Below are 56,484 nucleotides of genomic sequence, written 5' to 3' on the forward strand. Positions count from 1 at the left end.
CATATCTGGCGTTGACTTTTAGCACGCTGTTGAGTTCTCAAGGAACGGACGCTTCCTTCGGAAACCCTTCCAGGCTCCCTCCGGGCGCTTTCCCTTCGGCCTTACGTTTCTGAACTCTACCAGACGCTGTTTCCGTCCGATTCCCCGTCAGAAAGGGATCCTGCCGCTGTCTTTCCGACCCATTCGCTCGGCCGTTCCGACGAGTGAGACTTTAGCGGAATCTGGGGCTCCGACGCCAATCGGGGCTCCGGCTCTCTCGAACGCGGATTCCATCCTCCTCACTCGCGCAAAAAGACACGCAGAACGGCACGACGCGAAGTCGCTCGTTCCTCGTGGTTCCCGCGGAGTGGCTGCCCGGGGACCGACCTGGGTCGGCACTCACGTCGAACAGCCCGGGGTACGTTACGGATCGGTGTGTGGTCTGTCAACTTGGGGGTGGACCCGCGTACACTCGCCCCCATGACCTCGCGTGTACGTATCCTTCGCACCCTGTGGCGGGCCGCCTGACGGCGGCCGGTACACACACGCATCCAACGGCCGCCGCCTCCCGGCGGCCGTTCTGTTTCTCCTCCCACTCGCTCCGGAGTGGCACGGCCCGCCAGGCGGCGACGGTCCACCAACGGAGGCAGGAGACACAGTCCATGACCACCATCTTCAGCGGGATCAAGCCCACCGGGCACCTGACACTCGGGAACTACCTGGGCGCCATCGCCCGGTGGGTCGACATCGACCAGCACCAGTCCGACGCGTTCTTCTCCGTTGTCGACCTGCACGCCCTCACCGTGGAGCACGACCCCGCGCGGGTGCGCCGGCTCAGCAGGCAGACCGCGACGCTGATGCTCGCCGCCGGGCTCGACCCCGCGCTCTGCACGCTGTTCGTGCAGAGCCACGTGGACGAGCACACGCGGCTGTCGTACCTGCTGGAGTGCGTGGCCACCGACGGCGAGCTGCGGCGCATGATCCAGTACAAGGAGAAGAGCGCACGGGCGCGCGAGTCCGGCGACAGCGTGCGCTTCTCGCTGCTGTCGTACCCGGTGCTGATGGCGGCCGACATCCTCGCGTACCGGACGGACGAGGTCCCGGTGGGCGAGGACCAGACGCAGCACGTCGAGCTCGCCCGCGACCTGGCCGTGCGGTTCAACCAGCGCTACGGGCAGACGTTCACCGTGCCCCGCGCGACGCGGCCGCAGGTGGCCGCGCGCGTCATGGACCTCCAGGACCCCACGGGGAAGATGGGCAAATCGCATCGGGACACGGCGGGGATCGTCTACCTGCTCGACGACCTCGACACCGTGCGGAAGAAGATCATGCGGGCCGTCACCGACAGCGGGCGCGACGTCGTGTACGACCGCGACGCGCGGCCCGGCGTGGCGAACCTGCTGGACATCCTGGCCGCATGCCGCGGCGGGGACCCGGCGGCGCTCGCCGCGTCGTACGACTCGTACGGGGCGCTCAAACGGGACACCGTGGAGGCCGTCGTCGAGGTGCTGCGGCCGCTCCAGGAGCGGCACGCGGCGCTCGCCGCCGACCCCGCGCAGGTGGACAAGGTGCTGAGGGACGGCGCCGAGCGGGCGCGTTCCGTGGCCAGATCTGTCGTCGACGCGGCCTACGCGGCCATCGGCCTGCTGCCCGCCGCCTGACGCGCGACCCGCCGGTCATCCGCCCGCCTCGGTGCGAGCGGGTGGCCGGCGCCGCCGGCGTCAGCCGTTGCCGGTGGCCAGCTCGCGGCTGCGGTCCCTCGCCGCTTCGAGTGCGGCGATGAGGGCCGCCCGTACGCCGTGGTCCTCCAGCTCGCGGATCGCGTTGATCGTGGTCCCGGCGGGGGACATGACCGCCTCGCGGAGCTTCACGGGGTGCTCGCCGCTGTCGCGCAGCATGACCGCCGCCCCGATCGCGGACTGCACGATCAGGTCGTGGGCCTGGGCGCGCGGGATGCCGAGCAGGATGCCCGCGTCCGTCATGGCCTCGACGAGGAAGTAGAAGTACGCGGGCCCCGAGCCCGACAGGGCGGTGGCGGCGTCCTGCTGGGACTCGGGGACCCTGAGCGTCTTGCCGACGCCGCCGAAGATCTCCTCGGCGTGCGTGAGGTGGTCCGGCAGCGCGTGGCTGCCCCCGGAGATCACGGACATGCCCTGGTCCACGACGACGGGCGTGTTCGGCATGACGCGCACCACGGCGACGCCGTCGGCGAGCCTGTCCTCGATGTACGCCGTCGTGATGCCGGCCGCGGCGCTGATGACGAGCCGGTCGGCCGTGGCGTGCGGGGCGAGTTCGTCGAGGAGCTTGCCCATGTCCTGCGGCTTCACGGCGAGGATGAGGGTGTCGGCACGCTTCGCCGCGTCCTCGTTGGTGACGGGCTCGACCCCGTACCGGTCGCGCAGTTCGGCAGCGCGCTCCGGCCTGCGCGTGGTCACCAGCAGGTTCTCGGGGCGCCAGCCCGCGCGGATCATGCCGCTGAGCAGCGCCTCGCCGATCTTGCCTGTGCCGAGGACCGCGACAGTCCTGTTCGAGCGGGCCTGATTCGTGCCGGTCAATTCGGTCACCTCGCCGTGCGGGTTCGTGCGGGTTCGTGCGGGGGCTTCTGTACGGGGGGTCTTCTGTACGGGGCCCGTACCGGGCCATCCTGGCACCCATGACCGAATCCCCCGCACCTCTCGCCACCGAGCGGCTCCTCGCCCGCTTCACGGCCGCCCTGCCCTCGTACGTGACCGCCCTGTGGGCGCACGGCTCGCTCGCCATGGGCGACTACCGGGAAGGGCGCAGCGACCTCGATCTCGTCGCCGTCGTCGACACCGGCGGGGACGGGGGCGGGAGTGAGGACCGCGACGGTGAGCGGGAGCTGCTGGCCGGGGTGCACAGGGCGCTGATACGCGACGAGCCGCTCGCGCGCCTGCTGCACTGCACGTACCTGTCGCGCTCCCGTCTCGCCGACGCCGCGCTCGACCACTTCACGTGGGCCCACGGCGAGCCCTTCGAGCGGCCCGTCACCCCCGTCGCACGCCAGGAACTCCTCAGCCGCGGGAGGGTGCTGCGCGGTCCTTCGCCCGCCTCGCTGCTGCCGCCGCTCGGCGACGGGGAGTTGGCCGCCTTCGTCCGCCGTGATCTGCGGGAGTACTGGTACCCGGTGGCCGCGCGGCCGGAGTTGTGGACGGAGGACATCTGGGTGACGCTCGGGATGGTCACCCTGGCCCGTGCGGCCGTCACCCTCCGCGAGGGCCGTCTCGTCACCAAGCGCGAGGCGCTGGCCGAGCTCGCGCGCATGGGCGCGCCGGCCGGGGTCGTCGAGGACGTGCGCGCCCTGCGCTACGACCCGGACCCCGTGCCCGCGGCCGAGCCGTGGCGCTCGCGGCGCGGGGAGGAGGCGCGCGCCTTCATCCGTGCGGGGATCGAACGCGTGCTGGCCAACGGCGGGGAAGCGGCTGCGGGGGCTGCCGGGTCGGTCAGAGTGGTGTGAGTTCGGCGATGCGTACGTTGCGCAGCTTGTCCGGGTTCAGGACGCCGTCCATCGCCCTGATCCGTCCGTCGGCCACCCTGAACGCGTACACGGCGACGACCCCGGCCTCGGCCTCGCACAGCACCGCGCCCGGCGCGCCGTTGACGTCCCGGGCCACCATGCGCAGCCGCTGCGGGCCGAAGTGGTGCAGGACGCGGTTCATGGACGCGGCGACCTTCTCGCCGCCGATCACCGGCCACCGCGCCGCGACGGCCAAGCCGCCGCCGTCCGAGCGCAGCACCACGTCGGGGTCGAGGACTTCGAGCAGCGCGTCGGAGTCCTCCGCCATGACCGCGTCGAGGAACGCGTCGACGGCACGGCGGCTCTCCTGCCGGCCGGCGGCGGGGAGGGGCGCCTGCGCGCGGATCCTGCGGCGGGCGCGTGACGCCAGTTGCCTCGCGGCGCCGGCGTCCCGGCCCACGATCCCGGCGATGTCCGCGAACGGCACGGCGTACACGTCGTGCAGGACGTACGCGGTGCGTTCGGCGGGGGCGAGGCGTTCGAGGACGCTCAGCACCGCCGTCCCCGCCGTCTCCGCCGACGCGTCGAGTGGTGCCGCGTCGTACTCCGGTTCCCCGTCCGTGACGAGTGGTTCGGGCAGCCAGGTGCCGGTGTAGGCGTCCCTGCGTGCGCGCGCCGCCATCAGGCGGTCGTGGCAGAAGCTGCCGACGGCGGCCGTGAGGTACGCGCGCGGAGCACCGGCCTCATCGGCGGGCAGGCGCCGCCACCGCGACTCCGCCTCGCGGACGGCGTCTTCCGCGTCCGCGACGGAGCCCGTGATGCGGTGGGCGATGGCTCCGAGGCGCCGGCGTTCCCGCTCGAATACCGCCAGTTCGGCCATGGCAGGCTCCCGGAGTGTCTGGGTGTGTGTCCCGCGCCACCCATGTTTCCGCGCCGGGGCTGCGGCGTCCAAGGTCTTCGGCGTCTCGTGACGAGTCGCGTCCGTTATCGCCGCTGGTCAGCGCCGCGCGGTGACGAGGTCGACCACGTACGCCTCCTCGACCGTGCCGTCCGGGAAGGCGTCGAGCAGTGCCTGCCGTTCCGCGGTCAGGAAGGCGGCCGTCGCGCTCTCGCCCAGCATCCGGAACACGGAGTGGGTGGACAGGTTGGCGAGGTGCTCGTCGACCGCCACCGTGCGCGACCAGGGGACCCGGCGGTGGGCGGTCGGCACGCTGCCCGGCAGCAGCGGGCCCTGCTCGCGCGCGCCGTGGACGCCGTGGCCGCCGTCACCGCCGTGGGCGCGCAGCCGTGCGTCCTGGGCCGCGAGCCAGGGGACGGTCTGATCGGCGACGTTCCAGAAGAGGGCGAGCGTGCCGCCGGGACGCAGGACGCGCATCGCCTCGGCGAAGGCGCGCTCCCGGTCCGTCCAGTGCCAGGACTGCGCGTACGTGACGAGGTCGGCGGACGCGTCCGCGAGTGGCAGGGCGTCCCCGACGGCCCGTACGAGCGGGACTTCGGGCAGCACGGCGTGCAGCCGCGCCGCCATGCCGGGTCCCGGCTCCACGGCGGTGACGCGCGCGCCGCGTGCGAGCAGCGAGCGGGTGGCGATGCCGGTGCCCGCGCCGACATCGACGGCGTGCGCGCCGGCGAGGGGACGGCCGGCGGCCTCCTCGATGGCGTCGAAGAGGGCGGGCGGGTAGCCGGGGCGCGAGGTGTCGTACAGCTCGGCGACGACATCGAAGGACAGGGCGCGTGCGGTCATGGCACTCCTCCTACGGCGTGCGGACGGGCAGGCGTGCGGCGTGCGGATGGGCGGCGCTGCCGGGTGTGCGCGGTGCGACGCTACGCGTTCTCGGTGCTCGCCGCGGTCTTGCCGGTCTTCCCGGCCTGCCCGCCCGGCCTCTTCTTCTTCCCGCGGGCGCCCGGGTTGCCGCTGCGCGCGCTGCGCCGCTTCTCGTACGCGGCGACGGCGGCCTCGTACTCGCGCCGCCGCAGCCCCTCCCCCGGCGCCTCGGTGAGCGAGCGGACGAAGTAGGCGAGGAGTGAGCCGATGAATCCGATGGCCTTGAGGCTGCGCAGGGAGTCCTCGCGCGCCTGGTCGGCCGGGCGCTCGCCGAACCCGGCCCACGTCCTGCGGAAGGCGACGAAGCTGCACACCGCGAACATCGCGACGACCAGGACCCCGACGAACGACCCGACGTCGGCCAGCGCGATCCCGTCGTACGCGAACCGCAGCACGACGCAGGACGCGGCCGCGGCGACGAGCGACCCCGCGGCGGCACCCACGCGGCGCACCGCGTAGCCGCCGTCGTGGTGCACCCATGTGGCGCCGAAGAAGCGCAGCTCCTCCGGCTCGGGCCCGCCGCCGGCGGTGCCCCGTGCCGGCGCGTGCCGCGCGGCCGTGTCTGCCGCGGGCGCACCGTCCGCGCTGTCGTCCTGCCCCGCGGGGCGCTGCCGCTGATCGCTCACGAGTCGATTATCCCCGCTCGCCGCCGCGCGCCGAAGCGCGTGCCGGGAGCCGGGTGCCGCGTTCAGCCCAGGCGGGACACGTCGCGGACGGCGCCGCGGTCCGCGCTCGTGGCCATCGCCGCGTACGCGCGCAGTGCCACCGACACCTTGCGCTCCCTGGCCTTCGGCGCGTACACGCCGTTCAGCGCCTCGCGGCGCGCGGCCAGCTCCACGTCGTCCACGAGCAGTTCGATCGAGCGCGCCGGGATGTCGATGCGGATGCGGTCGCCGTCGCGCACCAGTGCGATCGCGCCGCCCGAGGCCGCCTCGGGCGAGACGTGGCCGATCGACAGGCCCGACGTGCCGCCGGAGAAGCGTCCGTCCGTGATCAGCGCGCACGACTTGCCGAGGCCGCGGCCCTTCAGGTACGAGGTCGGGTAGAGCATCTCCTGCATGCCGGGGCCGCCCTTGGGGCCCTCGTAGCGGATCACCACGACGTCGCCCTCGGTGATCTCCTTGCGGAGGATCTTCTCGACGGCCTCCTCCTGCGACTCGCAGACGACCGCGGGGCCCTCGAACTTCCAGATCGACTCGTCGACGCCGGCGGTCTTCACGACGCAGCCGTCCACGGCGATGTTGCCGCGCAGCACGCCGAGGCCGCCGTCCTCGCTGTAGGCGTGCGCCACGTCGCGGATGCAGCCGCCCGCCGCGTCGGTGTCCAGCGACTCCCACCGCTCGGACTGGGAGAACGCCTCGGCGGAGCGGACGCAGCCGGGCGCCGCGTGCCACAGGTCGACGGCCTCGTCGGACGGCGAGCCGCCGCGCACGTCCCAGGTGCCGAGCCAGGCCTTGACGCTCGGCGCGTGGACGGTGTGGACGTCCTCGTTGAGCAGGCCGCCGCGGTACAGCTCGCCGAGGATGGCGGGGATGCCGCCCGCGCGGTGCACGTCCTCCATGTAGTACGTGCCGCCGGGCGCCACGTTCGGGGCGACCTTCGCGAGGCACGGCACGCGCCGCGAGACCGCGTCGATGTCGGACAGGTCGTAGTCGACGCCCGCCTCCTGCGCCGCCGCCAGCAGGTGCAGGATCGTGTTCGTGGAGCCGCCCATGGCGATGTCGAGCGCCATCGCGTTCTCGAACGCGGCGTGCGTGGCGACGCTGCGCGGCAGGACGGACGCGTCGTCCTGCTCGTAGTAGCGCTTCGCCAGGTCGACGACGGCGGCGCCGGCCCGCTCGTACAGGGCGCGGCGCGCGGTGTGGGTGGCGAGGACGGAGCCGTTGCCCGGCAGGGCGAGGCCGATGGCCTCCGTGAGGCAGTTCATCGAGTTGGCGGTGAACATGCCGGAGCAGGAACCGCAGGTCGGGCAGGCGTTCTCCTCGATGCGGAGCATGTCGGCGTCCGACACCGACTCGTCCACCGCGTCCGACATGGCGTTGATCAGGTCGAGCTTGCGCACCGTGCCGTCGACGAGCGTCGCGCGGCCGGCCTCCATGGGGCCGCCGGAGACGAAGATCGTGGGGATGTCGAGGCGCATCGCGGCCATCAGCATGCCCGGGGTGATCTTGTCGCAGTTGGAGATGCAGACGAGCGCGTCCGCGCAGTGCGCCTCGACCATGTATTCGACGGAGTCCGCGATCAGGTCGCGGGACGGCAGCGAGTACAGCATGCCGCCGTGGCCCATCGCGATGCCGTCGTCCACGGCGATGGTGTTGAACTCGCGCGGCACGGCGCCCGCCGCCTTGACGGCCTCGGAGACGATCCGGCCGACCGGCGCGAGGTGGGTGTGCCCGGGCACGAACTCGGTGAAGGAGTTGGCGATGGCCACGATCGGCTTGCCGATGTCCTCGCTCGCTACGCCCGACGCCCGCATAAGGGCGCGCGCGCCCGCCATGTTGCGGCCGTGGGTGACAGTGCGGGACCTCAGCTGGGGCATCGTCGCTCGCTCCTTCGGCGGGGTTACGTAGGCCCGAGCGTACGCTCCGTCTCCAAGATCCGGACACCTCGTCCGGAATGCGGGACGCTCAGTGCTCCGTCAGATGGCGCTTCAGTGCTCCGTCAGATGGCGCTGCAGCGTCGGCGCCACCCGGCGCACGATCTCCTCCGCGTCCACGCTCGCCAGCGGCTCCACGCCCAGCACGTAGCGCAGCAGCGCGACGCCGATCATCTGCGACGCGGCCAGCTCCGCGCGCAGCGTGGGGTCGGGCACGTCGAGCCCTTCGGCGATCCGCTCGAGCAGCCGCCGCAGCACGAACGTGCGCAGGACGCCGGCCGCCGTCTCGTTCGTCAGCGCCGAGCGCATGACCGCGAGCAGGGGCGCCCTGGTGCGCTCGTCCTCCCACACGCCGAAGAACAGGCGGGCGAGGCGCTCGCCGATGGCGTCACGGTCGCCCGCGAGGACGTCGTGCACGCCGAGGGCGGGTTCGAAGGAGACCTCGATGGCGGCCGCGAAGAGCCGCTCCTTCGTGCCGAAGTAGTGGTGGACGAGCGCCGCGTCGACGCCGGCGGCCCTCGCCACGGCGCGCACCGACGTCCTGTCGTAGCCGTGCTCGGCGAACCCGCCGCGCGCCGCCGCGAGGATGCGCTCGCGCGCGCCCGGGCCGGCTTCGGCCGCGGTGCGCGACGGGCGGCCACGGCCACGGCGTCCCGGCGCGGGCTCCCCGGCGGTGCGGCCGGTCACACGGCGCCGCCGGCCCGGCCGGTGCGCGGCGGTGCGGCGAGACGTCGGGCGCGTGCGTCGGCGAGGTGGCGCCGGGTGAACGACAGGGCCTCCGCGAGGTCCGCCTCGCGCTCGGCCACGGACACCGCGCGGCGCGTGTTGACCTCGATGACCACATGGCCGTCGAACCCGCGGTCCGCCAGGCCGTGCAGCAGCTCGGCGCACGGCTGGTCCCCGCGCCCCGGCACCAGGTGCTCGTCCTTGGCCGAGCCCTTGCCGTCGGCGAGGTGGACGTGTCCGAGGCGGTCGCCCATGCGGTCGACCATGGCCATCGTGTCCGTGCGCGCGGTCGCCGTGTGCGAGAGGTCGACCGTGAAGTGGCGGTAGTCCTCCTTGGTGACGTCCCAGTCCGGCGCGTACGCCAGCATCTCGCGGTCCCGGTAGCGCCACGGGTACATGTTCTCGACGGCGAACCGCACGTCCGTCTCGTCCGCCATCCGCCACACGCCGGAGACGAAGTCGCGCGCGTACTGGCGCTGCCAGCGGAACGGCGGGTGCACGACCACCGTGGAGGCGCCGAGCTTCTCGGCGGCGGCCCTGGCGCGCTTGAGCTTCGTCCACGGGTCGGTCGACCAGACGCGCTGGGTGATCAGCAGGCAGGGCGCGTGGATCGCGAGTACCGGCACCTCGTGCCGGTCGGACAGGGCCCGCAGCGCGTCGAGGTCCTGGCTGACGGGATCCGTCCAGACCATCACCTCGACGCCGTCGTAGCCGAGGCGTCCCGCGATCTCGAAGGCCGTCGCGGTGTTCTCGGGGTAGACGGACGCCGTCGAGAGGGCGACCTTCACCCCCGGGGCGCGCGCCGCTGGACCTGCCGCTGGATTAGCCACCAAGACAGGGTACGGGCCCCCGCCGGCGGCGCGGCCCGCGTCCACAGGCGTGCTCGGGCCGGTGCTCAGGCCGGCGGCGGCAGGCGGTGCTCAGGCCGGCGGCAGGCCGGTGCTCAGGTCGGCGGCAGCAGGTCGAGGCGGCGCAGGATCACGCCCTCGCGCAGCGCCCACGGGCAGATCTCCAGCTCGTCCACGCCGTACAGGTCCATCGCCGCCTCGGCGACCAGCGCGCCTGCGAGCAGCTGGGGCGCCCGCTCCAGGGACACCCCCGGCAGCGCGGCGCGCTGCTCGACGGTCATCGCCGCCAGCCTCGGCACCCACTCCTCGAGTGAGGAACGACTCAGCCGGCGCTGCGCGTACGGGCCTCCCGCCGACCCGGCCGAGCGTGCGGCGCCGCCGATCCTGGCGAGCTGGCGGAACGTCTTCGAGGTGGCGACGGTGCGGTCGGGGCTGCCCAGCCGGCTGAACTCGCCGACCGTGCGGGCGATCTCCGCGCGCACATGGCGGCGCAGGTCACGTACGTCGGCGGCGTCCGGCGGATCGCCCGGCAGCCGCCCCGCGGTGAGGCGGCCCGCCCCGAGCGGCAGCGACACGGCGGCGTCGGGCGCCTCGTCCATCCCGTACCCGACCTCGAGCGAGCCCCCGCCGATGTCGAGGACGAGCAGCTTGCCCGCGGACCAGCCGAACCAGCGCCGCGCGGCGAGGAACGTGAGGCGCGCCTCGTCCGCGCCGCTGAGCACCTGAAGGTCGGCGCCGGTCTCCGCGCGGACCCTGGCCAGCACGTGGTCCGCGTTCGCGGCCTCGCGCACGGCGGACGTCGCGAAGGCGAGTACGTCCTCGCACCCCTTGTCCTCGGCGGCCCTGACGGCCTCGGCGACGGTCGCCACGAGCCGGTCGACGCCCTCGCGCCCTATCGCGCCGTCCGCGTCGACGAGTTCGGCGAGGCGCAGCTCCGCCTTGTGCGAGTGCGCGGGCAGCGGCCTGGCGCCGCGGTGCGCGTCCACCACCAGCAGGTGGACGGTGTTGGAACCGACGTCGAGGACTCCGAGTCTCATGCGCGGAACCGTACGTGAGCCCGCCTGCCGCCGTGCGGCGGACCGTACGGCACCAAGCCGTTAGCCTGGGGCGCGTGCCTAAGACGAACAAGACGAAGGCGGGCAAAGCCGAGCGCGCGCGTGGGCGTGGGCGCGAGGCGGACGAGCACGGCCTGGACTTCCCTCGCGCGTGGGTCGAGTTCCCCGACCCGGCCGACGACGAGCAGGTCTTCCGCTGCGACCTGACGTGGCTGACGTCACGGTGGACGTGCATCTTCGGCAGCGGCTGCCAGGGCATCCAGGCCGGCCGCGGCGACGACGGCTGCTGCACGCTGGGCGCGCACTTCTCCGACGAGGAGGACGAGGAGCGCGTGGCCGGGCACGTCGCGCGGCTGACGCCCGACGTGTGGCAGTTCCACGAGGAGGGCACGCACGGCGGCGGCTGGACGCAGGAGGATGAGGACGACGGGGAGCGCCAGACCCGCGTGTGGCAGGGCTCGTGCATCTTCCAGAACCGCCCGGGCTTCGCGGGCGGCGCCGGGTGCGCGCTGCACATCCTGGCGCTGCGGGAGGGCCGGGAGCCGCTGGAGACGAAGCCGGACGTGTGCTGGCAGCTGCCGGTGCGGCGCACCTACGACTGGATCGACCGCCCGGACGACACGCGCGTACTGCGGGTGTCGATCGGCGAGTACGACCGGCGCGGCTGGGGTCCCGGCGGCCACGACCTGCACTGGTGGTGCACGTCCGCGACGTCGGCGCACGGCGCGGGCGACCCGGTGTACGTGACGTACGGGCCCGAGCTGACGGAGATGATGGGCAAGGAGGCGTACGACGTGCTGGCTCAGCTGTGCGCGCGCCGCGTGCGCAGCGAGCTGCCGCTGGTGGCCCCGCACCCGGCGGACCCGGCGGGGCCGGGGGCTTCGGCCGCGCACTGAGCCGCGCGCCCGCGCGTCCGCCACCCGATGCGGGGCGCGCATCGGGCCCCTCGGCCGCCGGGCCGGGCCACGACGGGCCAGGACGGCCCGACCCTCCGAACGGGTCACCGGGCACGGCCACACGCCGAGCGGGGCCGTTTCCCGCGGGGGTCGGCAGGGCTGCCACCGTCGGGCGGGCGACCGGCTGAGGACCCGCCGGGCCTGGGCGGCGGCCGGGCAAGCGGGCCCTGGGGGCACGGCCCCCGCCCCGGGGCCGAGGACGCGAAGGGGGTCGGCGCTGATGCCACCCGCCGAGGCGTGGACAGCGGCCGAGGGACCGGCTGGTCGGCACGCCGGCAGGGGCCGGCGGTCGCGGGGTCAGCTCGCGGAGGGCGGGGGCGTGCTCGCGTCCGTTGTCGGTGGGGGCGACGTCGGTGGGGTCTGGGTGGAGCCGCCCGAGGGCGGCTGCGTCGGGTCGGTCGTGCCGCCGCCCGTGCCGCCGCCCGACGGGTCGGACGGCGCGCCCGACCCGGTCGGTGAGCCGCCGGTGCCGGGGCCGCCGCCGGAGCCGCCGGATCCTCCCGAGCCCCCGGAGGAGCCCGTTCCGCCGCCGGAGCCGCCATGGCCTCCGCCGCCGTGGCCGCCGTGGCCCTTGTGCCCACCGCTGCCGTGATGGCCGCCGCCGTGGTGGTGGCCGGGCCTGCCCGGCTTGCCGCCGCCGCCCGCGCGCGGGCCCGTCGGGTAGCCGTAGCCGTCCACCAGCACCACCGCGCCCGTCGGATGCAGCGCGATGCGCACGCTCCACGCGCCCCGCGGCTCGCGCGCGTGGTCGACGGTGACGTCGATCGTGACGGACCTGCCCGGCGCGAGCGTGCCGGACGACCGGCTCAGACGCAGCCAGTTCGCGCCGACGCTCGCCGCCCACGAGACGGGTGCGCCCGAGGCGGTGAGCGTGATCGTCGTGCGTCCTGACGACGTCCTCGCGGTGACCGCGAGCGAGCCGGCGGAGGCGGAGCCGCGCCCGCCCGAGTGGCCCGCGGCGCCGTGGCTGACGACCTTGACGGACACGTCGGAGCCCTCGGCGCCGTGCCCCCGGCCGCCCTCGGCGGACGGCGATCCCGAGCGGTCGCTGGCGTTGCCCGCGTTCTCGTAGCGCTCGTAGCCCTTGCCGTCGCGCGCCGAGGGGTCGCCGGACTCGCCGGCGCTGATCGAGGGGCCGCCGTGGCCCTCCCCGGTCTCCGGCGCGCCCCGGTAAGCGGCCCACAGCGCGAGCACGGGGGCCGCGATGACGGTGGCGACGACGGTGGTCGTCACGGCGCGGGAGCGCAGCCGGTCGCGCCTGGCCGCACGGTCCTTGGGGTCGAGTGGGAAACCGTTACGCCCGAAGCGGGGACTGGCGCCCCTGGACCTCGGAGCGTGCAGCATCGCGGCGTACGCGGCCGCCCTGTCGACCTCCACGAGCGGCAGCACGGCGGGCGATCTGCGCCCGGCGCGCGGACGAGCGGGCCCCGCGCCGGCGCGCGCGCCGGGGCCGGAGCCCGGCCAGGGCCCCGCCGCCTCGACGCGCTCCGCGGTGCGGCGGCAGCGCGGGCAGTCGTCCACATGGCGCACGAGCTCGCGCCGGAGCGTGGCCGAGAGCAGGACCTGGCTGTCGCCGGTCAGCCGCGCGACGGCGGGGCAACTGCCGGTCTCGACCACGGCGAGCGCCGCGCGCGTGCGTTCGACCTCGACGGCGGCCGTGGACAGCGTCGTGCGCGCGGCGGAGAGCTCGAGGGACAGCACGGAGGCGACGCCCTGCGGGCCGAGCTGGTGCCGCACCGCGAGTTCGAGTACCTCGCGCTGGACCGGCGTCGTGCCCGCGGCCTCCGGCCAGGCGAGCAGCGCCAGTTCGCGACGCCGCCGCTCCTCGGCCGCCTCGGCTGCCTGCGCGCTCTCGCCGTCGGCCGCGGCGGCCTGCGAGCCCGCCCCGCCTTCCGCGCCCCGCGCCGGCGCGGGCTTCGGCTGCGCGGGCTTCGCCTGCGCGTGCGCCCCCTCGCGCCCTCGGCGCTGCTCCGTGAGTCTGCGCAGGCACACCCACCGGGCCAGCGCGTAGAGCCACGCCTTGCGTTCGCCCTCGGCCGTGGGCGAGCGTCCGTACTGGCGCTCGGAGAGTGCCAGCACCTCGCCCAGCACCGCCATCGCCGCGTCGTGGTCGCACAGCACGGAGAGGCAGTAGGTGAACAGGCCGTCCAGGTAGGGCTCGTAGCGCGCGGGCGGCCGAGGCGCCGCCAACCGGGGCGCACGATGGGGCGCCTGGTGCGCGCCGCTTGCGTGCATGGAGGTCTCGGGGCTGCTGCTCGTCACCCGGCGACGGTAGGCAGAGGAGCGCGCACCCTTCGCTCCTCTTGGGGGCATTTAATCCGTACGGGTGAAGAAACCCCGCGAAAGGGGACAAGAATCGTCACTTCACTTACGACGAGTGCACGCGGTTGACGCGTCGCCGCGAACAGGCGCCGAGCGCCGGGTAGGTGCGCACGGGCCACCGGTTCATCGAACGCATCGACAGGTTCCGCCGTGCGATGCCGGCGCGGCTGTTCGGCGCGTACCCGCCGACGCCGCCGGGCAGCAGCTCCTGCGCCTGTCGCACGTAGGGCCGCATGGCCCGCTCGTACGCGGCGAAGGCCGCACGGTGGTCGCCGGGCGCCGACGCCGGCTCGCAGGCGAGATCGAGCGTGAACTCGTCGGTCGCGTCGAGTGCGCGGAGGAGGCGCGGAACCTCCCACCCGAGCCCCGCGAACCGCTCCCTGAGCAGCGCGCGCCGCGCCGCCGCGTCCCCGCGCCGTACAGGCAGCGGTCCCGACCGGAAGGTGAGCGACCCCTTGAGCTCGACGCCCTCGCCGACCGCTCCGGACCAGGACGGGCACCGGCGTCGGTGTCAGTGCCTGGCTATACGGTGAGCCGCATGGCTGCCCGTACGAAGACCACGAAGGACCGGCCGTCCTACCGCTGCACGGAATGCGGGTGGACCACCGCGAAGTGGCTCGGCCGCTGCCCCGAGTGCCAGGCGTGGGGCACGATCGAGGAGTACGGGGCACCCGCCGTGCGCACGACGGCGGCGGGACGGGTGACGGCCGCGGCCGTGCCCATCAGCGAGGTCGACGGCCGGCAGGCCACGGCGCGCTCCACGGGCGTGCCCGAGCTCGACCGGGTGCTGGGCGGCGGGCTCGTGCCGGGGGCCGTCGTGCTGCTCGCGGGCGAGCCCGGCGTCGGCAAGTCCACGCTGCTGCTCGACGTCGCGGCGAAGGCGGCGAGCTCAGAACACCGCACGCTGTACGTGACGGGCGAGGAGTCCGCGAGCCAGGTGCGGCTGCGCGCCGACCGCATCCGCGCGCTCCACGACGACCTGTACCTGGCCGCGGAGACCGACCTGTCGGCGGTGCTCGGCCACCTCGACGCGGTGAAGCCGTCCCTGCTCGTCCTCGACTCCGTGCAGACGATCGCCTCGCCCGAGATCGACGGCGCGCCCGGCGGCATGGCACAGGTGCGCGAGGTCGCGGGGGCGCTGATCAGGGCGTCCAAGGAGCGCGGCATGGCCACGATGCTCGTCGGGCACGTCACGAAGGACGGCGCGATCGCGGGCCCGCGCCTGCTTGAGCACCTGGTGGACGTGGTCCTGCAGTTCGAGGGCGACCGGCACGCGCGGCTCCGCCTCGTACGGGGCGTCAAGAACAGGTACGGCACGACGGACGAGGTCGGCTGCTTCGAGCTGCACGACGAGGGCATCACGGGCCTCGCCGACCCGTCGGGCCTGTTCCTGACGCGGCGGGACGAGCCCGTACCCGGCACGTGCCTGACGGTCACGCTTGAGGGGCGCAGGCCGCTGGTCGCGGAGGTGCAGGCGCTCACGGTCGACTCGCAGATCCCGTCGCCGCGGCGCACGACGTCGGGCCTGGAGACGTCCCGGGTGTCGATGATGCTGGCGGTGCTGGAGCAGCGGGGCCGGATCTCTGCGCTCGGCAAGCGGGACATCTACAGCGCGACCGTCGGCGGCGTGCGGCTGACGGAGCCCGCGGCGGACCTCGCGGTGGCGCTCGCGCTGGCCTCGGCGGCGAGCGACACCCCGTTGCCGAAGAATCTCGTGGCGATCGGGGAGGTGGGCCTCGCGGGCGAGGTCAGACGCGTCACGGGCGTGCAGCGGAGGCTGGCGGAAGCCCACCGTCTGGGCTTCACGCACGCCCTCGTGCCGTCGGACCCGGGGAAGGTCCCGGCCGGTATGAAGGTCACGGAAGTCGCCGACATGGGCGATGCGCTGCGGGTCCTGCCGCGCCGGGCTCGCGCGGAGCCCCCGCGGGGCGAGGAGGTGCGCCGGTAGACTTTGCCCTGGTCTCGCCCATCCGTACGAGCCGGAGGAATGCAGTGGCAGCAGGCGACCGGGGGTCGACCCCCGGAAAGTCCGGCGCGGGCTCCGGCGTTCCCGGCGGCGAATCGCTCATGCGCTCGGCCCTGAGCGCGGTCGCGCCCGGCACGACGCTGCGGGACGGTCTCGAACGGATCCTGCGCGGCAACACCGGCGGCCTGATCGTCCTCGGCATGGACAAGACGGTGGAAGCGATGTGCACGGGCGGGTTCGTGCTCGACGTCGAGTTCACGTCGACGCGCCTGCGCGAGCTGTGCAAGCTGGACGGCGCGCTGATCCTGGACAAGGACATCACGAAGATCCTTCGGGCGGGCGTCCAGCTCCTGCCGGACGCGTCGATCCCGACGGACGAGACGGGCACGCGGCACCGCACGGCGGACCGGGTGTCGAAGCAGTGCGGCTTCCCCGTCGTGTCGGTCTCGCAGTCGATGCGGCTGAGCGCGCTGTACGTGAACGGTGAGCGGCGTGTCCTTGAGGAGTCCGCGGCGATCCTGTCCCGTGCGAACCAGGCACTCGCCACGCTTGAGCGCTACAAGCTGCGCCTCGACGAGGTCGCGGGCACGCTGTCGGCGCTGGAGATCGAGGACCTGGTCACGATCAGGGACGTCACGGCCGTCGCGCAGCGCCTTGAGATGGTCCGGCGCATCGCCACGGAGATCGCCCAGTACGTGGTGGAACTCGGCACGGACGGCCGCCTGCTGGCGCTCCAGCTGGACGAGCTGATCGCGGGTGTCGAGCCGGAACGCGAACTGGTCGTGCGCGACTACGTGCCGGAGCCGACGGCGAAACGGTCCCGCACGGTGCGCGAGGCGCTGGACGAGCTCAACACGCTCACCCACACCGAGCTGCTCGAACTGCCCATGGTGGCGCGGGCGCTCGGCTACAGCGGCTCGCCCGAGACGCTGGACTCGGCCGTCTCGCCGAGGGGTTACCGCCTGCTCGCGAAGGTGCCGAGGCTGCCGGGGGCGATCATCGAGCGCCTCGTGGAGCACTTCGGCGGCCTGCAGAAGCTGCTCGCGGCGAGCGTGGACGACCTGCAGACGGTCGACGGCGTCGGCGAGGCACGCGCTCGCAGCGTGCGCGAGGGCCTGTCGCGGCTGGCGGAGTCGTCGATCCTGGAGCGCTACGTCTGAGGCCGTAGCGGGCGGCGCAGCCGCCCGGCGACGGCCGGCGCCGTGCCGCGCACAGGCGCCGCGAACGCGGCGCGAACTCCCCCGGGCAGCCGCCGTCGGGCCGCTCCCGCCGAACGGCACTCCGGCGGCGGACCCGCCGTCACTGCGGCCCCGGATGGACACCGACGGGTCACCGGCCGGTGCGGTGCTCGGTGAGCGACTCCCAGAGACGGGCGCCAGGCACCACGGCCCGGGCCCGACAAGAGGCCCGGCTCCCGAACGTCCGGGCCCACAGCCCCAAAACGCGGTTCCGCGGCTCGCTGCGCGGCCCGGCCGCACCACTGCGGCGGGACCGGATACCGACGGGCCCCGGCCTGCCGGCACCGCGCGCAGCGGTGCCGCGGTGCACGGACACCGGGGCGAACGCACCGGGACGCGGCGGGACTTCCGACGAGCGACTTGGCCGTGGCCGCCGCCTCCCGGCCGGAGGCGGGCGCCGACGCGGACGCGAACCGTCCGCTCCCTGAGCGGCCGCAGCGTCAGTGACGCACCGGCGCCACCTGCGGGCGAACCCGCCTGCGGGGGCCGCCGGTAGGGCGCGGGGCGAGCGCCCGAGGTGAACACCGCGGCGCCCGCGCTCGCCACCCGCCGTGCGGGCCGAGGCCGGTGGCGAGAGGGACCGGCCCGGCCGGGTCAGTCCGCGTCGAGGCGGATCGACTTCTGGGACTGCGCCTGCGGCACCGTCGCGACCGATGTCGTGAGCTGCACCAGGTACGTGCCCGCGGACGCCGCCGGCGGGGTGGGGCCCGAGCACTTCGTCGTGGAGCGCCTGCGGTCCCACGTCACCGTGCGGGTCATGCCCGCGTGCGCGGGCACCTCGTAGTACGCGTGCGCGGTCTTCGGGCAGTCCTTGGACGTCCAGATCTGGTCGTCGCCCGTGTTCGTGATGGTGAGGACCATCGCCTTCGCCCCGAGGTCCACCTTGCAGTCCGTGCCCGAGGCGTTGGTGACCGCCAGCTTGAACTGCGGCTTCTCGCCCGGCGCGTAGGCCACCTTCGTGCTGTCGAGGGCTACCTTCACCGCGGACTTCGCGCAGGTCGGCAGCGACGTGCCGGCCTGCACCCGGCGGCCCGCGCCGCCACCCGCCGCCGCACCGCCGGCGGCCGCGCCCGCGGCCCCGCCGCCGCCCGTGCCCGCCGTGGAGCCGCCGCTGCCGCCGGAGTTCGCGGAACCGCCGCCCGAGCCGCTCCCGGCGGAACCGGCGGACGCACCCGCGGAACCGCCAGAGCCGCCGCCGTCCGACTCGTCGCGCCCGCCCGGCTCTTGGCTGATCGCGGGCCCCGAGCCGCTGGGGCCCGGAGTGATCGACGTGGCGGGCGCGGGGCCTCCGCCCTTGTCGTCCTGGTTCTTGCCCGCTCCCCCGCCGCCCGAGGTGACGAGCCACGCGATCAGCGCGGCTGCCAGCACGACCAGAGCGGCAGCCACCGACCTCCGGCGCCAGTAGATCGAGGAGGGAAGCGGCCCGACAGGATTACGCAGAGAACCCACGCGCCGAACTCTACGAGACGACGCGGTCAACTCCCGCCCCGCATGTCCCTCCTCTCCCAAGATTTACGGATGATCGCCACGGCGTGCCACCCCCATGCCGCCCTCGTGCCATCCACTGCCGTCCCCTGCCATCCCCGCACGTCCGTGGCGCCGCCCGCTGTCGCGCCGTGGCATGCGACCATCGGTCTTGCCATGACTGCCACCGAACGAAACCCCACGGCGCTGCACACCCCCCTCATCGCCTGGTTCGACGCCAACGCCCGCGACCTTCCCTGGCGGCGTCCCGAGGCCGGCGCCTGGGCCGTGATGGTCAGCGAATTCATGCTGCAGCAAACGCCGGTGAGCCGGGTGCTGCCCGTGTTCGAGCAGTGGCTCGCCCGCTGGCCGCGCCCCGCCGACCTCGCCGCCGAGGCGCCGGGCGAGGCCGTGCGCGCCTGGGGCAGGCTCGGCTACCCGCGCCGCGCGCTGCGACTGCACGCCGCCGCGCGGGCGATGGCGGAGCGGTACGGCGGCGAGGTCCCACGCGAGCACGCGCAGTTGCTCGCGCTGCCCGGCGTCGGCGAGTACACGGCCGCCGCGGTGGCGTCGTTCGCGTACGGGCAGCGCCACGCGGTGCTCGACACCAACGTGCGCCGCGTACTCGCCCGCGCCGTCACGGGCGTCCAGTACCCGCCCAATGCGACGACGGCCGCCGAACGCAGGCTCGCCCGGGCCCTGCTGCCCGATGACGACGCGACCGCCGCGCGGTGGGCGGCAGCCTCGATGGAACTCGGCGCGCTCGTCTGCACCGCGAGGAACGAGGCGTGCGGCGGATGCCCGCTCGCGGCCGCGTGCGCCTGGCGTCTCGCGGGCAAGCCCGCGCACGACGGCCCCGCGCGGCGCGGCCAGACGTACGCGGGCACCGACCGGCAGGTGCGCGGCAGGCTGCTGGCCGTCCTGCGCGAGGCGACGGACCCGGTGGAGCAGCGTCGCCTCGACGCCGTGTGGCACGAACCGGTGCAGCGTGCTCGCGCCCTGGACGGGCTGGTCGCCGACGGGCTGGTGGAACCCCTGCCCGGCGGCCGCTACCGCCTGCCGCTCGGCTGAGGTCAGACAGCGCAGGAACCCCCGCGGGCGCCCGCGCCCGGTGCCCTCGCCGCCCCGACGCGCCCGATTTGTCGGTCCGTTACACAACCGATGGGCAGCCGTGCGCCACCCTACGGGCGCGCAGGACAGGCCCGTGACAAGCGCTCCGTAGCTTTCTGTGCCAGACGCACACAGCGAGCGTGGAACAACGCACGGGGTCGGTCGGAGGCGGTCAGGTATGGCGCAGGTCAGCGAGGTGCTCGAGTTCGAGGAGTACGTGAGGACCCGGCAGGACGCACTGCTGCGGAGCGCCCGCCGGCTCGTGCCCGACCCCGTCGACGCCCAGGACCTGCTGCAGACCGCGCTCGCGCGCACCTACCGCCGCTGGGACGGCATCGCCGACAAGTCGCTCGCCGACGCCTACCTGCGCCGCGTCATGATCAACACCCGTACGGAATGGTGGCGCGCGCGCAAGCTCGAAGAGGTGCCGACCGAGCAGCTGCCCGAGGCGAGCGTCGAGGACGGCACGGAGCAGCGCGCCGACCGCGCCCTGCTGGTGGACGTGATGTCGGTGCTGGCGCCGAAGCAGCGCAGCGTTGTCGTGCTGCGGCACTGGGAGCAGATGAGCACCGAGGAGACCGCCGCCGCGCTCGGCATGTCTGCGGGTACGGTGAAAAGCACACTGCACCGCGCCCTGGCCCGGCTCCGCGAAGAGCTGGAGAGCCGTGCGCTCGAAGCGAGGGGCGTGGAGCGTGCGGAGAGCCGGCGCGTGGTCCGGCGCGAAGGTCCTGACCAGGAACGGGGGCGACACAGGTGCGCGGCCTGAGATCCCGGAGGTCGTCCCCTGGCGGGGGTGGCGGATCCGGTGAGCCCGGGACGGCCGTCTCCGTGGACGGCCGTCCCTTCGGCGACTCCGGCACCGCGCGCAGAACCGCTCCTCCCGGCCGCTCCGGCGCCTCTGACCGCCCGCCGCGCTCAGCCGCCCGCGTCTTCGCGGCCGGCGGCTCGACCGTCGCCGGGCTCGCGGGACTCGCCACCATCGGCCTGCTCGCCGGCGGCTGCTCGGCCGGCGGCACCGGTATGCGCGACGAGGGCCCCGCCGTACCCGCGCCCGTCGAGCGCACGATGCCCACGCCCTCGCAGAGCCCGCAGCCCACCGCGAGGAGCGTCAACCCGGTGGCGCTGCTGCGGGCCGACCCGCGGGTCAGCGAGAAGATCAAGGACTCGCTCAAGCCGTGCGGCGCCGATTCCTACCCGGTGAACACCTCGTACGGCGACCTCACGGGCGGCTCCCGGCCCGACCTCGTGATCAACGTGACGACCTGCAAGGACTCCATCGGGATCGGCACGTACGTCTACCGTGCGACGGCCGCGGCGCAGCCCAGTGCCGACCCGGGCCACGAGGTGAGCGAGGAACCGCTGCTCCGCAAGAAGCAGCCGCCCCTGCCTGGCAGGTACGAGAACGTCTTCACGTCCGAGGAGCCCTCGGTGTACGCGGCCATAGACCGCGGTGAGCTGGTCGTGACGCAGCAGGTGTACGGCAAGGGCGACTCGGTCACGTACCCCTCGGGCGAGGAGGTCGTGACGTACGACTGGACGAACTCGAAGTTCGTCGAGCGGTACCGGGTACGCAACACCTACAGCAAGCCGGTGGACGGCGACGACGACCTGGGCGCGTCAGCCCCCACCCCGGAGCCCTCGGGCTGACGGATCCCGGGCACCGGGCGATCCCGGATGGCGAGGAACCCCCGTACAGCGAGGAATCCAGGACACTGGGGGAAGCCCCGAACCGAGAGAGAGCAAGAGAAAGGCTGAGAGCCCCCGGATGGCCGACACCCATGTGCTGTTCGTCGAGGACGACGACGTCATCCGCGAGGCCACCCAGCTCGCGCTGGAGCGGGACGGCTTCACGGTGACCGCCATGCCCGACGGGCTGTCCGGCCTCGACGCGTTCCGCGCGGACCGGCCGGACATCGCGCTGCTCGACGTGATGGTGCCCGGCCTCGACGGGGTGAGCCTGTGCCGGCGCATCCGCGACGAGTCGGCCGTCCCCGTCATCATGCTGTCGGCGCGCGCCGACTCCATCGACGTGGTGCTCGGCCTCGAAGCCGGGGCCGACGACTACGTCACCAAGCCGTTCGACGGCGCCGTGCTGGTCGCCAGGATCCGCGCGGTGCTGCGCCGCTTCGGCCACGCGGCGGGGGTGCGGGGCGGCGCGGGGGCCGAGCAGGGCGCCGGTTCCGACGGCGGCGGCCGCTCCGGCGTGCTGGTATTCGGCGACCTGGAGGTCGACACCGAGGGCATGGAGGTGCGCAAGGCCGGCGAGCCCGTGTCGCTGACGCCGACCGAGATGCGGCTGCTGCTGGAGTTCTCCGCCTCCCCGGGCACCGTGCTGTCCAGGGACAAGCTGCTCGACCGCGTGTGGGACTACGGCTGGGGCGGCGACACCCGGGTGGTCGACGTCCATGTGCAGCGGCTGCGCGCCAAGATCGGCCAGGACAGGATCGAGACGGTCCGCGGCTTCGGGTACAAGCTGAAGCCGTGAGACGGCTCGCCCTGCGCACCGGCATCCGGTGGAAGATCAGCATCGCGATCGCCGCGGTCGGCGCGCTGATCGCGGTGGCGCTCAGCCTCGTCGTGCACAACGCGGCCCGCGTCTCGATGCTGGACAACGCCCGCGAGTCCCAGCTCGCCCAGACGCTGTTCGCGGAGCGGCTGTACGACACGACGAAGGAGGCCAAGTTCGGCACGAAGATCAACGATCCGGCGCTGCCGCGCGAACTGCGCGAGAAGGCCAAGCAGGGCAGGCGCGCCACGCTCATCCAGGGCGGCGGTGTGCCGGACGTGTGGGCCGCGGTGCCCCTCGGCAACGGCACGGTGCTCTCCAGCCACAGCAAGTTCGCCGAGCGCTCGACGAGGATCATGCAGGACCTGGACCGTGCGCTGATCATCGGCTCGGCGGCCGTCGTCGTCGGCGGCTCCGCACTCGGCGTGCTCATCGGCGGCCAGATCTCCCGGCGGCTGCGCAAGGCGGCGGCCGCGGCGGGCCGGGTGGCGCAGGGCCAGACGGACGTCAGGGTCGGCACGGCCGTCGGCGGGGTCGTACGCGACGAGACCGACGAGCTGGCCCGCGCGGTCGACGCGCTGACCGATGCGCTCGGTGAGCGCATCGAGGCGGAGCGGCGGGTGACCGCGGACATCGCGCACGAGCTGCGCACCCCGGTCACCGGCCTGGTCACGGCCGCCGAGCTGCTGCCGCCAGGCCGCCCGAGCGAGCTCGTACGGGACAGGGCGCAGGCGATGCGGACGCTGGTGGAGGACGTGCTGGAGGTCGCGCGGCTCGACAGCGCGTCCGAGCGGGCCGAGCTGCAGGAGATCGCGCTCGGCGAGTTCGTCCAGCGCCGGGTGCCGGCGCTGGATCCCGGCGCTGACGTGGAGGTGGTGCGCGAGTCGTGGGTGAACACGGACCCGCGCAGGCTGGAGCGGATCCTGGGCAACCTGCTCGCGAACGCGCGCAAGCACGGCGGCGCGCCGATCGAGGTGAAGGTCGAGGGGCGGGTGCTGCGCATCCGCGACCACGGGCCCGGATTCCCTGACGCCCTGCTGCACGAGGGGCCGAGCCGGTTCCGCACGGGCGCGTCGGACCGTGCGGGCCAGGGCCACGGGCTCGGCCTGACGATCGCGGCCGGCCAGGCGAAGGTGCTGGGCGCGCGGCTGACGTTCAGGAACGCGGGGGCCGACGGCACGGGCGGGGCGGTGGCGGTCCTCTGGCTGCCGGAGCACGCGCCGACGACGACGGGCAGCTTCCCGGCCGTGGGCCCCCCGCAGCAGCCCTGAGCCCGCAGGCGCGAGGCGCGGCGCACGGCCCCGGCGCGCCCGCCCCGGTGCCCGAGCGGCCGCAGGTCCCCGGCGCGTCCGGGCGGGACCGGGCCCCGGAAGGCGCAGGACCACCATCCGCGGCCAGGCACCCACCCGGCCCGGACGAACACACAGCGCCGTCCTGGCGAGCCCGCCCCCATCAGGAGCATGCGTACGCCGCACGGCACGTGGCCCTCCACGCGCCGCCAGGGACGGCCCCGGCCCCCGGACCGGCGCACAGGACCACCATCCGCGGCCAGGCACCCATGCCCGGCACCCGGCCGGGAACGCACAGCGCCGTCCTGGCGAGCCCGCGCGCAGCCCTCCACGCGCGCCACCCGAGGACGGCGCCCGGTACCCACGGCCGCCCCGGCGGCCGGGAGCAGCGCACCGGACCACCATCCGCGGCCAGGCACCCACGCCCAGCACCCCGGACCGGACGGACGCACGGCGCCGCCCTGGCGAGCCCGCCCCCATCAGGAGCCTGCGTACGCCGCACGGCACACGGCCCTCCACGCGACGGGCCCGGCCCCCGGACCGGCGCACAGGACCCCCATCCGTGGCCAGGCACCCACGCCCGGCACCCCGGCCGGGAACGCACAGCGCCGCGCCGGCAAGCCCGCGCGCGGCCCTCCACGCGCGCCACCCGGGGACGCGCCCGGTACCCACGGCCGCCCCGGCGGCCGGGAGCAGCGCACCGGACCACCATCCGCGGCCAGGCACCCACGCCCGGTGCCCTGGACCGGACGGACGCACGGCACCGACCGGGCGCCGGGCGGGCGGGACGGTACGGCGCGCGGCGCGCGGGCCTCCACGCGCGCCATCAGGGACGGGCCCGGCGCGCAGGAGCACGTCCCACCAGGCATCCGGCGCCCGGGGCACGCGCCCAGAGCCGGCCGGCACTGACTTGACGTCAAACCTCCACGCCCGTAGGCGAGTTGGCGGCATTGTGCCAGACTGGGCCGATGGCATATTCCAAACCGCCCCAGGTCGACGCCGGCAGACCCCACCCCGCGCGCGTCCACGACTTCCTCCTGGGCGGGAGGGACAACTACCCCGCGGACCAGCGCGTGGCCCGCCGGCTCCCCGACGGTGCCGCGCGGGCCGCGCGGCAGAACAGGGCGTTCATGCGGCGGGCCGTCGGCTGGCTCGCCAGCACCGGCGTCGACCAGTTCCTCGACGTCGGCACCGGGATCCCGACCGAGCCGAACCTCCACCAGATCGTCCAGCGCGTCAACCCGGCCTCGCGGGTCGTCTACGCCGACAACGACCCCGTCGTCCTGCGGTACGCGCAGGCCCGCCTCATCAGCTCCCCGCTGGGGGCCGTCCACTACGTGCACGCCGACGTGCGGGAGCCCGCGGCGCTGCTGGCCGCCGCCCGCGGCCTGCTCGACCTCGGCAGGCCCGCCGCGCTGACGCTGACGGCCCTGCTGCACTTCCTGCCGGACGAGGACGACCCCCTCGGCCTCACCCGCACCCTCGTCGCCGCGCTCGCGGCGGGCAGCTACGTCGTCCTCTCGCACGACACCGGCGACTTCTCCGGCGACGCGGCCGACCGTGGCGCCCCGGCACAGGGCCAGGCACAGGGCCAGGCGCCGGACCCGGCGCGGGACGGCGCGTACGGCGCGGGCGCCACGCTGCGGCACCGTGGCCGCGCGGATGTCAGCAGGTTCTTCGACGGCCTCGAACTCGTCGAGCCCGGCCTCGTCGCCGCCCCGCTCTGGTACAAGGACACGCCGAGGCCCGAGGAGGAGACGCCAGGCGTCTACGCGGGCGTGGCACGCGTCCCCGTGGCACGCGTCCCCGTGGCAGGCGTCACCATGACGGGCGGACCCGGGCCGCGCCATTCCGGTTGAGTGACCACGCACTCTTACTTGCCGCCCGGCTAGTACGTACAATGGGCCGGCAGCCACCGATCCGGCGGCCGTCACGCGAGACGCGGCGCCAGAGGCGCCCCGAGGAGAGCGAGAGCGCGCCATGGCCGGCACGGGAACCCAGCGCAAGAGCGACACCCGGCAGCGGATCCAGGACGTCGCCCTCGACCTCTTCGTGGAGCAGGGGTACGAGAAGACGTCCCTGCGGGAGATCGCCGAGCGGCTGGAGGTCACCAAGGCCGCGCTGTACTACCACTTCAAGACGAAGGAATCGATCCTGGTCAGCCTCTTCGCCGACCGGGTGGAGCCGCTCGACGAGCTGGTCGCGTGGGCGCGGGAACAGCCGCGCACCCTGGAGGTCAAGCAGGAGTTCCTGCGGCGCTACACGGAGCAGCTCAAGGCGTCCTCCCGGCTGTTCCGCTTCATGCAGGAGAACCAGGCCGAGCTGCGGGACCTGCGCGTCGGCGAGACGTTCAAGAGCCGCGTCGACGCCACGCTTGAGCTGCTGCTCGCGCCCGACCCGTCGCTCGCCGACCGGGTGCGCTGCATGGCGGCACTGTTCTCACTGCATGCGGGCATGTTCGCCCTGAAGGACGTCGAAGGAGACCCCGAGGAGAAGTACGACGCTCTCCTCGAAGTCTCCTTCGAACTGCTGGCGGCCGCCCACGAGGGCCGCGGCCCGGCCGCCTGAGCGGAGCCGCGAGCGGCGGGGACCCCGGTGTCAGACCTTGACGCCCATCTTGTTGAGGAACGTGACCGGGTTGATCGCCGAGCCGTAGTTCGGCGTGGTGCGGATCTCGAAGTGCAGGTGCGGCCCGGTCGTGTTGCCGGTGTCGCCGGACTTCGCGATCTCGTCGCCGGTCTTCACGTGCTCGCCGATGTGCACCTCGATGCGCGACAGGTGCGCGTACTGCGAGTACTTCCCGTCGGAGTGGCGGATGACGATCGCGTTGCCGTACGCGTCGCCGTCGCCGGCGCCGTGCGGGCCCGCCTTGACGATCGTGCCGGTGTGCGCGGCGTGGACCGCGGTGCCGACCGGCACGGCGAAGTCCTGGCCGGAGTGCTTGTGCATCCAGTGGCTGCCGGAGTCGTCGAACTTCGCGGTCAGCTTGTAGTGCGTGACGGGGTCGATCCAGGACGCGGCCTTCTTCTTCGCCGCGGCCTGGGCCGCCTTGGCCTTCGCCGCCTTGACCTGCTTGGCGTGGGCGGCCGCCTGCTTCGCGTGGGTAGCGGCCTTGGCCTGGGCGTCCGCCTGCTGGTGCACGGCGGCCGCGGTGGTCACGGCGGTGGACGCGGGGGCGACGGGCGCCTGGGCGCCGGCGTCGCCGGTCGCGGCGAACGCGGCCCCGGCCCCGCCCGCCAGCGACACCCCGAGTCCTGCGGCCACGACGGCGACGCGAGCACGACGGACGTTGGTGTGCGGGGTGCGGAACTTCGAGCGCAGCGACATACGGGGAAACCTCCGGGCATGAATGGACCCGGCGCTCCCGCACCGGGCTTGCCCCACCTTGGTAACCCGGCCACGCATCTCCGCCCAAATGCCTCATCTACGACACGGCTTCGTACCCGCCTGACGGCCGAAAGTCCCTTGACTCGCCCCGCCGAGCCGCCTTCCTCGGTACTTTTCCGTCCAAACCGGGCATTTCAATGGTCAAATACCCGGTATTTCCCCTAATGGCCCTAGTAGTGCCGAAACGGCCTGTGCGGCTTGTCACGGCCACCGGGCCCGACGTCCGTCCGGTTCGGGACCAACGCCCTGCCCGCCGCGGGACCTTGCCGGGACCCCGCGTGTGACCCGTCAGACGCGCGAAGGGCCGGGCCCCGCGCCCGCCGACACGCGAAAGGGCCGGGCCCCGGACCGATGTCTCGGTCCGGGGCCCGGCCCCTGTCAGCGTGGCGCGCGCTCGGCGCGGCCCGTCACGCTTCCTTCGTCAGGTTCGGGCCGCCGCCCGCCGCCTGCTCGATGGGAGGAGCGTCCGGCAGGGCCGCCTTCTCCTCGCCGCGGAAGGTGAACTTGCGCTCCTCGCCCTCGCCCTCGGTGTCCACGACCACGATGTGGCCCGGGCGCAGCTCGCCGAAGAGGATCTTCTCCGACAGGGCGTCCTCCACCTCGCGCTGGATCGTCCGGCGCAGCGGCCGGGCGCCCATCACGGGGTCGTAGCCCTTGTCCGCGAGCAGCTGCTTCGCGTTCTGGCTGAGCTCGATGCCCATGTCACGGTCCTTGAGCCGCTCGTCCATCTCGCGGATGCGCAGGTCGACGATCTCCAGGATGTCGTCCTGCGTGAGCTGCGGGAAGACGATGACCTCGTCGACACGGTTGAGGAACTCGGGGCGGAAGTGCTGCTTCAGCTCCTCGCTGACCTTCGCCTTCATCCGCTCGTAGTTCGTCTTCGTGTCGCCCTGCGCCGCGAAGCCCAGGTTGAAGCCCTTCGAGATGTCCCGCGTCCCGAGGTTGGTCGTCATGATGATGACCGTGTTCTTGAAGTCCACGACGCGGCCCTGGGAGTCGGTCAGGTGGCCGTCCTCCAGGATCTGCAGAAGGGAATTGAAGATATCGGGGTGGGCCTTCTCGACCTCGTCGAAGAGGACGACGGAGAAAGGCTTCCTGCGGACCTTCTCGGTGAGCTGGCCGCCCTCCTCGTAGCCCACGTAACCGGGGGGCGAGCCGAAGAGGCGGGAAACCGTGTGCTTCTCGCTGAACTCCGACATATCGAGGGAGATCAGCGCGTCCTCGTCGCCGAAGAGGAATTCCGCCAGCGTCTTGGACAGCTCGGTCTTACCGACACCGGACGGGCCGGCGAAGATGAACGAGCCGCCGGGCCGCTTCGGGTCCTTCAGGCCGGCACGCGTACGCCGGATCGCCCGGGAGAGCGCCTTGACGGCATCCACCTGGCCGATGACGCGCTTGTGCAGCTCGTCCTCCATGCGCAGCAGGCGGGACGACTCCTCCTCGGTGAGCTTGAAGACCGGGATGCCCGTGGCCGTGGCCAGCACCTCGGCGATCAGGTCCTCGTCCACCTCGGCGACGACGTCCATGTCGCCGGCCTTCCACTCCTTCTCCCGCTTGGTCTTCGCGGCGAGCAGCTGCTTCTCCTTGTCGCGGAGGGAAGCCGCCTTCTCGAAGTCCTGGGAGTCGATCGCGGACTCCTTGTCCCGGCGCACGCCGGCGATCTTCTCGTCGAACTCGCGCAGGTCCGGCGGCGCGGTCATCCGGCGGATGCGCATCCGGGAGCCGGCCTCGTCGATCAGGTCGATCGCCTTGTCCGGCAGGAAGCGGTCCGAGATGTACCGGTCGGCCAGGGTGGCGGCCGCGACGAGCGCAGAGTCCGTGATGGAGACGCGGTGGTGCGCCTCGTACCGGTCACGCAGGCCCTTGAGGATCTCGATCGTGTGCGGCAGCGAGGGCTCGGCGACCTGGATGGGCTGGAAGCGGCGTTCGAGTGCCGCGTCCTTCTCCAGGTACTTGCGGTACTCCTCAAGCGTCGTGGCACCGATCGTCTGGAGCTCACCGCGCGCAAGCATCGGCTTGAGGATGCTCGCCGCGTCGATCGCCCCTTCCGCGGCACCCGCGCCGACCAGCGTGTGCAGCTCGTCGATGAAGAGGATGATGTCGCCGCGGGTGCGGATCTCCTTGAGGACCTTCTTCAGGCGCTCCTCGAAATCACCCCGGTACCGCGAGCCCGCGACCAGCGCGCCCAGGTCCAGCGTGTAGAGGTGCTTGTCCTTCAGCGTCTCCGGCACCTCGCCCTTGACGATGGCCTGGGCCAGACCCTCGACGACCGCCGTCTTGCCGACGCCGGGCTCGCCGATGAGCACCGGATTGTTCTTGGTGCGGCGGGAGAGCACCTGCATGACCCGCTCGATCTCCTTCTCGCGCCCGATGACCGGGTCGAGCTTGGATTCGCGGGCCGCCTGGGTGAGGTTGCGGCCGAACTGGTCCAGCACCAGGGACGTGGAGGGCGTGCCCTCCTGCGGCCCGCCCGCGGTGGCGGACTCCTTCGTCTGGTAGCCGGACAGCAGCTGGATGACCTGCTGGCGCACCCGGTTCAGGTCGGCGCCCAGCTTCACGAGGACCTGGGCGGCGACGCCCTCGCCCTCGCGGATCAGGCCGAGCAGGATGTGCTCCGTGCCGATGTAGTTGTGGCCAAGCTGGAGGGCCTCGCGGAGCGAAAGCTCCAGGACCTTCTTCGCACGGGGGGTGAAGGGGATGTGACCGGACGGGGCCTGCTGGCCCTGGCCGATGATCTCCTCGACCTGCTGGCGGACCGCCTCGAGCGAGATCCCGAGGCTCTCCAGGGCCTTAGCGGCGACACCCTCACCCTCGTGGATCAGGCCCAGGAGGATGTGCTCGGTGCCGATGTAGTTGTGGTTGAGCATCCGGGCTTCTTCCTGTGCCAGGACGACAACCCGCCGCGCGCGGTCGGTGAACCTCTCGAACATCGTTATCGCTCCTCAGAGCGGTCAGGCAGTAAAAGGGGTCGGTCCCCTCTCTGTCCTTCCGCAGCTTAGTCCCGCAAGCGGGGACCGCTCGGGTCCATCCCCGCATCCGCGGGGAGCAGCGTTCCTCCTGAACTGCTGACGAACGCTCCAACCCGATGGTGCGAGACGATGTTCCCCCAGGCCAAGCGGATACCGCCGCCATCAGTACGCCCATGGCGAACGGCGGCCGCCCCGGCCCGTGTGGGGCCCCTCCCCACTAGGGATGTCTTACCCGCCGGCACTGACAGTCCATGCCGCTCAGCCCCCTTCCCTCCGCTGAGGGCGAACAGGGCGCGAGCACGGCGCGGCAGCTTCGGCGCGGCCCGGCAAGCCGGACGGTGAGCAGTTGCGCACGCAGCGTAACCCTGGCAGGTGCCGCGCCGTTGGCCTTTACATGCCGCCTACTGTGCCCGGGCCGCGGGCCCCCCACGCGTACGCGGAGCGGCTGAGCCGCTCCGCCGATTCGCGCGAGTTCCATCAGTTCTACGAGGACGCGCTCGGCTGGCCGCTCACGCGCGGCCCGGCGGATGCTCCGCCGCGGCTCGCGACAGGTGTGGCCTTCGACGTGCTCGGGCTGCCGGCGGGCGCGGGTCTCGCGGTGCTCGGCAAGGCCCCCTCGGGCCCGGTGGCACTCAGCGCCGACCGCACGCGGATGTGGTTCCTCGTGGCCGCGGGCACCGCGGAGGAGGTGCCGGGGCTGCTGGACTGGCTTGAATGGGGCGGCATCGATCTGGACCTCGACGCGCTCGGCGCGGGGTGCGGCGTGGAGGCGCCTGCGCCGCCGTGGCGGCACGCGCGCGCGGTGCCGGGGGCCGCCGCCTGGCTGCGGCCCCCCGTGGCCCTCGCGCTGCCGGCGCTACGCCTGTGCGACGGCGTCGCCCCGGGTGGCGGCTCGGGGACGGCGACCGGTACCGGGGGCAGCGGTGGGGGTGCCCCCGATCTCGTACGCCTCGTGGACACGGCGGCCGCGGAGTGCCACCGGGTCCGCATCGCCCGCGGGCCCGCTCGCACCGTCGCCGCGGGTGCGCATCGTCAGCCGTTGGCCTTCTCGTAGGCCTCGCGGATGTCGGCGGGAACGCGGCCGCGGTCGTTCACGCTGTAACCGTTGTCCTTGGCCCACTTGCGGATTTCCGCGGTGTCCTTGTTGCCGCCCGAGACGACGCGGCCCTTGCCGCGCCCCGACCCGCCACGGCCGCCGGTACGGCGCCCGCTCTTGGCGTACGGGTCGAGCAGACCCCTGAGCTTGTCGGCATTGGCCGTCGTGAGGTCGATCTCGTAGGTCTTGCCGTCCAGCGCGAACGTGACGGTCTCGTCCGCCTCGCCCCCGTCGAGGTCGTCGACAAGAAGGACCTGAACCTTCTGTGCCACTTGATTTCCTTTCATCGAAAATGCAGTACGCGGAAAGGAAACCCCTTTTCCCGGGAAAACACAAACCCCCGGGAGGGGTTCAGTGGCTCAACAAACGGGAAACGCACGCGATTCGGACATCTTCGCGCCGTCACAGGTGCAGAAGCATCCGACTGTTGCCCAAGGTGTTCGGCTTCACTCGTTCGAGACCGAGGAACTCGGCAACGCCCTCGTCATAGGAACGCAGCAGCTCTCTGTACACATCTCCACCGACGGGCGTCCCATCGATCTCCACGAACCCGTGCTTCGTGAAGAAGTCGACTTCGAAGGTCAAGCAGAATACCCGGCTGACGCCGAGCTCACGCGCCGCGTGCAGCAGCTCGGTGAGCAGCTTGTGCCCCACTCCCGCGCCCTTCGCCGAAGCGTCGACGGCGAGAGTGCGCACTTCGGCGAGGTCCTCCCACATCGGGTGCAGCGCGCCGCAGCCGATGACGGTGCCGTCCGGGCTCTCGGCGACCCAGAACTCCTGGATGTCCTCGTAAAGGGTCACGGGCGCTTTGTCGAGGAGGATGCCGGAGCCCGCGTAAGTACCGACCAGGCGGCGCAGCGCGGTGACATCGCGCGTCCTGGCGCGTCTGACGGTCACGGCATTCAGTTCTGCGGGGGCCGGCGGCTGCGGTGAGGGCATGAACAGGACGCTATCGTTCACCGTCCCCATCGGATCCGGCGCCCCGGAGGCCCGCGCGTTCGCGGTCCTCCGCCGGGTCATCGGCCGGGTCATCGGCCGGGTCATCGGCTCGGTTCCCCCGGACGACACGGACGGCATCCTCCAAAGAGCGCCGCTGCTCCGGCGACATCATCCCGAAGAACGCGACGAGTGCGGCGGCCTGGTTGTCACTCCTCGACCAGGCGTCGTTCATCAGGGCCGCCGCATAGGCCGCGCGGGTGGACACCGCCCTATATCGATAGGCGCGGCCCTCGACTTCCCTGCGCACCCAGCCCTTCTGGTGGAGGTTGTCCATTACCGTCATGACGGTCGTGTAGGCGATCGAGCGTTCTTGCTGGAGGTCTTCGAGGACTTCCCTGACGGTCACCGGACGGTTCCATTGCCAGACGCGCGTCATCACGGCGTCTTCGAGGTCTCCCAATTGGCGGGGCACGTTCGCCAGCCTAGTCCGCAATGTCCGAAAAGACGGTTATTTGAGCGGCGAAAAGGGCGCACGCCCCCCGAGGGTCGTGCGCCCGGTGTGGCGCGGGTCAGACGCCGCGCGTCTCGCGCGCGGCGCCCTGCGCCGCGCCCGCGGCCTCGGCGCGGGCGATGGCCGCGTCCACGGCCGCGTCTTCCTTGCTCTTGTTGGGACCACCCTGGGTCTTGATGATCAGCCGCACGAGGAAGACGAAGAACGCCCCCATGACCACAGGAGGCACAAGCGCGGATACATAGTCCATACCGACCACAGTAGCTACACCGCGGCGCGCTCCTGCGGCCGGGGCGGGGCGGGCGGCGCGGGCTTCCTGCGCGGCGGGAAGACCTCGGAGGGCTTCGGCACGGGGCGCTCGCCGGGCGGGGGTGCGGGGGCCGGCTCCTTCGGCCGCCGTTCGCCGCCGTCCTTGCCCGTGCCGCCCTTGCCCGCGGCGTTTTCGCCGGCGGCGTCCTCGCCCGCGGTCCCGACGAGCGTCAGCAGCCGGGCGCGGCGCGCGGCCGGCACGCGCACCTCGGCGGGCCGGCCCGCGAGGCGCTCGCGCACGTGGCGCTCCGCGATCCGCACGCAGCGCTCCAGGAGCGTCGCGGCGACCGCGTCGCCCCGCTGGGCGCGCAGCGCCGCCAGGTCGTCGGAGACGGGCACGTAGCCGCCCGCCAGGGCGTCCTGGAGGAGCTCCAGGTACCCGGTGAGGCCGCCGGGCAGAGCGGCACGGTAGCGGGCGAGGTCGGCGAGCAGGAACGCGCGCAGCCGCCCGGCCTCCCGCACGGCTTCGTCCACGGACTCGGCCAACTCGAGACACTCCCGGACGTCCTCGTCCGGGAGCTGGGCGGGGTTCAGGACGGCGGCCAGGGCGCGTCGGAGCACACGCAGCTCGTCAGCACCGAACGCCATGCCGCCTCGGGGTCCGTATGGCGTGGGCATGGTCCGACCTTACGCGCCAAGTCGGACAAATGATGCGAAATACCACGCACAAGGGTGGCCCGGGCGCGCCGCAGGCGCGCGCTCACGCGCACACCCCGGGGCCCGCCGGTGGCCGCACTGCTCGGGCCCGGCCCGGGTCCGACGCCATTGGCACGTGGTGCCTTGCTCCCCGAACCGCGCACGCTCGGGGCCCGCGGGCAGCCGCCTACGGCCGGACATCGCGAAGCCACACGACCGCAACCGCGGCGGCCGCGCGAGGCCGCCCGGCCAGGGCCCGGACGCCGCAGGCGCGTGCACCTGGTCACCGGCACGCGCCACCTGCCCCGAAGCGCACGGCTCGTCGGCCGCGCGCGAGGCCGCCCGGCCCTGGCCCGGGTCCGGGCGGCGCGGGCACCTGGCCGCCACGGCACGCGGCACCTGCCCCGGAGCGCACGGCGTCGGCGCCTGCGCGGGCAGCCGTCTACGGCCGGGCGTTGCGGAGCCGCACGACCGCAACCGCGGCGGCCGCGCGAGGCCGCCCGGCCAGGGCCCGGACGCCGCAGGCGCGTGCACCTGGTCATCGGCATGCGACACCTGCCCCGAAGCGCACGGCTCGTCGGCCGCGCGCGAGGCCGCCCGGCCCGGGTCCGGCGCCGTGGGCACGCGGCCCGGCCGCCAATGACACGTGGTGCCTTGCTCCCCGAAGCGCGCACGCTCGGGGCTCGCGGGGAGCCGCCCGCGGCCGGGCGTTGCGGAGCCACGCGGCCGCGCGAGGCGGCCCGGCCCGGGCCCGGACGGCGCGGGGGCGTGCGCCTGGTCATCGGCACGTGGTGCCTGCCCGGAGCCGACACGGCCTCGGGGACCGAGCCGCCCGCGGCCGAGCCGCCCGCGGGGCTACAGGCGCGGCGCGTTGCGTTCGAAGACCAGGCGCAGGCCGATCAGCGTCAGCCACGGCTCGTGCTCGTCGATCACCGACGCCTCGCCGAGCACCATCGGCGCCAGGCCGCCCGTCGCGATGACCGTCACGTCCTCCGGGTCATCGGCCAGCTCGCGCGCCATGCGCCGCACCACGCCGTCCACCTGGCCCGCGAAGCCGTACACGATGCCCGCCTGCATGGCTTCGACCGTGTTCTTGCCGATCACGCTGCGCGGCCTGGCGAGCTCGATCTTGCGCAGTTGCGCGCCCTTCACGCCCAGCGCCTCGACCGAGATCTCGATGCCGGGCGCGATCACGCCGCCCGCGTACTCGCCGCGCGCGCTCACCGCGTCGAACGTCGTCGCCGTGCCGAAGTCCACGACGATCGCGGGGCCGCCGAACAGCTCGACGGCGGCCACGGCGTTGATGATGCGGTCGGCGCCGACCTCCTTCGGGTTGTCCATCAGGATCGGCACGCCCGTCTTGATGCCCGGCTCCACCAGCACCGCCGGCACGTCGCCGTAGTACCGCCGGGTGACCTCGCGCAGCTCGTGCAGCACCGAGGGCACCGTCGAGCAGATCGAGATGCCCTCGATGCCCTCGCCCAGCTCCATGCCGAGCAGCGGGTGCATGCCCATCAGACCCTGGAGCAGCACCGCCAGCTCGTCGGCCGTGCGGCGTGCGTCGGTCGAGATGCGCCAGTGCTCGACGATCTCGTCACCGTCGAAGAGGCCGAGCACCGTGTGGGTGTTGCCGACGTCGATGGTCAGCAGCATCAGGCGCCCGCCACCGGGGCGTCCACCGCGCGCAGGTCGAGGCCGATGTCGAGGATCCGCGACGAGTGCGTGAGCGCGCCCACCGACAGGTAGTCGACGCCCGTTTCCGCGTACGCGCGCGCGTTGTCGAGGGTCAGCCGCCCCGACGACTCGACGAACGCCCTGCCGTTCACGATCCCGACGGCCTCCGCAGTCTCGGCCGGGGTGAAGTTGTCCAGCAGGATCAGGTCGGCTCCCGCGTCGAGCACCTCGCGCAGCTGGTGCAGCGTGTCGACCTCGACCTCGATGGCGAGCCCCGGGTACTGGTCGCGCACGGCCTGGAATGCCTGCGCCACGCCGCCGGCCGCGATCACGTGGTTGTCCTTGACCAGCGCGGCGTCCGACAGCGACATGCGGTGGTTCACGCCGTTGCCGCACCGCACCGCGTACTTCTCCAGCGCCCGCAGTCCCGGCGTCGTCTTGCGGGTGTCGCGCACCTTCGCCTTCGTGCCCTGGAGCGCGTCGGCCCACGCGCGCGTCGCCGTCGCGATGCCCGAGAGCCTGCACAGGATGTTGAGCGCGCTGCGCTCCGCCGTGAGCAGGTCGCGCGTGCGCGCGGTGACGCTCAGCAGCTTCTGCCCGGCGCGCACCGCGTCGCCGTCCGCCGCGTGGCGCTCCACCTCGAACTCGTCGGTGAGTACCACCGAAAGGACGGCCTCCGCGACGTGCAGCCCGGCCACCACGCCGTCCTCGCGCGCGGTGAAGTCGCCGGTCGCGACGGCGTCCTCGGGGACGGTCGCCGCCGTCGTCACGTCGATACCGCCGGCCAGGTCCTCCTGCACGGCGACGTGCGCGACGTCCTCGACCTGTACGGGGTCGAGGCCGGCGTCCGCGAGGAGCTGGGCGAGCGCGGGGTCGAGCCCGCACTCCAGGTCCTCGGGCGCCTCGCAGGCGCAGCCGTCGTCGCCGCAGCCGCCTGCGGGCGCGGCGCCGATGTGGATCAGCGGCACGGCCACCGGCTCGGGACGCGGGGTGTCTTCGGGCGTGCTCACGTTGCTGCTCCCTGGGGACGGTCGGACTGCGGGTTGAGATCGGCCGTGGCGGTCGCGGTGACCGCGAGGGCCCCGTCGGGGTCGAGGCCGAGTACGAGGTGGCGGCGCCAGTGGTCGTCGTCGCGGTCGGGGAAGTCCTCGCGCCAGTGGCAGCCGCGCGTCTCCTCGCGCCGCAGCGCGGCCTCGACGAGCGCGCGGGCCACGGCGAGCAGGTTCGTGGTCTCCCACGCCTCCACGCCGGGCGCCACGGGCGCCGTGCCCGGCTCGTCAGGCGCGGTGCCCGGTTCGGCGGGCGCCGTGCCCGGCCGGACGGCGGCGAGCTCCCCGGCGGCCGCGCGCAGGCTCGCCGCGGACCTGAGGACTCCCGCGCCCGCGGACATGGCCCGCTGGACGCCCGCGCGCGCGGCCGGGTCGATCAGGGGCGCCACGCGCCCGTCCGGGGCACTCCCCGCGGCCCGCCCCTGATCCGTGTCCGCGCAGCGGCGCTCCGGCGCCGCGCCCACGATGTCGTCGGCGATGCGCTCGGCGAAGACCAGGCCTTCGAGCAGCGAGTTCGACGCCAGGCGGTTCGCGCCGTGCACGCCCGTGCACGCCACCTCGCCGCACGCGTACAGCCCCGGCACGTTCGTCCGGCCCGCGAGGTCCGTGCGCACGCCGCCGGACGCATAGTGCGCGGCGGGCGCCACCGGGATCGGCCGCGTCACCGGGTCGATGCCGTGGGCCCGGCACGCGGCGAGGATCGTGGGGAAGCGGGTCTCCCACATCTCGCGGCCGAAGTGGCGCGCGTCCAGGTACATGTGCTGGGCGCCCCGCTCGCGCATGCGCCCCATGATGGCCTTGGCGACGATGTCGCGCGGGGCGAGTTCCGCGAGCTCGTGGCGGCCGAGCATGAAGCGGACGCCGTCCGCGTCGACCAGGTGGGCGCCCTCGCCGCGTACCGCCTCGGAGACCAGCGGCTGCTGGCCCTCGGAGCCGGCGCCGAGGAACAGCACCGTCGGGTGGAACTGCACGAACTCGACGTCCGAGACGTCGGCGCCCGCGCGCAGGGCGAGCGCGACTCCGTCGCCCGTCGACACGGACGGGTTCGTCGTCGCCGAGAACACCTGGCCCATGCCGCCCGTCGCCAGCACCACGGCGGGTGCGTGCACCGCGCCCACGCCGTCGTGGCGCCCCTCCCCCATGACGTGCAGGGTGACGCCGGCGGCCCGGCCCCGCGCGTCCTTCAGGAGGTCGAGGACAAGCGCGTGCTCCACCGTCCGCAGCCCCGCGTCGCGTACGGCGGCCACCAGGGCGCGCGAGACCTCGGCGCCTGTCGCGTCGCCGCCCGCGTGCGCGATGCGGCGCCTGTGGTGGCCGCCCTCCCGGGTGAGCTGGAGCTCGCCGTCGTCCGCGCGGTCGAACTCGGCGCCCGCCGCGATCAGCCGCCGCACGGCCGGGGCGCCCTCCGTCACCAGCTCGCGCACCGCCGCCTCGTCGCACAGGCCCGCGCCCGCCACCAGGGTGTCCGCCAGGTGCTGCTGCGGAGTGTCGCCCTCGCCGAGCGAGGCCGCGATGCCGCCCTGCGCCCAGCGCGTGGAGCCGTCGTCGAGGCGCGCCTTCGTGACGACGACCGTGCGCAGCCCGGCAGCCGCACAGCGCAGCGCCGCCGTGAGGCCCGCGACGCCGGAACCGGCCACCACGACGTCCGCCTCGATCGACCATCCGGGCTCGGGCGCCGCGAGCCGTATACCGGTACCTGTGGCACTCCCGCTGCCGCTGCCGTTCGTCATCTGCCCGCCGCTCCGAAGGTGAGTACCACGTTGTCGATCAAGCGTGTCGTGCCGACCCTGGCCGCGACGGCGAGTACCGCGTCGCCCGTGAACTCGTCGTCCACCTCGGTGAAGTCCGCCGGGTCGACGAGGGCGAGGTAGTCGAGGGCGAGCGGCGGGTCCGCGCGCTCGCCGAGCTCAAGCACCGCGAGCGCGGCCGCGCGCACCGCGGCGGGTCCCGTCGGGTCGGCGTGGCCGTGCCCGCCCTGCTCCGTCGCGCACGCGACCGCGTGCGCGACGGCCGCCAGCCGCGCCTCGCCGAGCGCGGACAGGGCCGCCGCGCGTGCCCCCGTACCGGGCGCGGACTCGGCGCGTGCCCGCAGCGCGTGCTGCGCGCCCAGCCGGTCCTGCGCGGCGGACAGCGCGCGCGACAGCAGCAGCGCGGTGCGCCGGTCGGCCTCGGTCAGGTAGCGGTTGCGGCTGGAGAGCGCGAGCCCGTCGTCCTCCCGTACGGTCTCCACGCCGACGATCTCCACCGGGAAGTTGAGGTCGCGGACCATCCGGCGCACGAGCGCGATCTGCTGGGCGTCCTTCTGGCCGAAGAACGCGAGGTCGGGGCCCGTGAGGTGGAGGAGCTTGGCGACGACGGTGAGCATCCCGTCGAAGTGTCCCGGCCGCGAGGCGCCCTCGTAGCGCCCGCCCATGGGCCCGGCCGCGATGGTCACCTGCGGGTCGCCGCCCGGGTACACCTCGCCGGCCGACGGGGCGAAGACGGTGTCCGCGCCGGCGGCGCGCGCGGCGGCGAGGTCCGCGTCCAGGGTGCGCGGGTAGCGGTCGAGGTCCTCGCCCGCGCCGAACTGCAGCGGGTTGACGAAGACCGTCACGATCACGAACCCGTCGCGGCCCACCCGGGCGCGCGCCGCGCGTATGAGCGTCGCGTGCCCCTCATGGAGCGCGCCCATCGTCATCACGACGGCGACGCGCGCGCCCGGACCGCGCCGCTTGAGCAGCCTGTCGAGGTCGTCCTTGGTGAACGCCGGCTCGAAGGGGCGTGCGTCGTGGCCCCCGGACGCCGTCCCCCCGGCGGGAGCCGTACGTCCGGCGCTCATGACGCGCTCCCGTCCGCGGGGCCGCCGTTCGCGGGGCCGCCGTTCGCGGGGCCGCCGTTCGCGGGGCCGCCGTTCGCGGGGCCGCCGTTCGCGGCGCCTGCGCCGTCCGCGAGTACCCCCAGCAGGTCCTCCGCCAGTTCGGCCTTGAGCAGGCCGCCCGCCAGTGCGCGGTCCGCCGTCGTACGGGCCATCGCCAGGTACCCGGCCACGGCGGCCGGCGCATGCCTGCGCAACTCCGCCACATGTGCCGCGACGGTGCCCGCGTCGCCGCGCGCGACGGGGCCCGTCAGCGCCGCGTCACCGGACCGCAGGGCGTTGTCCAGGGCGGCGCCGAGCAGCGGGCCGAGCATCTTGTCGGGCGCGGAGACCCCGGCCGTCCGCAGCAGTTCCATGGCCTGGGCGACCAGCGTGACCAGGTGGTTCGAGCCGATGGCCAGCGCCGCGTGGTACAGCGGGCGCGACTCCTCGGCGATCCACTCGGGCTCGCCGCCCATCTCGATGACGAGCGCCTCGGCCGCGAGCCTGAGCTCCTCGGGGGCCGTCACGCCGAACGAGCAGCCCGCGAGGCGCTGCACGTCCACGGACGTGCCGGTGAACGTCATGGCAGGATGCAGCGCGAGCGGCAGCGCGCCCGCGCGCAGGGCAGGGTCGAGCACCCGGGCGCCGTAGCGGCCCGAGGTGTGCACGAGCAGCTGCCCCGGCCGTACGGCGCCGGTCTCCACCAGGCCCTCGACGAGGCCGGGCAGCGCGTCGTCCGGCACGGTCAGCAGGATCAGCTCGGCACGGGCGAGCACGTCGTCAGGGGTGAGGACGGGGACGTCGGGCAGCATCTCGGCCGCGCGGCGGCGGGACGCGTCGGACACCCCGGACACGGCGACGGGCCGATGCCCGGCCATCGAGAGGGACGCGGCGAGCGCGGGGCCCACGCGGCCCGCGCCGACGACGCCCACCGTCAGACGGGCGGGCCGGTCCCTGGGGTCGGGTGAAGGTGGTGTGGCTGTCACGCGTAGGTGCCTTCCGTTCCAGTCCGCGGCGGGTACCGGACGTTTCCCGGCCATGCTACGCCAGCGGGATCCGCCGTCCCCGGCCGTCCTCAGGCCCTGGAAAACCCTTGGCCAGGGCCTGCCCCGCGGGCGATGATGCGCCACATGGCAGACGAGGAACAGCAGGCAGGAACCCCTTCCGGGCCCTCCGGACCTTCCGCGCAGGACGACGGCCGCGCGGTGCGCGCCCGCAGGCGCGCGGCGCTCGCGGGAGCGCGCAAGAGGCTGCGCGAGGGGTTGCCCGGCACCCTGCGGGAGCGGCTGGCGGAGCTGACGCGGACCGCGGGTGACGTCCACGACCTGGACGAACAGGCCGACCTCTACGGTGACGGCGTGGTCGAGGCGCTGGAGAAGCGGGTGGCAGGCCTGCTCGGCTTCCCCGCCGCCGCGTTCTTCCCCACCGGGACCATGGCCCAGCAGGCCGCCCTGCGCTGCTGGGCGGGGCGCACCGGCAACCCCACCGTCGCGCTGCACCCGCTCGCGCACCCCGAGGTGCACGAGGAGGACGCGCTCTCCGTCGTCAGCGGGCTGCGCCCCGTCCACCCCACGACCGAGCCCCGCCACTTCACCGCCGACGAGGTCCGCGGCCTCGGCGAGCCCTTCGGCACGCTCATGCTGGAGCTGCCGCTGCGCGACGCGGGGTTCCTGCTGCCGACCTGGGACGAGCTGACAGACCTCGTCGCCGCCGCACGCGAGCGCGACGCCGCCGTGCACTTCGACGGCGCGCGCTTGTGGGAGTCGGCCACGCATTTCGGCCGCCCTCTTTCAGAGGTCGCGGGCCTCGCGGACAGCGTCTACGTGTCCTTCTACAAGTCCCTCAGGGGCCATTCGGGCGCGGCGCTGGCCGGTCCCACCGACCTGATCGCGGAGGCGCGCTCCTGGCGCCACCGCTACGGCGGCAACCTCTTCCAGCAGTTCCCCGCCGCGCTCTCCGCCCTGGCGGGCCTCGACCGCGTACTGCCCGAGCTGCCGTCGTACGTGACGCACGCGCGCGTGGTCGCCGCCGGGATCACGGAGGCGTTCGCGGCCTCGCCCGCCGTCCCGTGGTTCCGGGTGCACCCGGAACCGCCGCACACGCAGGAGTTCCAGGTGTGGCTCCCGTTCGACGCGGACGTCCTTACAGAGGCGGCGGTCAGCCAGGCGGAGGAGACGGGTGTGGCGCTGTTCGGCATCTGGAACCGCGAGACGGCGGCGCCGGGCCTGTCGATGACGGAGGTGTCGCTGGGCGCGCCGGCGCTGGAGTGGACGCACGAGGACGTACGCGCGGCGGCCACCGACTTCGCGTCCCGCCTCCCGCGCGCGTAGCGGCCCGGCTCCCCCACCTGTCCGCGCGACGGGCGCGGGGTAAAGCGGTATCCCCTCATCGTCCCGCCCCAGGAGCACGAAGTGCCCACCGCTTCCAGCCGCATGTGCGCCGCGGCTGAACGGCTGGATCTGGACCCCGACGTTCGGCCGCTCGCCCATCTCCTGGATGTGGGCGACCTGCTGCGACATGAGCTCCGGGGTTCCTACCAAGCGTCGCAGTACGGCCTCGTCCAGGATCGCCCAACCCGCGTGACCGGCCAGGCCGTGCAGCAGCACGATGGGCTGTCCCGGCCCGCCCCAATCCCGGCAGGCAAGCCGGACGCCGTCTCGCACCACCATGCGTTCGGACCATGTCACGGCGCCCCCAGGGCAATCGACTGGCCTCGATCATGCCGCAACCGCCCCGGGGCCGCTCGCCGTGTCGGGCGGGACGGCCTTTCAGGCCGGTCGTGGGGCCCGGCGCAGGTGCGAGCGGTGCTCGCGGAAGAACGCGGTGATGTCGTCCGCGAGCAGGGCCGGCTCCTCGTGTGCGGCGAAGTGGCCGCCGCGGGGCATGCGCGTGTAGCGCGTCAGGTGGTAGGTGCGCTCGGCCCAGCTGCGTGGCGGCTGGGCGAGGTCGGCGGGGAAGACCGCGAGGGCGGTGGGGACGTCCACGCGCCGCACGCGCCGGGTGAGGTCGTGCGCGTACTCGTAGTACGGCCGGAAGGACGTGGAAATCGTGCCGGTGAACCAGTAGAGGGACGCCTGGGTCAGGACGAAGTCGTCGCTGAAGCGCGTGGACAGGTCTCCTCCGCTGTCGCTCCACGCCCGGTACTTCTCCACGATCCAGGAGAGCAGTCCCGCGGGAGAGTCGGAGAGCGCGGGCGCGAGGGTGAGGGGGCGGGTGGACTGCTGGTGCATGTAGCCGCCCTCCTCCGCCTGCCAGGAAGCCGCGGTGGCGAGGTGGGCCGTCTCCTCGGGGGTGAGCGAGGCCGGATCGGGGTCGGCGGGCGCCGCGGCGGCGAGCAGGTGGATGGCGACGACGGCCTCGGGGTGGGCCTCGGCGAGCCGTGAGGTGATGCCGGCGCCCAGGTCTCCGCCGTGCGCCGCGTAGCGCCGGAAGCCGAGGTGGTCGTGCATCAGGCGGTGCCAGAGGTCGTGCGTCTGCTCGGCCTTCGTGAGGGCGGGCCGCTGGGGTGAGAAGGCGAAGCCCGGCAGCGACGGGACGATCACGGTGAAGGCGTCCTCCGCGTCGCCTCCGTAGCGGGAAGGTGTGGCGAGCCGTTCGGCGAGACCGGTCAGCTCCAGGACGGTGCTCGGCCAGCCGTGGGTCAGCACGATCGGCAGCGCGTCCGGGTGCTCCGCCTCGTAGCGCAGGTAGTGCACCGGCGTGCCGTCGATGTCGGCGAAGTGGGAGGGCAGGGCGTTGATGGCGGCTTCGTGGGTGCGCCACTCGTAGCCGGTGGCCCAGTAGGTGACGAGGCGGCGGAGTTCGGCGGCGTCGGTGCCCGCCTCCCAGCCGTCGACGGGCCAGGGCTCGGGCCACCGGGTGGCGCGCAGCCGGGCGCGGAGGTCGTCCAGGTCGGCGTCGGTGACCTGGATGACGGGCGAGGGGTTGGCCGACGGGTCCGTCGAGGGGTCCGGCACGGCGGCGTTCGGGACGGAGGCATTCGGCACGGTGTGCTCCCAGATGTGTGTGTCGGCGCTCGGAGAACCGGGCGCGCAGGCAGCGCCGTCGGCCTGCGCGCACACGGGCCGCTGTCGCCGGCCGCGGGCGTTCACGTACCCGATCCGTCGGCAGGGCCGAGCGCGTGCGCGATGGCCGCCCGGATCTCCGTGCGCGGTTCGCGGTCCGTGGACAGCAGCGCGTGCATGATCATCCCTTCCAGGAGGGCGTCGACGCGTGCTGCGGTCTCCGGCCCGGTGAAGCGGGCCAGCACGGCCCGGCTCGACCCGGTCCACTCGCGGGTCAGCGTGCGCAGCGCGGGATCGCGCAGCGCGGCCAGGTGCAGTTCGAAGCCGAGGACCGCGCTGCGTGGCCGGGACGGCGCGCTTGTGACCTGCCCTTCCAGGACGTCGAGCAGGTCATCGCGCGACTCCACGTCGGCGAAGAGTGCCTCGTACTCGGTGCTCCGCCGCTCGACGTACCGGGCGAACGCCTGCGCGCGCAGTTCGGCCAGGCTCGCGAAGTGGTACGTGACGGAGCCCAGGGGCACGTCGGCGCGGCCGGCGACCTTGCGGTGCGTGAGCCCGGCCACCCCGTCCTCGGCGAGCACGTCGAGCGCGGCGTCGAGCACGCGCTTCCCGCGCTGCGGATCGTGCCGGCGCGTCCTCGCCTTCCCGTCCATGAGAACAAAAGTACACCACGTTAGGAACGAATGTTCTTAACGTGGTGCGACGCCCACGCCCGCCCACGCCCGCCGTGCCTCAGGCCGCGCCGCCGCCCGCGCGGACCAGGCCCGTCTCGTAGGCGAGGACGACGACCTGGACGCGGTCGCGCAGGCCCAGCTTCGTGAGGATGCGGCCCACGTGCGTCTTGACCGTCGCCTCCGAGACGAACAGCCGGCCCGCGATCTCCCCGTTCGACAGGCCCTGCGCGACCAGCAGCATCACCTCGCGCTCGCGCTCCGTCAGCCGCCCGACCTCGCCCTGCGGCTCCGGCGTGCCGCTCGGCAGCATCGGCGAGAAACGGTCGAGCAAGCGGCGCGTGGTGGACGGCGCGACCACCGCGTCGCCGCTGTGCACGGCACGGATCGCGTTCAGCAGCTCGCCCGGCGGCACATCCTTCAGCATGAAGCCGCTCGCGCCCGCCTTGAGACCGGAGAACGCGTACTCGTCGAGGTCGAACGTCGTCAGGATGAGCACCTTCGGCGCGTCGGGACCCGCCGCGCAGATGCGACGCGTGGCCTCGACGCCGTCGAGGCGCGGCATGCGTACGTCCATCAGGACGACGTCGGCCTTGGTGGCGCGCAGGATGTCGATCGCCTCCGCGCCGTCACCCGCCTCGGCCACGACCTCCATGTCGGGCTGGGCGGCGAGCACCATGCGGAAGCCGGTGCGCAGGAGTACCTGGTCGTCGACGAGCAACACGCGAATCGGTGTCTGCGACATCAGTGGCTTCCCCTGTTCCTGACGGGCGTCTGCGCGCGCGTCACTTCGAACGGTCGTGTGTGTGCGGTGCGGGTCTGTGCGTTGCGGGTCTGTGCGTTGCGGGTCTGCGCGGTGCGGGCTCGGCCCGCGCGTGCGGTGGTCACCCGGCGGCCTTCAGCGGCAGCAGCGCGCTGATCCGGAACCCGCCGCCGGGTCTCGGCCCGGCGTCCAGCGTGCCGCCGACCATACCGACGCGTTCGCGCATGCCGATCAGCCCCTGCCCGTGCCCGTCGGCACCACGGTCCTCCTGCATCGCCTGCGCGACGCCCCGGCCGTCGTCCTCCACGAGGAGCCCGAGTCCGTCGTCGAAGTAGACGAGCCTGACGCTCGCGCCGACGTCGGGGCCGCCGTGCTTGCGGCTGTTGGTGAGCGCCTCCTGCACGATCCGGTACGCGGTCAGCTCGACGCCGCTCGGCAGCGGCCGCGGCGTGCCCTCGACCTTGAAGTCGACGGTGATGCCGGCCTGCCGCACCTGCTCGACCAGCACCTCGATCTGCTCGACGTCGGGCTGCGGCACGTACTCGCCGCTCTCCTTGCCGTCCTCGCTGCGCAGCACGCCGAGCAGCCTGCGCATCTCGGCGAGCGCCTGCCTGCCCGTGCCCGAGATCGTCTGCAGTGCCTCCTTGGCCTGGTCGGGCGCCGCGTCCAGCACGTAGGCCGCGCCGTCGGCCTGGACCACCATCACGGAGACGTTGTGGGCGACGACGTCGTGCAGCTCGCGCGCGATGCGGGCGCGTTCCGCCGCGACGGCCACCTTCGCCTGCGCCGCGCGCTCCTTCTCCAGCCGCGTCGCGCGCTCCATCAGCTGGTCGAAGTACGCACGCCTGGTGCGCATGGAGTCGCCCAGCACCCACGCGAGCACGAACGGCACGACGAGGACGAGCGTGAGGAAGACGCGGCCGCCCCCGCTGACGTCCTGCATGGGCCAGCGCAGCTGCGCGACAGGGGCCGCGGCGATCCCGCCGGCGAGCGCGAGCCTCGACGCCCACGGGTGCCCGCCCCGCGCGGCGACCGTGTAGATCGCGACGAGCATCCCGAGATCCGGCACGCCGGGCCGCACATCGAGCAGGAGTTGCGCGAGGCCCAGCACCGCGGCGAGCACCAGCATCGCCTCGGGCGCCCTCCTGCGCGCCGCGACGACCACGCTGAACGCGACCCCCACCAGCAGCGACACCAGCCGGGGCCCCGCGCCGAACGACTCGTCGAGCGCCCACGCCGAGGACAGCCCGAGGAGCACGACAGCGAAGAAGCTGTCGACGCCCGTGGGGTGTCTGCGGAGGAAATCGTAGAGGCGCTGCACGTAACCCAGCGTAGGGAGGCGGACAAGGCGAGTGGGTCAACCGGAGGGCCGATCCGGTCGGCGGAAGCGTACTCCCCAAGGTGGAGACTTGGCCCGTGGCGAGGAAATGCCGGGGCGAGGGAAGTCAAGACGGCGCGCGGGGCTGGCGTGAGGCGACGCGGTGCGCCCTCTACGGTCCTGACGGCTTCTACCTGCGCACCCGCCCCGCGGCCCACTTCCGCACCTCCGTGCACGTCTCCGCCCACTCCGCCCTGTTCGAGGCGGCGGTGACGCGGCTGCTCGCGGCGACGGCCGCCGCGCTGCGCACGCGCGAGGTGGCGTTCGTGGACATGGCCGCGGGGAGCGGGGAGCTGGCCACGGCGGTGGCCGCCGCGGCGGCCGGGTCGCACCCGTCCCTGTCCGTCCGCGTGTACGCGGTGGAGCGCGCGCCGGAGCCCGCGGGGCTCGACCCGCGCGTGACGTGGCTGCCTGAGGTGCCCGACGGCGTCACGGGGCTGCTCTTCGCCAACGAGTGGCTGGACAACGTGCCCGTGGACGTCGCCGAGACCGGCGCCGACGGCGTGCCCAGGTACGTACGCGTCCACGCCGACGGCACGGAGGAGCCGGGCGACCCGGTGGCCGGGGCGGACGCGGCATGGCTGGAGAGGTGGTGGCCGATCGCCGGCGCGGCCCCGGGCACGCGCGCGGAGATCGGCGCCCCGCGCGACGAGGCGTGGCGCCGTGCCGCCGGCTCCCTGGCGGCCGGGCTCGCCGTGGCGGTCGATTACGGGCACACGCGCGCGTCCCGCCCCCCGCTCGGCACGCTCACCGGATTCAGGGAGGGCCGCCAGGTGCGCCCCGTGCCGGACGGCAGCTGCGACCTGACGTCGCACGTCGCCATGGACGCCGTAGCCCCGCACGCCACGCGCGTGCCCCAGCGGACGGCGCTGCGCGCCCTGGGCGTCTCGGGCGCGCGCCCGCCGCTCACCCTCGCCGCCACCGACCCGGCCGCCTACCTGAGGGCCCTGTCCGGCGCGGGCGAGGCCGCCGAGCTGACCGCGCACGGCGGCCTCGGCGACTTCATCTGGCTGCTCGACCCGGCCGGCGTGGACCTGGCCGACGTCGTGCGGCTCGCCGGCCCTCTGCGAGACTGAGCGCATGACGGACAGCGCCGGAGCCACCACCACCGTCTCCGTCGGCGGCGGTGCGGAGAGCACCGACATGGTGCTCAACATCGGACCCCAGCACCCGTCCACGCACGGCGTGCTGCGGCTGCGGCTCGTGCTCGACGGCGAGGTCATCAGGCGCGCGGAACCCGTCATCGGCTACATGCACAGGGGCGCCGAGAAGCTCTTCGAGGCGCGTGACTACCGGCAGATCATCATGCTCGCCAACCGGCACGACTGGCTCTCGGCCTTCTCCAACGAGCTGGGCGTCGTGCTGGCCGTCGAGCGGATGCTGGGCATGGAGGTCCCGGAGCGCGCCGTGTGGACGCGCACGCTGCTCGCCGAGTTGAACAGGGTGCTCAACCACCTGATGTTCCTCGGCTCGTATCCGCTGGAGCTCGGCGGCATCACGCCCGTCTTCCACGCCTTCAGGGAGCGCGAGGAGCTCCAGAACGTGATGGAGGAGGTCTCCGGGGGCCGCATGCACTACATGTTCAACCGCGTCGGCGGCCTCAAGGAGGACCTGCCGGCCGGCTGGGCGGGCCGTGCGCGGCACGCGGTCGGCGCCGTGCGCTCCCGGATGGACGTGTACGACCGGCTCGTGCTCGGCAACGAGATCTTCCGCGGACGCACGCGCGCGGTCGGCCGCCTCGCGCCGGACACCGTGCACGCGTACGGGGTGACGGGGCCCATCGCGCGCGCGTCCGGCGTCGACTTCGACCTGCGCCGCGACGAGCCCTATCTCGCGTACGGCGAACTGCGGGACGTGCTCAGCGTGGTGACGCGCGATGAGGGCGACTGCCTCGCGCGCTTCGAGTGCCTGCTCGAACAGACGCACAACTCCCTCGCGCTGGCGGACGCGTGCCTCGACCGGCTGGCAGGGCTGGCGCCCGGCCCGATCAACCAGCGGCTGCCCAAGGTGCTCAAGGCGCCCGAGGGCCACACGTACGCCTGGACGGAGAACCCTCTCGGGGTCAACGGCTACTACCTGGTGTCGAGGGGCGAGAAGACGCCCTACCGGCTGAAGCTGCGCTCCGCGTCCTTCAACAACATCCAGGCGCTCACCGAGCTGCTGCCCGGCACCCAGGTCGCCGACATGGTCGCGATCCTCGGCTCGCTGTTCTTCGTCGTCGGGGACATCGACAAGTAGCCCCGCCGGCCCCGTTCAGCGGGCCCGCGGCGCCGTTCACGACCCCAGCGCGCTGCGCAGGCCGCCCAGTTCGAGCTGTTCCGTGTCGTCGTGCTCGGTCAGGTCGATGACCTCGGGCTCGGCGCGCACCGGTTCAGGCGCCTCACCGGCGGCGCGGTCCCGTGCCTCTTCCTCGCGCTCCGCGTGCTCCCCGTGCTCCTCGTGGTCCCTGCCGCCGTCCTGGCCGCCGTCGTGCCGCGTCCCGTCGTGGCGCGCGCCGCCGTGCTGGGCGCCGAAGAAGTCGAAGCCGCCGCCCGAGCGCTGCTCCGGGCGGTGCTGCGTACGCCGCGCGTACGGCACGATCGCGGACGGCGTCGCGGCACGCCGCGCGGGCAGCGCGGGACGGGGCGCTTCGGCCTCGGCCTCCTGCGCCGCCGGCTGCGCACCGCCACCCAGCGCGCGCCGTGCCGCCGGGGCGGGGAGCTCCGCCTGGGCGGGCCGTGCCGCCTGACGCGCCCTGTTCGCGGCGAGTTCGTCGAGCGCCCTGCTCGCCATCAGGAACGCGGAGGGCGTCGGCACACCGCCCGCCGCCAGCGCCTTCGGCTCCACCGCGGCCTCGATGGCCAGCCTGCGGCGCCCTTCGAGCGCGCTCGCCCGCTCGGTCTCCGCGGTCGCGTACCGGCGCAGCAGCGCCGCGTGCTCGCCCCGCAGGCGGGCCAGTTCGACGCGCTTGGCCCGCAGCTTGCCCTCCAGCTTCGTGCGGATGCCGCGCGCCTCGTCGACGTCGGCCTCCAACTCGGCGACCCGCTCGTCCGTCTTCCACTGGTCGCTCTCCCGCGCGCGCGTCAGGTCCGCGACCCTGCGGCCCGCCTCGCGGTCCCAGCCGCGCATGAAGGCCGCGCCCGTCACGGCCGCGACGCCGGTCACGGCGGCGAGCCCCCGCAGGACGAGCGGATCCGCGAACGCCCAGGCGCCCCCAGCGCACACGACGGCGGCCGCCGCGACGGACAGCGGGGGCAGGATCTTGTGGAGGGGCGGGGAATGGCGGTGGCGTCCACGTGGCATGGCGCGAAATTTACCGCGCGATTGCGCCGAACGGGTGTAAGGGGCGGCAATTTTGCCGGTCCGTTTTCCGGACCTTCACCGGGGCGCGCCCGGCGCCCGCGCGTACCGGCCGCGAACGCCGCCCGGCGGCCCGTCAGTCCAGGCGCTTGCCCATCCACACCAGCGCCGCGGGGATCTCGCGCTTCCACGTGTTGTAGTTGTGTCCGCCGCTCGGAAGGATGATCGACGACACGCGCGCGGGCGCCTTCACGGCCGCGATGAAGCGCTGCGTGGAGGCGAGGTTCTTCTCGCCGTGGCGCGATGTCGTCACGAGCAGCGACGTCCCGGGCGGGTTCTCGTGGTGCAGCATCCACATCAGGTCGGCCTGGTGGCGCAGCGTCCGGTCGCCGTGGAAGAGGTCGCCCGTCGTCGTGTCCTCGGCGGCCTTGTAGTACGCCGAGAGCCCCACGGCCGCCCCGAAGTCGTGCGGGTGGTGCATGGCGATCTTGAGGGCGCAGTAGCCGCCCGTGGAGTCCCCGATGATCCCCCAGTGCGTCAGTCCGGGGCCGACCCGGTAGGAGTGCGTGATGACGTCGGGGATGTCGCGGGCGAAGTACGTCTCCGTCCGCGGCCCGTGCGGCACGTCGACGCACTCGGTGTCGCGCGGCGGCGCCACGGTCGGCCGCAGCATCACCAGCACCATCGGCTCCATCCGGTGGGCCGCCGCCTGGGCCCTGGCGACGGACGGGTAGTCGAGCCGCGAGACCAGCGCCTTCGCCGCGCCCGGGTAGCCGGTCAGCACGATCGCCGCGGGGAAGAGGTGGTGCTTGTACCGCGGCTGGAAGTACTGCGGCGGCAGGTAGACGTACGCGGCGCTGACGATGTGGCTGCGCGGACCCGCGATGTCGGTCTCCCGCACGAGGCCGCGCCGTGCCGCGGGGCCGCCCAGCGGTATGCCGGCGCTGATCGGCGTCTGCGAGGCCGTGACGGCGCCCGACGGGTTCGTGTCGTGCGCCAGGACGGTCCCCATGCCGGTCTCCCGGCCGAACAGGTCGTCCCAGGACGCGTAGAAGAGGAACGAACGGTTCGCCACCAGGGCGACGGCGGCGAAGATCGCCACCTGCGTGGCGAACAGCAGGCCCACGCGGCCGAGGACCGGCCGCACCCCCCGCCGCGCCAGGTGTGGCCAGCGCCACACCGTGAGCGCGAACAGGACCACCGCCGCCAGGACGGCGACGGCCAGGACTTTATGGCTGGTCAGACCCATGACATGCGTTCCCCTCCAGTCGAACTTTCCCCACCGGGTAAACCTTCGCGTTCAAAGCCCCGTCATAGGAAACGCATATGGCCCGCGACCGCCGCACGGTGGCGGAGGCCTTGGCATCACGATCACCGGGCGACTTTGGGAAGCGATGGCTGTGCCGGTAGATGGGGACAAATCAGTATTGGTTCCACGGGAGGGCTCAGGCCCGTCCGCCCGGGCGGCCACGAAGAGGGCCGAGGCCCGGCGCGACGCGGGCGCGGACCGGCGTGCCGCGCGCCGGTGGGCGCCGTGGCCCGCGCCCCGGAGCGTGCCCTCGCTGATCGGCTCCGCCTGCACGCTGATCGCGCTGATAGACATCGCGTCGGGCGTCTTCCCGCGGTTCAGGCACAGCCGCGTGCACGCGCTCGCCGAGGTGCTGCCCGGCGCGGTCGGCCCGTTCGCCGCGGCACTCGCGGTGAGCGTCGGGATGCTGCTGCTGTTCCTCGCGCACGGCCTCAAGCGGCGCAAGCGGCGCGCCTGGCGCGCGGCGGTCGTCCTGCTGCCGGCCGGGGCCGTGGCCCAGTTCTCCTACCGGCACTCGCTCGTCGGCGTCCTGCTCTCGCTGCTGCTGCTCGCGCCGCTGATCGTGCACAGGGCGCAGTTCGCCGCGCTGCCCGACCCGCGCGGCCGGTGGACGCCGGTGGTGAACTTCGTGGCGATGGCTCTCGGGTCCATCGGCATCGGCCTGATCGTCGTCAGCGCGCACCCGCACCACACGCGCGGCATCCCGAGCTTCGACGAACGGCTCGAACACGTCGTGTGGGGCCTGTTCGGCTTCGAGGGCCCCATCGACTACCGGGGGCCCACCGACGACCTCGTCGCGTACACCCTCGGCGCGCTCGGCCTGCTCACCGCGCTCACCACCGTCTTCCTCGCGCTGCGCCCCGAACAGCCGGTGGCACGGCTCACCGACGAGGACGAGCGGCGGCTGCGCGAGCTGCTCGCACGGCACGGCGGCCGCGACTCGCTCGGCCACTTCGCGCTCAGGCGCGACAAGGGCGTCGTCTTCTCCGACAGCGGGAAGGCGGCCGTCTGCTACCGCGTCGTCTCGGCGGTGATGCTCGCGAGCGGCGACCCCATCGGGGACGTGGAGGCCTGGCCGGGCGCGATCGAGCGGTTCATGCGGATCGCGGAGGCGCACTCGTGGATCCCCGCCGTGATGGGGTGCAGCGAGACGGGCGGCGAGGTCTGGACGCGCGAGAGCGGGCTCGACGCGCTGGAGCTCGGCGACGAGGCGGTCGTCGAGGTCGCCGGCTTCTCGCTCGGCGGGCGCGCGATGCGCAACGTGCGGCAGATGGTCAAGCGGGTGGAGCGCGCCGGGTACGAGACGCGCGTGCGGCGCGTGCGCGATGTGCCGCAGGAGGAGCTCGAACGCATCAGGCGTGCGGCGGCCGACTGGCGCGGCAGCGGCACGGAGCGCGGCTTCTCGATGGCGCTCGGCCGGATCGGCGACCCGCAGGACGGCGACGCGGTGATCGCCACGGCGCACCGCGCCGCCCCGTCGCCGTCCGCCGGCGCGGAGGGCGCGCCCGGTGCGCCCGGCGCGCCAGGCGGCGCTGAGGCGGCGCCGTACGGCGACCTGAAGGGCGTCCTGCACTTCGTCCCGTGGGGGTCCGACGGCATCTCCCTCGACCTGATGCGGCGCGACAGGTCCGCCGACCCTGGCCTGAACGAGCTGCTGATCGTCGCGACGCTCCAGGCCGCCGAGGGCCTCGGCGTGCGGCGCGCCTCGCTGAACTTCGCGATGTTCCGTTCGGTGCTCGCGCGCGGCGAGCGGCTCGGCGCGGGCCCTGTGCTGCGGGGCTGGCGCGGCATGCTGGTGTTCCTCTCCCGGTGGTTCCAGATCGAGTCGCTGTACCGCTTCAACGCCAAGTTCCAGCCACGCTGGGACCCCCGTTTCCTGGTCTTCCGCAACGGGCGCGACCTGCCACGCATCGGCTTCGCGGCCATGCAGGCCGAGGGGTTCCTCACCCTCCCGGTGCGCGGCCTCGCACGGGTGGCGGAAGCCGAGCCGTGCGTCCACGTCTCACGCGGCACGGCGGCGCCGGGCCCCGGCGCCGCCGATGCCCCGGCCGACCAGCGGGGACCGGCCGGGGGCCGCCGCCGCACGAAGGTCTGAGCACCCCGCACGTCAAGGAGAGGCGCGGGGGTCCACGCTCTAGGGTGGGCACATGGAGACCACGACGACGAGTGGGCGCGGCACGGTCGAGGGGCTGCCCGGATGGGACCGGTGCGCGGTCATGGGCGTCGTCAATGTGACGCCTGACTCGTTCTCCGACGGCGGGCGGTTCTTCGACACCACGGCGGCCGTGAAACACGGCCTCGACCTCGTCGCGCAGGGCGCCGACCTGGTCGACGTCGGGGGCGAGTCGACCCGTCCTGGCGCCAGCCGCGTCGACGAGGACGAGGAGCTGCGGCGCGTGCTGCCCGTGGTGCGCGGGCTCGCCTCCGAGGGCGTCGTCGTATCGGTGGACACCATGCGTGCGAGCGTCGCGGACCGGGCGGTCGCCGCGGGCGCCGTCCTCGTCAACGACGTGAGCGGCGGCCTCGCCGACCCGGCGATGGTGCCCGCCGTGGCAGCGGCCGGCGTCCCCTTCGTCGTCATGCACTGGCGCGGCTTCAGCGAGAGCATGAACAGCCGCGCCGTCTACGGCGACGTCGTGGCCGAGGTGCGCGACGAGCTGCGGGCGCGGATGGACGCCGTGGTCGACGGCGGGATCCGGCCAGAACTGCTGATCATCGACCCCGGACTCGGCTTCGCGAAGAAGGGCGCGCACGACCTCGCGCTCATCGCCCGCCAGGACGAGCTGCGGGCGCTCGGCAGGCCGCTGCTGGTCGCTGCCTCCCGCAAGAGGTTCCTCGGCCGCGTCCTGGCGGGGGACGAGGGCGCGCCGCCGCCGGCGCGCGAGCGCGACGCCGCCACGGCGGCCGTCTCCGCCATCGCCGCCTCGCACGGCGCCTGGGCCGTCCGGGTCCACGAGGTACGGGCCACCGCCGACGCGGTACGCGTCGCGCGCGCGATCGAGGGGGCGGCGAAATGACCGAGAACCGCGGCACGGCACCCACGGACAGCGAGTTGGTCGAGCGCACGAACACCGCGTTCTACGAGGCCATGGAACGCGGCGACCTGGAGGTACTGTCCTCGCTCTGGATCTCGGAGGGCGACGACGGCGCGGACGGCTCGGAGGACCTGACGCCGTCCTGCGTGCACGCGGGCTGGCCGGTGCTGACAGGCCGCGGCGAGGTACTCCGCTCCTACGCGCTGATCATGGCGAACACCGAGTACATCCAGTTCTTCCTGACGGACGTGACGGTCGCGGTGGCCGCCGACACCGCGCTCGTCACCTGCACGGAGAACATCCTCAGCGGAGCGCCGCCCGAGGAGGGCTCGGAGCTGGGGCCGCTGGTCGGCCAGCTCGTCGTCGCGACGAACGTGTTCCGCAGGACGTCCAGTGGCTGGAAGCTGTGGTCGCACCACGCGTCGCCGGTACTGGCCGAGACAGACGACAGCGACAACGGCGACACCGGCGGCGACGACAACGGCGGACTCGACGAATCACCCGCCTGAGTGGGGCTGCCGGCCCACGGGGGTTGGCCGGCCCGGGCACGGGGTATGGGCGCCGCTACCCCCGCATACCCGGGCCCCGAGAGCCAGTGCTGTCAGTGCCCGACGGTAGATTCGAACGAAAGTGCCCGACGGCGGCAACGCCGCCGCGCACGTCCGACGACCGACGACAGCAGGAGTGAGTGATTCGCGTGGATCGTGTCGCGCTGCGCGGCCTCAGGGCCCGAGGGCACCACGGCGTCTTCCCCCATGAGCGGGAAGAGGGCCAGACGTTCGTGGTCGACGTGGTGCTCGGCCTCGACACCAGCCGGGCGGCGGCCGACGACGACCTCGCGAAGACCGTGCACTACGGCATCGTGGCCGAGGAGGTCGTGGCCGTAGTCGAGGGGGATCCCGTCGATCTGATCGAGACGTTGGCGGAGCGCATCGCCCAGCAGTGCCTGAAGCACGGCGGCGTGCTGGAGGTGGAGGTGACGCTCCACAAGCCGGAGGCGCCCATCACCGTGCCCTTCGACGACGTCACCATCACCATCACCCGGAGCCGAGTATGAGCAAGCACGACGCGTACGGCACGGGCGGGGCGCAGAGCGACCCCACTGTGCAGCCGGTGCCGGCGTCCGTGATCGCGCAAGTGGACGCGGCGGACATGACGCTCTCCAACCCGAAACGCGCGGTGCTCGCGCTGGGCTCCAACCTGGGCAACCGCCTGGAGACGCTGCAGGGCGCGGTGGACGCGCTGGAGGACACACCCGGCGTGCGGGTCAAGGCGGTCTCGCCCGTCTACGAGACGGAGCCGTGGGGCGTCGAGCCGGGCAGCCAGCCCTCGTACTTCAACGCCGTCGTCCTCGTGAAGACCACGCTGCCCCCGTCGTCGCTGCTGGAGCGCGGCCAGGCCATCGAGGAGGCGTTCGACCGGGTGCGCACCGAGCGGTGGGGCCCGCGCACGATCGACGTCGACATCCTCGCCTACGGGGATGTCGTCTCCGACGACCCGGTGCTGACGCTGCCGCATCCCAGGGCGCACCAGCGCGCCTTCGTCCTCGTGCCGTGGCACGACGTGGACCCCGAGGCGCGGGTGCCGGGCCGCGGCGCGGTCACGGAGCTGCTGACCGCGGTCGGCCAGGACGGCGTCGAGGCCCGCGCCGACCTGGAACTCCGTCTCCCCGAATAGATCGCGCCGCCCACCGGTTAGGCTCGGGTCTGACCTTGCGGCACATTCTCGAAGGGCGGCTTCCCGGGTGAGGCAGTTGCGGATCGGCGTCCTGGCCGGGATCCTCGTGGCGGTCGGCGTCCTGTCGTGGGGCGGCGCGCGCCTGTGGGACTCGCTGGGCAATCTGCCGAGCGTGCCGGCGGGCGCACCGATCGTGCTGGCCGCCATCGCCGTGATCCTCGTCGCCACGGCGCTCTCCATCCGCGCGCGCCTGCGCGCCCAGCGCGAGCGCAGGCCCGACGCCAAGGGTGTCGACCCGCTGGTCGCCGCACGGGCGGTGGTTTTCGGCCAGGCGGCGGCGCTCGTCGCGGCGCTCGTGGCGGGCATGTACGGCGGTACGTGCGTCTTCCTGCTGACCCAGCTGTCCATCCCCGCGCGCCGCGACCAGGCGATCTACGCCGGGTTCTCGCTGCTCGCGGGGGTCGGCGTGATCGCCGCCGCGATCTTCCTGGAGCGGGTGTGCAAGCTGCCGGACGACGACGAGGACGACGACCACAGGACGGGCGCCGGCGCCTAGGCGGCGGCCCGCCCCGGCGCCCGGCGCGCCGGGACCTCAGCGCGCGAGGATCAGGCTCATCGCCTCCGCGCGCGTGGTGGCGTCGCGCAGCTGCCCGCGCACCGCGGACGTGATGGTCTTCGACCCCGGCTTGCGTATCCCGCGGACCGACATGCACATGTGCTCGGCCTCGATCACCACGATCGCGCCGCGCGCCTCGAGGATCCGCACCAGCGAGTCCGCGACCTGCGTGGTCAGCCGCTCCTGCACCTGCGGGCGGCGCGCGTAGACGTCGACGAGGCGCGCCAGCTTCGAAAGACCGGTGATCTTGCCGCTCTCCGCGGGGATGTAGCCGATGTGCGCGACGCCGTGGAACGGCAGCAGGTGGTGCTCGCACAGCGAGACGATCTCGATGTCCTTGACCAGGACCATCTCGTCGTGGCCGAGGTCGAACGTCGTCGTCAGGACGTCCTCGGGCTCCTGCCAGAGCCCCGCGAGTATCTCCTTGTACGCACGCGCCACCCGGCCGGGGGTGGCGCGCAGCCCCTCACGGTCCGGGTCCTCGCCAATCGCCATGAGCAGTTCGCGCACGGCGTTCTCGGCGCGCTTCTCGTCGAACTCGCCGATCGGGCCCTCGCCGTCCAGCGTCACCGGGTCCGTCATGTGTTCCTCGTTCCTGTGCAAGACAATGCCGCGCCCCCCAAGGCTAGGCCGTGTACACCTGGAACCTGGGGGGCGCGGCAGACATTCCGGACCGGACGTGGCCGGTCACACACCCGTCAGTTGTCGGGGCGCTCCTCCGGGACCTGCTCCGTCGGCGTCTGAGTGCCCTTCGTCAGCGACGCGGGGCCGTTGCCGTTGGTGCCGGCCGCGCCGTTGGTCAGCGCGAGCTCCTTCGGCGAGAGCACCGGCGGGCGCGTCGACGGCGTGCGCCGCGTGGAGCCCGTCCACGCGGGGCGCATGGGGCGCTTGACGACGGTGGAGAAGATCTCGGCGATCTGCTCCTTGCCGAGCGTCTCCTTCTCCAGCAGCGCGAGCACGAGGTTGTCGAGGACGTCCCGGTTCTCGACCAGGA

Annotated in this window: 53 protein-coding genes and 1 pseudogene (1 of these 54 only partly in view); 22 read left to right on the forward strand and 32 right to left on the reverse strand. The window is 73.7% G+C overall.

Annotation, left to right across the window (positions count from 1 at the left end; all coding sequences use genetic code 11):
* Positions 1–641: 641 nt before the first annotated feature.
* Positions 642–1,640, forward strand: a complete 999-nt coding sequence (trpS, locus tag IH48_RS0120155; RefSeq protein WP_030906230.1) for a tryptophan--tRNA ligase — start codon at positions 642–644, stop codon at positions 1,638–1,640.
* A 60-nt stretch (positions 1,641–1,700) separates the two neighbouring features.
* Here the strand turns inward: trpS and proC are convergent, their stop codons facing one another.
* Entirely contained in the window at positions 1,701–2,534 is an 834-nt protein-coding gene (gene proC / locus IH48_RS0120160; RefSeq protein ID WP_030906233.1) for a pyrroline-5-carboxylate reductase, read from the reverse strand.
* A 98-nt stretch (positions 2,535–2,632) separates the two neighbouring features.
* Between proC and IH48_RS0120165 the strand changes: the two genes are divergently transcribed.
* Positions 2,633–3,454 (forward strand): nucleotidyltransferase domain-containing protein, encoded by an 822-nt coding sequence (locus IH48_RS0120165; RefSeq protein ID WP_051840234.1) that lies wholly within the window; start codon positions 2,633–2,635, stop codon positions 3,452–3,454.
* Here IH48_RS0120165 and sigJ read toward each other — a convergent pair.
* From sigJ to IH48_RS0120200, 7 genes are all read right to left on the reverse strand, one after another.
* A complete protein-coding gene (gene sigJ / locus IH48_RS0120170; RefSeq protein WP_030906239.1) occupies positions 3,441–4,334 on the reverse strand; it encodes an RNA polymerase sigma factor SigJ in 894 nt (297 codons plus the stop codon). The two genes, IH48_RS0120165 and sigJ, sit on opposite strands and share 14 nt — an antisense overlap.
* Positions 4,335–4,451: 117 nt before the next feature.
* Entirely contained in the window at positions 4,452–5,195 is a 744-nt protein-coding gene (locus IH48_RS0120175; protein WP_030906243.1) for a class I SAM-dependent methyltransferase, read from the reverse strand.
* An 80-nt stretch (positions 5,196–5,275) separates the two neighbouring features.
* Entirely contained in the window at positions 5,276–5,902 is a 627-nt protein-coding gene (locus IH48_RS0120180) for a hypothetical protein (protein WP_051840236.1), read from the reverse strand.
* A gap of 62 nt (positions 5,903–5,964) precedes the next feature.
* The gene (gene ilvD, locus IH48_RS0120185) at positions 5,965–7,815 is read right to left on the reverse strand and encodes a dihydroxy-acid dehydratase (RefSeq protein WP_030906247.1); all 1,851 of its coding nucleotides are present in this window, start codon (positions 7,813–7,815) and stop codon (positions 5,965–5,967) included.
* A 111-nt stretch (positions 7,816–7,926) separates the two neighbouring features.
* On the reverse strand, positions 7,927–8,559 hold the full coding sequence (locus IH48_RS0120190; protein WP_030906250.1) for a TetR family transcriptional regulator: 633 nt from the start codon (positions 8,557–8,559) through the stop codon (positions 7,927–7,929).
* Positions 8,556–9,428: a sugar phosphate isomerase/epimerase family protein gene (locus IH48_RS0120195; RefSeq protein WP_030906253.1), complete on the reverse strand. Its 873-nt coding sequence runs from the start codon at positions 9,426–9,428 to the stop codon at positions 8,556–8,558. The genes IH48_RS0120190 and IH48_RS0120195 overlap by 4 nt, the downstream gene beginning before the upstream one ends.
* A gap of 113 nt (positions 9,429–9,541) precedes the next feature.
* Positions 9,542–10,483 (reverse strand): Ppx/GppA phosphatase family protein, encoded by a 942-nt coding sequence (locus IH48_RS0120200; protein ID WP_030906255.1) that lies wholly within the window; start codon positions 10,481–10,483, stop codon positions 9,542–9,544.
* A 74-nt stretch (positions 10,484–10,557) separates the two neighbouring features.
* Here IH48_RS0120200 and IH48_RS0120205 point away from each other — a divergent pair, with 74 nt between their 5' ends.
* Positions 10,558–11,397 carry a hypothetical protein gene (locus tag IH48_RS0120205; RefSeq protein ID WP_030906258.1) on the forward strand — a complete coding sequence of 280 codons (840 nt, stop codon included), beginning with the start codon at positions 10,558–10,560 and terminating at the stop codon, positions 11,395–11,397.
* Between the two features lie 357 nt (positions 11,398–11,754).
* Here IH48_RS0120205 and IH48_RS36320 read toward each other — a convergent pair whose 3' ends face one another.
* Positions 11,755–13,719 carry a BACON domain-containing protein gene (locus IH48_RS36320; protein ID WP_030906261.1) on the reverse strand — a complete coding sequence of 655 codons (1,965 nt, stop codon included), beginning with the start codon at positions 13,717–13,719 and terminating at the stop codon, positions 11,755–11,757.
* 106 nt (positions 13,720–13,825) lie between these two features.
* Positions 13,826–14,014 (reverse strand): hypothetical protein, encoded by a 189-nt coding sequence (locus tag IH48_RS0120215; RefSeq protein WP_030906263.1) that lies wholly within the window; start codon positions 14,012–14,014, stop codon positions 13,826–13,828.
* 303 nt (positions 14,015–14,317) lie between these two features.
* On the opposite strand from IH48_RS0120215, the gene radA reads away from it, so the two are divergent.
* Positions 14,318–15,727 carry a DNA repair protein RadA gene (gene radA / locus IH48_RS0120220; protein ID WP_030906266.1) on the forward strand — a complete coding sequence of 470 codons (1,410 nt, stop codon included), beginning with the start codon at positions 14,318–14,320 and terminating at the stop codon, positions 15,725–15,727.
* A gap of 44 nt (positions 15,728–15,771) precedes the next feature.
* The gene (gene disA / locus IH48_RS0120225) at positions 15,772–16,905 is read left to right on the forward strand and encodes a DNA integrity scanning diadenylate cyclase DisA (protein WP_030906268.1); all 1,134 of its coding nucleotides are present in this window, start codon (positions 15,772–15,774) and stop codon (positions 16,903–16,905) included.
* A gap of 672 nt (positions 16,906–17,577) precedes the next feature.
* Here the strand turns inward: disA and IH48_RS0120230 are convergent.
* Entirely contained in the window at positions 17,578–18,432 is an 855-nt protein-coding gene (locus tag IH48_RS0120230) for a hypothetical protein (protein ID WP_051840237.1), read from the reverse strand.
* Between the two features lie 192 nt (positions 18,433–18,624).
* Here IH48_RS0120230 and IH48_RS0120235 point away from each other — a divergent pair, with 192 nt between their 5' ends.
* From IH48_RS0120235 to IH48_RS0120265, 7 genes are all read left to right on the forward strand, one after another.
* Positions 18,625–19,518, forward strand: a complete 894-nt coding sequence (locus tag IH48_RS0120235) for an adenine glycosylase (protein ID WP_030906274.1) — start codon at positions 18,625–18,627, stop codon at positions 19,516–19,518.
* A gap of 217 nt (positions 19,519–19,735) precedes the next feature.
* Positions 19,736–20,323, forward strand: a complete 588-nt coding sequence (locus IH48_RS0120240; protein WP_030906277.1) for a SigE family RNA polymerase sigma factor — start codon at positions 19,736–19,738, stop codon at positions 20,321–20,323.
* A gap of 62 nt (positions 20,324–20,385) precedes the next feature.
* On the forward strand, positions 20,386–21,204 hold the full coding sequence (locus tag IH48_RS0120245) for a hypothetical protein (protein WP_051840239.1): 819 nt from the start codon (positions 20,386–20,388) through the stop codon (positions 21,202–21,204).
* A gap of 118 nt (positions 21,205–21,322) precedes the next feature.
* A complete protein-coding gene (cseB, locus tag IH48_RS0120250; protein ID WP_030906283.1) occupies positions 21,323–22,042 on the forward strand; it encodes a two-component system response regulator CseB in 720 nt (239 codons plus the stop codon).
* Positions 22,039–23,334 (forward strand): two-component system sensor histidine kinase CseC, encoded by a 1,296-nt coding sequence (gene cseC / locus IH48_RS0120255; RefSeq protein ID WP_030906286.1) that lies wholly within the window; start codon positions 22,039–22,041, stop codon positions 23,332–23,334. Before cseB ends, cseC begins: the two co-directional genes overlap by 4 nt.
* A 986-nt stretch (positions 23,335–24,320) precedes the next feature.
* Positions 24,321–25,211, forward strand: a complete 891-nt coding sequence (locus IH48_RS0120260; protein ID WP_078849893.1) for an SAM-dependent methyltransferase — start codon at positions 24,321–24,323, stop codon at positions 25,209–25,211.
* A 121-nt stretch (positions 25,212–25,332) separates the two neighbouring features.
* Positions 25,333–25,920, forward strand: a complete 588-nt coding sequence (locus tag IH48_RS0120265; protein ID WP_030906292.1) for a TetR/AcrR family transcriptional regulator — start codon at positions 25,333–25,335, stop codon at positions 25,918–25,920.
* A 30-nt stretch (positions 25,921–25,950) separates the two neighbouring features.
* Here the strand turns inward: IH48_RS0120265 and IH48_RS0120270 are convergent, their stop codons facing one another.
* Together IH48_RS0120270 and IH48_RS0120275 are read right to left on the reverse strand one after the other, a co-directional pair.
* On the reverse strand, positions 25,951–26,679 hold the full coding sequence (locus tag IH48_RS0120270) for a M23 family metallopeptidase (RefSeq protein ID WP_030906295.1): 729 nt from the start codon (positions 26,677–26,679) through the stop codon (positions 25,951–25,953).
* Between the two features lie 467 nt (positions 26,680–27,146).
* Positions 27,147–29,669, reverse strand: a complete 2,523-nt coding sequence (locus IH48_RS0120275) for an ATP-dependent Clp protease ATP-binding subunit (protein WP_030906297.1) — start codon at positions 29,667–29,669, stop codon at positions 27,147–27,149.
* A 433-nt stretch (positions 29,670–30,102) separates the two neighbouring features.
* On the opposite strand from IH48_RS0120275, the gene IH48_RS0120280 reads away from it, so the two are divergent.
* Positions 30,103–30,762: an SCO3374 family protein gene (locus IH48_RS0120280; RefSeq protein WP_030906301.1), complete on the forward strand. Its 660-nt coding sequence runs from the start codon at positions 30,103–30,105 to the stop codon at positions 30,760–30,762.
* Here IH48_RS0120280 and IH48_RS0120285 read toward each other — a convergent pair.
* The 10 genes from IH48_RS0120285 to IH48_RS0120330 form a co-directional block, all read right to left on the reverse strand.
* Positions 30,741–31,076 carry a histone-like nucleoid-structuring protein Lsr2 gene (locus IH48_RS0120285; protein WP_030906304.1) on the reverse strand — a complete coding sequence of 112 codons (336 nt, stop codon included), beginning with the start codon at positions 31,074–31,076 and terminating at the stop codon, positions 30,741–30,743. The genes IH48_RS0120280 and IH48_RS0120285 overlap by 22 nt on opposite strands.
* A 130-nt stretch (positions 31,077–31,206) precedes the next feature.
* Positions 31,207–31,743 (reverse strand): amino-acid N-acetyltransferase, encoded by a 537-nt coding sequence (locus tag IH48_RS0120290; RefSeq protein WP_051840241.1) that lies wholly within the window; start codon positions 31,741–31,743, stop codon positions 31,207–31,209.
* A gap of 10 nt (positions 31,744–31,753) precedes the next feature.
* Positions 31,754–32,215 carry a BlaI/MecI/CopY family transcriptional regulator gene (locus IH48_RS0120295; RefSeq protein ID WP_078849894.1) on the reverse strand — a complete coding sequence of 154 codons (462 nt, stop codon included), beginning with the start codon at positions 32,213–32,215 and terminating at the stop codon, positions 31,754–31,756.
* A gap of 97 nt (positions 32,216–32,312) precedes the next feature.
* On the reverse strand, positions 32,313–32,504 hold the full coding sequence (locus IH48_RS0120300; protein WP_030906313.1) for a hypothetical protein: 192 nt from the start codon (positions 32,502–32,504) through the stop codon (positions 32,313–32,315).
* A gap of 14 nt (positions 32,505–32,518) precedes the next feature.
* On the reverse strand, positions 32,519–33,181 hold the full coding sequence (locus tag IH48_RS0120305; protein ID WP_199809981.1) for a hypothetical protein: 663 nt from the start codon (positions 33,179–33,181) through the stop codon (positions 32,519–32,521).
* A gap of 873 nt (positions 33,182–34,054) precedes the next feature.
* Complete coding sequence (locus IH48_RS0120310; RefSeq protein ID WP_030906319.1) at positions 34,055–34,852, reverse strand: type III pantothenate kinase; 798 nt, start codon at positions 34,850–34,852, stop codon at positions 34,055–34,057.
* Positions 34,852–35,883, reverse strand: coding sequence for a carboxylating nicotinate-nucleotide diphosphorylase (nadC, locus tag IH48_RS0120315; RefSeq protein ID WP_030906323.1), 1,032 nt, complete (start codon positions 35,881–35,883; stop codon positions 34,852–34,854). Before nadC ends, IH48_RS0120310 begins: the two co-directional genes overlap by 1 nt.
* Positions 35,880–37,652, reverse strand: a complete 1,773-nt coding sequence (locus IH48_RS0120320) for an L-aspartate oxidase (protein WP_051840244.1) — start codon at positions 37,650–37,652, stop codon at positions 35,880–35,882. Before IH48_RS0120320 ends, nadC begins: the two co-directional genes overlap by 4 nt.
* Positions 37,649–38,740 carry a pantoate--beta-alanine ligase gene (gene panC / locus IH48_RS0120325; protein WP_078849896.1) on the reverse strand — a complete coding sequence of 364 codons (1,092 nt, stop codon included), beginning with the start codon at positions 38,738–38,740 and terminating at the stop codon, positions 37,649–37,651. Before panC ends, IH48_RS0120320 begins: the two co-directional genes overlap by 4 nt.
* Positions 38,737–39,798: a DUF2520 domain-containing protein gene (locus IH48_RS0120330; protein ID WP_078849897.1), complete on the reverse strand. Its 1,062-nt coding sequence runs from the start codon at positions 39,796–39,798 to the stop codon at positions 38,737–38,739. Before IH48_RS0120330 ends, panC begins: the two co-directional genes overlap by 4 nt.
* A gap of 81 nt (positions 39,799–39,879) precedes the next feature.
* On the opposite strand from IH48_RS0120330, the gene IH48_RS0120335 reads away from it, so the two are divergent.
* Positions 39,880–41,088, forward strand: a complete 1,209-nt coding sequence (locus tag IH48_RS0120335) for a beta-eliminating lyase-related protein (RefSeq protein WP_030906333.1) — start codon at positions 39,880–39,882, stop codon at positions 41,086–41,088.
* A gap of 69 nt (positions 41,089–41,157) precedes the next feature.
* Here IH48_RS0120335 and IH48_RS37080 read toward each other — a convergent pair.
* From IH48_RS37080 to IH48_RS0120355, 5 genes and pseudogenes are all read right to left on the reverse strand, one after another.
* Positions 41,158–41,427, reverse strand: a pseudogene (locus tag IH48_RS37080) (Scr1 family TA system antitoxin-like transcriptional regulator); the annotation flags it as partial.
* 99 nt (positions 41,428–41,526) lie between these two features.
* Positions 41,527–42,744, reverse strand: a complete 1,218-nt coding sequence (locus IH48_RS0120340) for an epoxide hydrolase family protein (protein WP_234434323.1) — start codon at positions 42,742–42,744, stop codon at positions 41,527–41,529.
* A gap of 101 nt (positions 42,745–42,845) precedes the next feature.
* Positions 42,846–43,415, reverse strand: coding sequence for a TetR/AcrR family transcriptional regulator (locus tag IH48_RS0120345; RefSeq protein WP_030906339.1), 570 nt, complete (start codon positions 43,413–43,415; stop codon positions 42,846–42,848).
* 79 nt (positions 43,416–43,494) lie between these two features.
* The gene (locus IH48_RS0120350; RefSeq protein WP_030906341.1) at positions 43,495–44,178 is read right to left on the reverse strand and encodes a response regulator; all 684 of its coding nucleotides are present in this window, start codon (positions 44,176–44,178) and stop codon (positions 43,495–43,497) included.
* Between the two features lie 139 nt (positions 44,179–44,317).
* On the reverse strand, positions 44,318–45,517 hold the full coding sequence (locus IH48_RS0120355; RefSeq protein ID WP_030906344.1) for a sensor histidine kinase: 1,200 nt from the start codon (positions 45,515–45,517) through the stop codon (positions 44,318–44,320).
* A 95-nt stretch (positions 45,518–45,612) separates the two neighbouring features.
* On the opposite strand from IH48_RS0120355, the gene IH48_RS0120360 reads away from it, so the two are divergent.
* Entirely contained in the window at positions 45,613–46,650 is a 1,038-nt protein-coding gene (locus IH48_RS0120360; RefSeq protein ID WP_030906346.1) for an SAM-dependent methyltransferase, read from the forward strand.
* Positions 46,651–46,654: 4 nt separating this feature from the next.
* Entirely contained in the window at positions 46,655–47,812 is a 1,158-nt protein-coding gene (locus IH48_RS0120365; protein WP_030906349.1) for an NADH-quinone oxidoreductase subunit D, read from the forward strand.
* A 36-nt stretch (positions 47,813–47,848) separates the two neighbouring features.
* On the opposite strand, the gene IH48_RS0120370 is transcribed toward IH48_RS0120365, so the two are convergent.
* A complete protein-coding gene (locus tag IH48_RS0120370) occupies positions 47,849–48,856 on the reverse strand; it encodes a coiled-coil domain-containing protein (RefSeq protein WP_030906352.1) in 1,008 nt (335 codons plus the stop codon).
* Between the two features lie 133 nt (positions 48,857–48,989).
* Positions 48,990–50,102, reverse strand: coding sequence for an alpha/beta hydrolase (locus IH48_RS0120375; RefSeq protein WP_030906355.1), 1,113 nt, complete (start codon positions 50,100–50,102; stop codon positions 48,990–48,992).
* 145 nt (positions 50,103–50,247) lie between these two features.
* Here IH48_RS0120375 and IH48_RS0120380 point away from each other — a divergent pair, with 145 nt between their 5' ends.
* From IH48_RS0120380 to IH48_RS0120405, 6 genes are all read left to right on the forward strand, one after another.
* Positions 50,248–52,257, forward strand: coding sequence for a phosphatidylglycerol lysyltransferase domain-containing protein (locus tag IH48_RS0120380; RefSeq protein WP_078849899.1), 2,010 nt, complete (start codon positions 50,248–50,250; stop codon positions 52,255–52,257).
* A 52-nt stretch (positions 52,258–52,309) separates the two neighbouring features.
* Positions 52,310–53,179 carry a dihydropteroate synthase gene (gene folP, locus IH48_RS0120385; RefSeq protein ID WP_030906361.1) on the forward strand — a complete coding sequence of 290 codons (870 nt, stop codon included), beginning with the start codon at positions 52,310–52,312 and terminating at the stop codon, positions 53,177–53,179.
* Positions 53,176–53,706, forward strand: coding sequence for a nuclear transport factor 2 family protein (locus tag IH48_RS0120390; RefSeq protein WP_051840246.1), 531 nt, complete (start codon positions 53,176–53,178; stop codon positions 53,704–53,706). Before folP ends, IH48_RS0120390 begins: the two co-directional genes overlap by 4 nt.
* A 188-nt stretch (positions 53,707–53,894) precedes the next feature.
* Positions 53,895–54,254 carry a dihydroneopterin aldolase gene (gene folB, locus IH48_RS0120395; RefSeq protein ID WP_030906366.1) on the forward strand — a complete coding sequence of 120 codons (360 nt, stop codon included), beginning with the start codon at positions 53,895–53,897 and terminating at the stop codon, positions 54,252–54,254.
* The gene (gene folK / locus IH48_RS0120400; RefSeq protein ID WP_420705515.1) at positions 54,140–54,874 is read left to right on the forward strand and encodes a 2-amino-4-hydroxy-6-hydroxymethyldihydropteridine diphosphokinase; all 735 of its coding nucleotides are present in this window, start codon (positions 54,140–54,142) and stop codon (positions 54,872–54,874) included. The genes folB and folK overlap by 115 nt, the downstream gene beginning before the upstream one ends.
* A 67-nt stretch (positions 54,875–54,941) precedes the next feature.
* Positions 54,942–55,430, forward strand: a complete 489-nt coding sequence (locus tag IH48_RS0120405; protein ID WP_030906371.1) for a DUF3180 domain-containing protein — start codon at positions 54,942–54,944, stop codon at positions 55,428–55,430.
* Positions 55,431–55,466: 36 nt separating this feature from the next.
* Here the strand turns inward: IH48_RS0120405 and folE are convergent, their stop codons facing one another.
* Positions 55,467–56,072: a GTP cyclohydrolase I FolE gene (folE, locus tag IH48_RS0120410; protein WP_030906374.1), complete on the reverse strand. Its 606-nt coding sequence runs from the start codon at positions 56,070–56,072 to the stop codon at positions 55,467–55,469.
* 116 nt (positions 56,073–56,188) lie between these two features.
* A protein-coding gene (gene ftsH, locus IH48_RS0120415) for an ATP-dependent zinc metalloprotease FtsH (RefSeq protein WP_030906377.1) crosses the window boundary here: on the reverse strand, positions 56,189–56,484 show its 3' end. 1,738 nt of this gene lie beyond the right edge of the window; the window shows 296 of its 2,034 coding nt (coding positions 1,739–2,034); its start codon lies off the right edge, out of view — the gene reads right to left on this strand; it ends in the stop codon at positions 56,189–56,191.

The organism is Streptomyces sp. NRRL F-5126 (assembly GCF_000721265.1).
Lineage (GTDB): Bacteria > Actinomycetota > Actinomycetes > Streptomycetales > Streptomycetaceae > Streptomyces.

Coding starts and splice junctions, on each gene's coding strand:
- cseB (WP_030906283.1), top strand. CDS start 21,323: ATGGCCGACACCCATGTGCTGTTCGTCGAGGACGACGACGTCATCCGC.
- IH48_RS0120300 (WP_030906313.1), bottom strand. CDS start 32,504: ATGGACTATGTATCCGCGCTTGTGCCTCCTGTGGTCATGGGGGCGTTC.
- IH48_RS0120200 (WP_030906255.1), bottom strand. CDS start 10,483: ATGAGACTCGGAGTCCTCGACGTCGGTTCCAACACCGTCCACCTGCTG.
- IH48_RS0120165 (WP_051840234.1), top strand. CDS start 2,633: ATGACCGAATCCCCCGCACCTCTCGCCACCGAGCGGCTCCTCGCCCGC.
- IH48_RS0120305 (WP_199809981.1), bottom strand. CDS start 33,181: ATGCCCACGCCATACGGACCCCGAGGCGGCATGGCGTTCGGTGCTGAC.
- ilvD (WP_030906247.1), bottom strand. CDS start 7,815: ATGCCCCAGCTGAGGTCCCGCACTGTCACCCACGGCCGCAACATGGCG.
- trpS (WP_030906230.1), top strand. CDS start 642: ATGACCACCATCTTCAGCGGGATCAAGCCCACCGGGCACCTGACACTC.
- IH48_RS0120345 (WP_030906339.1), bottom strand. CDS start 43,415: ATGGACGGGAAGGCGAGGACGCGCCGGCACGATCCGCAGCGCGGGAAG.
- IH48_RS0120270 (WP_030906295.1), bottom strand. CDS start 26,679: ATGTCGCTGCGCTCGAAGTTCCGCACCCCGCACACCAACGTCCGTCGT.
- sigJ (WP_030906239.1), bottom strand. CDS start 4,334: ATGGCCGAACTGGCGGTATTCGAGCGGGAACGCCGGCGCCTCGGAGCC.
- folE (WP_030906374.1), bottom strand. CDS start 56,072: ATGACGGACCCGGTGACGCTGGACGGCGAGGGCCCGATCGGCGAGTTC.
- IH48_RS0120240 (WP_030906277.1), top strand. CDS start 19,736: ATGGCGCAGGTCAGCGAGGTGCTCGAGTTCGAGGAGTACGTGAGGACC.
- IH48_RS0120235 (WP_030906274.1), top strand. CDS start 18,625: ATGACTGCCACCGAACGAAACCCCACGGCGCTGCACACCCCCCTCATC.
- IH48_RS0120280 (WP_030906301.1), top strand. CDS start 30,103: ATGCCGCCTACTGTGCCCGGGCCGCGGGCCCCCCACGCGTACGCGGAG.
- IH48_RS0120390 (WP_051840246.1), top strand. CDS start 53,176: ATGACCGAGAACCGCGGCACGGCACCCACGGACAGCGAGTTGGTCGAG.
- IH48_RS0120275 (WP_030906297.1), bottom strand. CDS start 29,669: ATGTTCGAGAGGTTCACCGACCGCGCGCGGCGGGTTGTCGTCCTGGCA.
- IH48_RS0120335 (WP_030906333.1), top strand. CDS start 39,880: ATGCGCCACATGGCAGACGAGGAACAGCAGGCAGGAACCCCTTCCGGG.
- IH48_RS0120380 (WP_078849899.1), top strand. CDS start 50,248: ATGGCTGTGCCGGTAGATGGGGACAAATCAGTATTGGTTCCACGGGAG.
- IH48_RS0120375 (WP_030906355.1), bottom strand. CDS start 50,102: ATGGGTCTGACCAGCCATAAAGTCCTGGCCGTCGCCGTCCTGGCGGCG.
- IH48_RS0120265 (WP_030906292.1), top strand. CDS start 25,333: ATGGCCGGCACGGGAACCCAGCGCAAGAGCGACACCCGGCAGCGGATC.
- IH48_RS0120350 (WP_030906341.1), bottom strand. CDS start 44,178: ATGTCGCAGACACCGATTCGCGTGTTGCTCGTCGACGACCAGGTACTC.
- IH48_RS0120175 (WP_030906243.1), bottom strand. CDS start 5,195: ATGACCGCACGCGCCCTGTCCTTCGATGTCGTCGCCGAGCTGTACGAC.
- IH48_RS0120365 (WP_030906349.1), top strand. CDS start 46,655: ATGACGGACAGCGCCGGAGCCACCACCACCGTCTCCGTCGGCGGCGGT.
- IH48_RS0120330 (WP_078849897.1), bottom strand. CDS start 39,798: ATGGCCGGGAAACGTCCGGTACCCGCCGCGGACTGGAACGGAAGGCAC.
- panC (WP_078849896.1), bottom strand. CDS start 38,740: ATGAGCGCCGGACGTACGGCTCCCGCCGGGGGGACGGCGTCCGGGGGC.
- IH48_RS0120290 (WP_051840241.1), bottom strand. CDS start 31,743: ATGCCCTCACCGCAGCCGCCGGCCCCCGCAGAACTGAATGCCGTGACC.
- IH48_RS0120310 (WP_030906319.1), bottom strand. CDS start 34,852: ATGCTGCTGACCATCGACGTCGGCAACACCCACACGGTGCTCGGCCTC.
- IH48_RS0120320 (WP_051840244.1), bottom strand. CDS start 37,652: ATGACGAACGGCAGCGGCAGCGGGAGTGCCACAGGTACCGGTATACGG.
- folP (WP_030906361.1), top strand. CDS start 52,310: ATGGAGACCACGACGACGAGTGGGCGCGGCACGGTCGAGGGGCTGCCC.
- IH48_RS0120260 (WP_078849893.1), top strand. CDS start 24,321: ATGGCATATTCCAAACCGCCCCAGGTCGACGCCGGCAGACCCCACCCC.
- radA (WP_030906266.1), top strand. CDS start 14,318: ATGGCTGCCCGTACGAAGACCACGAAGGACCGGCCGTCCTACCGCTGC.
- IH48_RS0120215 (WP_030906263.1), bottom strand. CDS start 14,014: ATGCGGCCCTACGTGCGACAGGCGCAGGAGCTGCTGCCCGGCGGCGTC.
- IH48_RS0120370 (WP_030906352.1), bottom strand. CDS start 48,856: ATGCCACGTGGACGCCACCGCCATTCCCCGCCCCTCCACAAGATCCTG.